The sequence below is a fragment of the Kitasatospora sp. NPDC088351 genome, from assembly GCF_040685575.1.
GTDB lineage: Bacteria > Actinomycetota > Actinomycetes > Streptomycetales > Streptomycetaceae > Kitasatospora.
In genome coordinates this window covers 1-57,671 of record NZ_JBFBIL010000016.1, presented here as the reverse complement: position 1 = coordinate 57,671, position 57,671 = coordinate 1, and the positions used below count along the sequence as shown (strand labels likewise).

General features: G+C 77.0%; 29 protein-coding genes and 1 pseudogene (1 of these 30 running past the window's edge). 22 read left to right on the top strand and 8 right to left on the bottom strand.

Annotated elements, in window-relative coordinates:
* Positions 1 to 133, top strand: the 3' end of a protein-coding gene (locus AB0P06_RS14690) for a zinc ribbon domain-containing protein (RefSeq protein ID WP_363607623.1). It extends 527 nt beyond the left edge of the window; only the last 133 of its 660 coding nucleotides appear in the window; the start codon falls outside the window, past its left edge; its stop codon occupies positions 131 to 133.
* Between the two features lie 84 nt (positions 134 to 217).
* On the opposite strand, the gene AB0P06_RS14685 is transcribed toward AB0P06_RS14690, so the two are convergent.
* Positions 218 to 1,774: an LCP family protein gene (locus tag AB0P06_RS14685; RefSeq protein ID WP_363607622.1), complete on the bottom strand. Its 1,557-nt coding sequence runs from the start codon at positions 1,772 to 1,774 to the stop codon at positions 218 to 220.
* A gap of 224 nt (positions 1,775 to 1,998) precedes the next feature.
* Between AB0P06_RS14685 and AB0P06_RS14680 the strand changes: the two genes are divergently transcribed.
* From AB0P06_RS14680 to AB0P06_RS14665, 4 genes and pseudogenes are all read left to right on the top strand, one after another.
* Complete coding sequence (locus AB0P06_RS14680; protein WP_363607621.1) at positions 1,999 to 2,391, top strand: hypothetical protein; 393 nt, start codon at positions 1,999 to 2,001, stop codon at positions 2,389 to 2,391.
* A gap of 54 nt (positions 2,392 to 2,445) precedes the next feature.
* Positions 2,446 to 2,886: pseudogene (locus tag AB0P06_RS14675) on the top strand (PLP-dependent transferase); the annotation flags it as partial.
* A gap of 372 nt (positions 2,887 to 3,258) precedes the next feature.
* Positions 3,259 to 4,488: an ROK family transcriptional regulator gene (locus AB0P06_RS14670; RefSeq protein WP_363607620.1), complete on the top strand. Its 1,230-nt coding sequence runs from the start codon at positions 3,259 to 3,261 to the stop codon at positions 4,486 to 4,488.
* 4 nt (positions 4,489 to 4,492) lie between these two features.
* Positions 4,493 to 4,708, top strand: coding sequence for a hypothetical protein (locus AB0P06_RS14665; protein ID WP_363607619.1), 216 nt, complete (start codon positions 4,493 to 4,495; stop codon positions 4,706 to 4,708).
* A gap of 15 nt (positions 4,709 to 4,723) precedes the next feature.
* On the opposite strand, the gene AB0P06_RS14660 is transcribed toward AB0P06_RS14665, so the two are convergent.
* On the bottom strand, positions 4,724 to 5,266 hold the full coding sequence (locus AB0P06_RS14660; protein ID WP_363607618.1) for a hypothetical protein: 543 nt from the start codon (positions 5,264 to 5,266) through the stop codon (positions 4,724 to 4,726).
* Between the two features lie 107 nt (positions 5,267 to 5,373).
* On the bottom strand, positions 5,374 to 5,829 hold the full coding sequence (locus AB0P06_RS14655) for a MarR family transcriptional regulator (protein ID WP_363607617.1): 456 nt from the start codon (positions 5,827 to 5,829) through the stop codon (positions 5,374 to 5,376).
* Between the two features lie 159 nt (positions 5,830 to 5,988).
* Between AB0P06_RS14655 and AB0P06_RS14650 the strand changes: the two genes are divergently transcribed.
* The gene (locus tag AB0P06_RS14650; protein ID WP_363607685.1) at positions 5,989 to 7,443 is read left to right on the top strand and encodes an MFS transporter; all 1,455 of its coding nucleotides are present in this window, start codon (positions 5,989 to 5,991) and stop codon (positions 7,441 to 7,443) included.
* A gap of 96 nt (positions 7,444 to 7,539) precedes the next feature.
* On the opposite strand, the gene AB0P06_RS14645 is transcribed toward AB0P06_RS14650, so the two are convergent.
* Positions 7,540 to 8,451, bottom strand: coding sequence for a glutaminase (locus AB0P06_RS14645; protein ID WP_363607616.1), 912 nt, complete (start codon positions 8,449 to 8,451; stop codon positions 7,540 to 7,542).
* Between the two features lie 127 nt (positions 8,452 to 8,578).
* Positions 8,579 to 9,556 carry a LysR family transcriptional regulator gene (locus tag AB0P06_RS14640; protein WP_363607615.1) on the bottom strand — a complete coding sequence of 326 codons (978 nt, stop codon included), beginning with the start codon at positions 9,554 to 9,556 and terminating at the stop codon, positions 8,579 to 8,581.
* 310 nt (positions 9,557 to 9,866) lie between these two features.
* Between AB0P06_RS14640 and AB0P06_RS14635 the strand changes: the two genes are divergently transcribed.
* The 3 genes from AB0P06_RS14635 to AB0P06_RS14625 all read left to right on the top strand — a co-directional run bounded on the left by AB0P06_RS14635 (position 9,867) and on the right by AB0P06_RS14625 (position 13,210).
* Entirely contained in the window at positions 9,867 to 10,598 is a 732-nt protein-coding gene (locus AB0P06_RS14635; RefSeq protein ID WP_363607614.1) for a hypothetical protein, read from the top strand.
* 264 nt (positions 10,599 to 10,862) lie between these two features.
* The gene (locus AB0P06_RS14630; protein WP_363607613.1) at positions 10,863 to 11,912 is read left to right on the top strand and encodes a chitinase; all 1,050 of its coding nucleotides are present in this window, start codon (positions 10,863 to 10,865) and stop codon (positions 11,910 to 11,912) included.
* Between the two features lie 11 nt (positions 11,913 to 11,923).
* Positions 11,924 to 13,210 carry a glycosyl hydrolase family 8 gene (locus AB0P06_RS14625; protein ID WP_363607612.1) on the top strand — a complete coding sequence of 429 codons (1,287 nt, stop codon included), beginning with the start codon at positions 11,924 to 11,926 and terminating at the stop codon, positions 13,208 to 13,210.
* Positions 13,211 to 13,306: 96 nt separating this feature from the next.
* Here AB0P06_RS14625 and AB0P06_RS14620 read toward each other — a convergent pair whose 3' ends face one another.
* Positions 13,307 to 13,822 carry a hypothetical protein gene (locus AB0P06_RS14620; RefSeq protein ID WP_363607611.1) on the bottom strand — a complete coding sequence of 172 codons (516 nt, stop codon included), beginning with the start codon at positions 13,820 to 13,822 and terminating at the stop codon, positions 13,307 to 13,309.
* A 214-nt stretch (positions 13,823 to 14,036) separates the two neighbouring features.
* On the opposite strand from AB0P06_RS14620, the gene AB0P06_RS14615 reads away from it, so the two are divergent.
* Positions 14,037 to 14,591 carry a hypothetical protein gene (locus AB0P06_RS14615; protein ID WP_363607610.1) on the top strand — a complete coding sequence of 185 codons (555 nt, stop codon included), beginning with the start codon at positions 14,037 to 14,039 and terminating at the stop codon, positions 14,589 to 14,591.
* Between the two features lie 84 nt (positions 14,592 to 14,675).
* On the opposite strand, the gene AB0P06_RS14610 is transcribed toward AB0P06_RS14615, so the two are convergent.
* Positions 14,676 to 15,209, bottom strand: a complete 534-nt coding sequence (locus AB0P06_RS14610) for an SIMPL domain-containing protein (protein WP_363607609.1) — start codon at positions 15,207 to 15,209, stop codon at positions 14,676 to 14,678.
* Between AB0P06_RS14610 and AB0P06_RS14605 the strand changes: the two genes are divergently transcribed.
* The 7 genes from AB0P06_RS14605 (at position 15,160) to AB0P06_RS14575 (ending at position 24,202) form a co-directional block, all read left to right on the top strand.
* The gene (locus AB0P06_RS14605) at positions 15,160 to 15,429 is read left to right on the top strand and encodes a CGNR zinc finger domain-containing protein (protein ID WP_363607684.1); all 270 of its coding nucleotides are present in this window, start codon (positions 15,160 to 15,162) and stop codon (positions 15,427 to 15,429) included. The genes AB0P06_RS14610 and AB0P06_RS14605 overlap by 50 nt on opposite strands.
* Positions 15,430 to 15,607: 178 nt before the next feature.
* Positions 15,608 to 16,783 (top strand): AAA family ATPase, encoded by a 1,176-nt coding sequence (locus AB0P06_RS14600; RefSeq protein WP_363607608.1) that lies wholly within the window; start codon positions 15,608 to 15,610, stop codon positions 16,781 to 16,783.
* On the top strand, positions 16,780 to 17,235 hold the full coding sequence (locus tag AB0P06_RS14595) for a hypothetical protein (protein ID WP_363607607.1): 456 nt from the start codon (positions 16,780 to 16,782) through the stop codon (positions 17,233 to 17,235). Before AB0P06_RS14600 ends, AB0P06_RS14595 begins: the two co-directional genes overlap by 4 nt.
* Positions 17,232 to 18,911: a hypothetical protein gene (locus AB0P06_RS14590; RefSeq protein WP_363607606.1), complete on the top strand. Its 1,680-nt coding sequence runs from the start codon at positions 17,232 to 17,234 to the stop codon at positions 18,909 to 18,911. The genes AB0P06_RS14595 and AB0P06_RS14590 overlap by 4 nt, the downstream gene beginning before the upstream one ends.
* Positions 18,908 to 21,832: a bpX6 domain-containing protein gene (locus AB0P06_RS14585; protein ID WP_363607605.1), complete on the top strand. Its 2,925-nt coding sequence runs from the start codon at positions 18,908 to 18,910 to the stop codon at positions 21,830 to 21,832. The genes AB0P06_RS14590 and AB0P06_RS14585 overlap by 4 nt, the downstream gene beginning before the upstream one ends.
* Before the next feature lie 195 nt (positions 21,833 to 22,027).
* Positions 22,028 to 22,651 carry a hypothetical protein gene (locus tag AB0P06_RS14580; protein WP_363607604.1) on the top strand — a complete coding sequence of 208 codons (624 nt, stop codon included), beginning with the start codon at positions 22,028 to 22,030 and terminating at the stop codon, positions 22,649 to 22,651.
* A gap of 222 nt (positions 22,652 to 22,873) precedes the next feature.
* Positions 22,874 to 24,202: an aminotransferase class V-fold PLP-dependent enzyme gene (locus tag AB0P06_RS14575; RefSeq protein WP_363607603.1), complete on the top strand. Its 1,329-nt coding sequence runs from the start codon at positions 22,874 to 22,876 to the stop codon at positions 24,200 to 24,202.
* A 51-nt stretch (positions 24,203 to 24,253) separates the two neighbouring features.
* Here AB0P06_RS14575 and AB0P06_RS14570 read toward each other — a convergent pair whose 3' ends face one another.
* Positions 24,254 to 24,703, bottom strand: coding sequence for an RNA polymerase sigma factor (locus AB0P06_RS14570; protein ID WP_363607683.1), 450 nt, complete (start codon positions 24,701 to 24,703; stop codon positions 24,254 to 24,256).
* 761 nt (positions 24,704 to 25,464) lie between these two features.
* Here AB0P06_RS14570 and AB0P06_RS14565 point away from each other — a divergent pair.
* The 5 genes from AB0P06_RS14565 to AB0P06_RS14545 all read left to right on the top strand — a co-directional run bounded on the left by AB0P06_RS14565 (position 25,465) and on the right by AB0P06_RS14545 (position 57,538).
* Positions 25,465 to 44,241, top strand: coding sequence for an amino acid adenylation domain-containing protein (locus AB0P06_RS14565; RefSeq protein ID WP_363607602.1), 18,777 nt, complete (start codon positions 25,465 to 25,467; stop codon positions 44,239 to 44,241).
* The gene (locus AB0P06_RS14560) at positions 44,234 to 48,868 is read left to right on the top strand and encodes a beta-ketoacyl synthase N-terminal-like domain-containing protein (RefSeq protein WP_363607601.1); all 4,635 of its coding nucleotides are present in this window, start codon (positions 44,234 to 44,236) and stop codon (positions 48,866 to 48,868) included. The genes AB0P06_RS14565 and AB0P06_RS14560 overlap by 8 nt, the downstream gene beginning before the upstream one ends.
* A 104-nt stretch (positions 48,869 to 48,972) precedes the next feature.
* Complete coding sequence (locus AB0P06_RS14555) at positions 48,973 to 56,511, top strand: condensation domain-containing protein (RefSeq protein WP_363607600.1); 7,539 nt, start codon at positions 48,973 to 48,975, stop codon at positions 56,509 to 56,511.
* Positions 56,508 to 56,711, top strand: coding sequence for an MbtH family protein (locus tag AB0P06_RS14550; RefSeq protein ID WP_363607599.1), 204 nt, complete (start codon positions 56,508 to 56,510; stop codon positions 56,709 to 56,711). The genes AB0P06_RS14555 and AB0P06_RS14550 overlap by 4 nt, the downstream gene beginning before the upstream one ends.
* Entirely contained in the window at positions 56,708 to 57,538 is an 831-nt protein-coding gene (locus AB0P06_RS14545; RefSeq protein WP_363607598.1) for an alpha/beta fold hydrolase, read from the top strand. The genes AB0P06_RS14550 and AB0P06_RS14545 overlap by 4 nt, the downstream gene beginning before the upstream one ends.
* Positions 57,539 to 57,671 lie beyond the last annotated feature (133 nt).

Sequence of the window (57,671 nt, the reverse complement as noted above, 5' to 3'; positions counted from 1 at the left end):
CACCGAGACCCACGGCACGCCGTTCTGCCCGGGCTGCGGCTTCCGCCTGGCCAACCCGAACCAGTGCGGGCAGTGCCAGGCCGCGCTGCCCGAGGGCGCCGCGTTCTGCCCGGGGTGCGGCACCCGCCGCTGACCAGGACCGTCGCGCGCCCCGGGACCACCGTCGCCCCGGGGCGCGCGACGCTCTCCGCCGGCCCTGTGCGGGCCGGCGGCGCCGTCAGCCGTACGAGAGGTTGGCGCAGGGGTCGTCGTCGGCCGAGCGGGCCGCGTCGCGGACGCTGGTGGGCAGCGGGCCCGGGGCCGGCGGCAGCGGGCCGGAGGGCGCGGCGGTGGCGGTGGCGGCGTAGTCGTGGCCCAGCACCACGCTGACGCCCGCCTTGGCGCCCGGCTGGACCCCGGCGCCGGGGAAGAGCTTCGCCACGGCCTCCGCCGAGGTCCGCTCGCCGGGCCCGTAGTCGACCACGGTGGTGGCGCGTTGACGGTTCGGCGCGTTGCCGACGGCCGTCACGGTGAACCCGGCCGCCTTCAGGGACTCCGCAGCCCGGCCGCCGAGGCCGGTGGCCGAAGTGCCGTTCAGCACGGTCACCTTGACGTCTGTGCCGGCCGCCGGGGGCTCGGGAGCGGGGGAGGCCGTGGGGGAGGGCGAGGGGTCCTCGGACGCCGCCGCGCTCGGCGCGCTCGCGTCCTGGCCGTCCAGCGTGCGGTCGGCCCGGAGCGCCGCCCAGAGCTGGTCGACGTCCGGGTGGACCAGCGCGACCCGGGGGCCCTCGTAACGCCAGGGCGCGGTGACGAACTTGACGTCGTGCAGGTCGATGTCCTTCAGCGACATGGCGAAGGAGAGCAGCTTGGCGGCGGAGCCGAGGTCCTGGTCGACGGTCAGCGACCGGGTGGCGGCGTCGGCGACCGGCAGCAGGGTGGTCGGGTCCATGCCCTTGGCCTTGATCTCCTTGATCAGCGCGGAGAGGAAGGCCTGTTGGCGCTTGGTGCGGCCGATGTCCGAGCCGTCGCCGATGCCGTGCCGCAGCCGGACGTAGTCCAGCGCGGACTGGCCCTGAACCCTCTGCAGGCCCTTGGGGTAGAGCAGTTTGCCCTTCCGGCCGAGGTTGGGGTTGAGGTCGCCCTCGCGGATCTCGTTCGGCAGGCAGACCTCCACCCCGCCGACGGCCTTGGTCATCGCGGCGAAGCCCTCGAAGTTGACCACGATGGTGTGGTCGACCCGCATGTTGGTCAGCTTCTCCACGGCGTTCTGGGCGCAGGCCGGGTTGCCCTGTTCGGTGTCGCCCACTGCGAAGGCGCTGTTGAACATGACATTGTTCTGCTCCTTGGTCCACTTCCCGTTCGGCAGCTTGCAGGGCGGGATGGTGACCAGCGAGTCCCGCGGGATGGAGACCCCCGCCGCGTGCTTGTGGTCGGCGTAGACGTGCAGCAGGATCGCCGTGTCCGAACGGGCCCCGCCCTCCTGGCCGCCCCCCAGGTCGCTGTTGTTGCCGCCGCGGCTGTCCGAACCGATCAGCAGGATGTTGACCGGCACATGGCCCTGCGCGTCGGGCTTGGCCGCCTCCGGGCGGTCCTTGCTGACGGCGTCTCCGTCGAAGGTGGCTATGTTCCCGTTCAGCCGGTAGTAGACGGCGCCGCCGGCCAGTACCAGCAGGGCGGTGCAGCCGGCGGTCACCCAGAGCACCTTCTGCTTGCGGCTGCGCCGGGGACGGGCGCGTCGGCCGCCCGACCGGCTCCTCGACGCCCCGGCGCCGCCGGGACCCCTGCGACCTGACATGTCGTCACCCTCCACAGTTGCCACGAGATCCCCGTCGGTGTGCTGGGCGCCCGCGCGCGGACCCCGGGTACCGTGGGCGGGTCCGCCGCCGGTAAACTTTTACACCGCTGTAGAACTTCAGTGGAGCATACTAGGCGCCGATGAGGAAACCCGCAGGTCAGCCCAGGGGGGTCTGGACGGCCGGGCCCATCGGTGCCGTACCCGGACCGGAACCAAGGAGCACGATGACTCACCGGATCGCACGTTCGATAGCCGGCGCCCTGGTGGCCCTGCTGGCCACCGCAGGCCTGACCGCGGCGGCGTCGAGCGCGACGGCGGTGGCCGCACCCCGACCCGCGGCCGTGGCGGCCGGCGCCGTCCAGCCGCAGGGCGTCCAGGGCGTCCAGGGCATGGAGGGGGCCGAGGGCGGACAGACCGTCCAGGTCCCCCGGGCCGCCGAGGACCGCGCGGCGGCTCCGGCGAGCCGGCTGGCGGCGGAGAAGGAGAAGAAGAAGGGCTTCTTCGCCAAGCTCGGCAAGTTCCTGCTGATCGTGGTGATCCTGATCATTCTCTTCTTCGTGCTGCTGATCGTCGGGATCGTCTACGCCGCCAAGCGGGTCTTCGGGCGCCGCCGCTGAGACCCGCCGGGCCCCTCGGCACGCGCCGTCGGGCCCGGCGGCCGTCCAGGGCCGATCGACCGGGACTGGCTCTGGGAGGGTCTGGCGCTACGCCATCGAACCCGGCGCCGCGGCCGACCCGTTCGCCGCCTGGCTGACGCTGCGCGGCCTGCAGACGCCGGCCCTGCGGGTGCGCAGGCGCTGCGACACCGCGCTCGACCCGGCCGTCCGGCCGCGCACCCGGCCGTCACCGCCGTCCACTACCCGGGCCTGCCCGCCCACCCGGACCACGAGCGCGCCCGCCGACTGCTCCCGGACGGCCACGGCGGCGTGCTCGCGTTCGACCTCGCGGGCGGACGGGAGGCGGCCCGGACCTTCACCGAGTCCGTCCGGCCGGCCTCCCTCGCACCCTCGCCCGGCGGGGCGCACACCCTGGTGCTGCATCCGGCCGGCACCTCGCACCGGCAGCTGGACGACACGGAGCCGGCCGCCGCCGGCATCGGCGCCGGGACGGTCCGCCTCTCGGTGGGCACCGAGCACCCGGAGGACCTCTGGGCGGACCTGGAACAGGCGCTCGCCGAGCTCTGGGCGGACGGCGGACGGCGGACGGCGGGCGAGCGGACGGCCCGGACCGGCGCGGCGCCGGGCGGACCGACGAGCGCCGGGCGGGCGGGCCCGCGCCTTCGTCGCGGCCAAGCCGGCGGACCTCGACAGTTCCGCGGTGCGGTCCCTCACCGGAGGCCGGGTGGGCTGACCGGTCCCGGGGCCGGATCCGGGCCGATGGGCGGGTTGACAACCGGTCATACTGGGCGGCGGTGCCTGAGCCCAGGCCCGCCACCGCCCCGGTACCGCGCCGGTCCGCGGGGTACGCCGAGACCGGAGGACCTGATGAGCCGCCACCTGCCGACCCACCTCCCGGCGGCCGGAGCGCCGGTGCAGCCGTGGAACCGGCAGCGGCTGCGCAGCAACAACGAGTGGCTGCTGCTCGAACTGCTGCGCACCGGCGGCTCGTCCTCGCGGGCCCAGCTCGCCCGCGACACCGGGCTCTCCAAGCCCACCGTCTCCGCCGCGCTGGCCGCGCTGGAACAGGCCGGACTGGCCCGCGAGGCCGGGCGGTCCGTCCCCGAGCGCGGCCGCACGGCGGTGCTGTACGAGGCCGACCCGACGGCCGGCCATGTGCTCGGCGTGGACATCGGCCGGGCCCGGCTGCGGGTGGCGGTGGCCGACCTGGCCGGGCGGATCGTCGCCCGGCGGGACGTGCCCAACCGGGGGCGGACGGCCGACGCGGTGGCCGACGCGGTGGTGGCGGCGGCCCGGGAGACCATCGCGGAGGCGGGGCTGACGGCCGGCGGCATCGTCCACTCGGTGATCGGCAGCCCGGGCGTCTGGGACGAGCGGCGCCGCGGCGTCCGCTACGCCACCAACCTGCCGGGCTGGGGCAGACCGGGCCTGTTCGACCGGATCGCGGACGGGCTGGAGACCGCGATCACCGTCGCCAACGACGCCAACCTCGCCGCGCTGGGCGAGTTCGCCCTCGGCGCCGGGCAGGGCAGCCGGGTGTTCGCCTATCTGCTGGTCGGCACCGGCCTCGGCGTCGGCGTGGTGAAGGACGGCGAACTGCTCGCCGGCGCGCACGGAGCCGCGGGCGAGGTGGGGCTGCTGCCGCTGCCCGGCCGGCCCGCCGGGGAGCCGGCCGGGACGATCGAGCAGGTGGCCGGGGCGGACGCGGTGGTGCGCACCGCGCTCGGCCTCGGCATGCCGGGCCCGCTGACGGCCAAGCAGGTCTTCGACGCGGCCCGGTCCGGTGACCCGCTCGCGGCCGGGGCCGTCCAGCAGGAGGCGGAGCAACTCGCCTACGCCGTCGCGGTGCTGACGGCGGTGCTGGATCCGGATCTGGTGGTGCTCGGCGGTGGCGTCGGCGGCAGCGCGGATCTGCTGCTGGAGCCGCTGGAGCGGGCGCTGCACCGGCTCTCCCCGCTGCGGACCAGGCTCGCCCCGAGCCTGCTGGGGGAGGAGGCGGTCCTGCTCGGCGCCGTCTCGACGGCGCTGGAGATCGCCCGGCCGGAGGTGTTCGGCCGCCGTTCGGGCGCGACGGCCCAAGGCCTGTCCGGCAGTTGATCCCGTGGCCGGCCCCGCCGAGGACGTCCGGACCTGGAGCCACCCGGCCACGCCCGGCCCCGCCTGCTCGGCCGCCGTGGACCGGACGATCGGCCGGCTCTCCGTCACCGACGGTCCCTGCACCGGTGTGAGCTTCAGTACCGCGGACACCGGCAAGGTCTGGTCCGAGGGCACCGCCCACCCGCTCGCCGCGAGTGGCGGGAACCTGTTCCGGCTGTAGCCGGCCGGGCCGCGCTCAGAGGACGGCTTCGGCGATCCCGGCCACCAGGCCGACCGCGATGCCCAGCAGCGGTACGCCCAGCAGTCCCGCGAAGCCGGCCGCGACGTAGCCGCTGCCGTCCTGGAGTTTCCCGTGCCGGGCACAGGAGAGGAACCACGTGGCCGGTACGGTGCCGAGCACCATGATCAGTCCAGCGACGACGCCGTACCGCAGGGCCGGCGTCGACGACGGCTCGTAGGCGACGCCGTGGGACAGCCGGACTGTCAGGCGGGTGCCCGCCCGGTGGTCGCGGGGTACGCCGCGTACCACGATCGGACGGGCCCCGGCCGCCGTCCCGCCGGCCGGGGTGTACTGGCCCCGGCAGTCGCGGCCGGCGCTGTTGCCCTCGTCGTCGGACACGTCGTAGCACTTCTCCACCAGCACGACGCCGCTCGGCGGACCGAGGCCCACGGCCGCGCCCACCCGTTCGGCAGCCAGTACCCAGGCCAGCCACCCCGCCCCGGCCAGAAGGCCGATCGCCGCCAGTACCGCCGCCGCTCGCGCCGACGGACGCCACATGCGGACCTCCCCTCCCCTGCGGGCCCCGCACCCGGAACTGCCATCATGCTGGGTGCGTCGCTGTCGTTCCACCCTCGTGCCGGGGTCGGGACCGGGGCAGGGGCGGTTCAGGGGCGCGGCCAGGGGTGTCCGCCCAGGCGTTCGATGCCGGTGTTGAAGCGCCTCAGGTAGCCGGCGAAGGCGGCGATGTCGTCGTCCGTCCAGTCGGCCATCACCCGCTCCAGGCTGTCGATGGTGCCGGCGCGCTCCTGGTCGAGCAGCCGCACGCCCCGGCCGGTGATGCGGAACTTCCTGGCCATCCCGCCCTCGGGGTCGGGGATGCGCTCCACGAGCCCGGCCCGCATCGCGGCGGTGGTCTGCCGGTTGAGGGTGGAGGCGTCGAGGTCGAAGGCGTCGCTCAGCTCTCCGATCGACATCGGCCCCTGGACGCGGATGCGACTGAGCAGGATGTAGGCGCTGCGTTCGAGCAGGCTGTCCTTGCGGCGGGCGCCGGCGCTGCCCTGGAGGCCGTGACGGCTCAGGAGCATCTGCTCGTACTCGACCTCGTGCGTGGGTCTGACCATGTTCCTGCCACCTCCTGGCCGACGGCCGCCGCGGTCCGCGGCCGGCCGGCTCCGTCCGCGTCCCTCCGGACAGCATTATGCATCCACCATAGAATGTGCATGATGCACTAGACATGTATGATGCACTTCTTGTCCGACAGACTGTTCCGGAGCTTCCCCATGGACACCTCTCAACGATCCGCGCATCCGAGCGGCGTCGTCGCCACCCTGGCCTTCGCCGGCACGGTGGCCGCGGTCATGCAGACGCTGGTCACCCCGCTCATCGCGGAACTGCCGCAGATTCTGCACACCACGCCCTCGAACGCGGCCTGGGTGATCACCGTCACCCTGCTCGTCTCGGCCGTCTGCGTGCCGGTCTCCGGACGCCTCGGCGACATGGTGGGCAAGCGCCGGATGCTGCTCGTCTGCTCGGTGCCCCTGGTCGCCGGCTCGGTGGTGTGCGCGCTGGCCTCCTCCGTCGTGCCCATGATCGTCGGGCGTGGGCTGCAGGGGATGGGCATGGGCATGGTGCCACTGGGCATCGCCCTGCTGCGTGACGTCGTCCCGGCGGAGAAGCTCAGCTCCTCGATCGCCCTGGTCAGCGCCTCCATGGGGATCGGCGGTGGTCTCGGCCTGCCGATCGCCGCGGCGGTCGCCCAGTACGCGGACTGGCGGGTGCTGTTCTGGGGTGCGGCCGTCCTGGCCCTGGTGGTCTCCGCCCTGATCTGGTTCCTGGTGCCGGACGTGCCGGCCACCGCCAGGGGTCAGCGATTCGACCTGCCCGGCGCGCTCGGCCTGGGCGTCGGCCTGGTCTGCCTGCTGCTCGCCGTCTCCAAGGGCGCCGACTGGGGCTGGGCCTCCGGCACGACGATCGGCCTGTTCACCGCCGCCGTCGTCGTGCTGGCGGGCTGGGGCTTCTGGGAGGTGCGCACCAAGGACCCGCTGGTCGACCTGCGCACCACTGCCCGCCCCCGGGTGCTGTTCACCAACCTCGCCTCCGTCTTCGTCGGCTTCGGCATGTACGCCAGCATGCTGATCGTCCCCCAGCTGCTCCAGTTCCCGAAGGCCACCGGCTACGGGCTGGGCCAGTCGATGCTCGCCGCCGGCCTGTGGATGGCCCCGGGCGGCATCATGATGATGATCGTCTCCCCCTTCGGCGGGAAGCTCACCAACGCCCGCGGCCCGAAGTTCACGCTCATCAGTGGCGTCCTGGTGATCGCCGCCGGCTACGGCCTGTCGCTGGCGCTGATGGGTTCGGCCTGGGGGCTCATGCTGGTCACCATGGTCACCAGCAGCGGTGTGGGCCTCGCCTACGGGGCGATGCCCGCCCTGATCATGAGCTCGATCCCGCCCGCGGAGACCGCCGCCGCCAACGGCTTCAACACGCTCATGCGCTCGCTCGGCACCTCCATCGGCGCGGCCGTGATCGGCACGGTCCTCTCCCAGATGACCACCACGATGGGCGGCCACGCCTTCGCCTCCGAGAGCGGCTTCCGAACCGGCCTGCTCATCGGCCTCGGGGTCGCGCTGATCGCCGCGGCGATCGCGGCGGTCATCCCGGCGGTGCGCGGCGCGGCCGGGAGCGAGCGGGACGCCCCGTCCCCCGAGCGCGAGGCGGTCGCGGCCGAGGGCTGACCGGACCGGCCCACGCGGGGGAGAGCCGAGTGAACCGGCCCCGCGCGGGCGAGCGGCCGGTCCGGGGCGCCGCCGCCCGGGCCCGGCCGCCGCGGCTCAGAACACCGACCACCCGGTGGCCGTGGTGAACGCGTCCAGCGCGGCCACCGCCCCGACGGAGTTCCCGGCCGGATCCAGCGCGGGGCCCCAGGCGCAGAGGGCGCCCCGGCCCGGCACCACCGCGAGGATGCCGCCGCCCACGCCGCTCTTGCCGGGCAGCCCGACCCGGTACGCGAACTGGCCGGCCGCGTCGTAGGTGCCGCAGGTGAGCAGCACGGCGTTGATGCGCTTGGCCTCGCTGCGGCTCAGCAGCCGGGAGCCGTCGGCGCGCAGGCCGTGCCGGGCGAGGAAGAGCCCGGCCAGGGCCAGGTCCCGGCAGCTCGCGGTGAGGGCGCAGTGGTCGTAGTAGTGCTGGAGCACCGTGTCGACGGGGTTCTCCAGGTTGCCGTAACTGGCGATGAAGTGGGCGAGCGCGGCGTTGCGGTGGCCGTGCGCGGCCTCCGAGGCCGCGACCACCGAGTCGCTGTCGAGCAGCGGGTTGCCGGACTCGGCGCGCAGGAAGTCCCGGACGGCCGCGCGGGCGTCGCCGGTCAGGCTGTGCAGGCGGTCGGTGACCACGATGGCGCCCGCGTTGATGAACGGATTGCGCGGGATGCCGTGCTCGGTCTCCAGCTGGATCAGCGAGTTGAAGGGGCTGCCGGAGGGCTCGCGGCCGACCCGTTGCCAGAGGCCGTCGCCGCCGGCGGCCAGGGAGAGGCAGAGGGTGAAGAGCTTGGAGATGCTCTGGACGGAGAACGGCTGCTCCCAGTCCCCGACGCCGTACACGGCGCCGTCGACGGTGGCCAGCGCCAGTCCGAAGGCGTTCGGGTCGGCGGCGGCGAGCGCCGGAATGTAGTCGGCGACCCGTCCGGCGGTGAGTACCGGGCGGGCCGCTTCCATGGCCTGGGTCAGCTGGTCCTGGAGATCCACCGGGCCATTGTGCACATGCGTGCACCTTCGTGCGGACCGCCGTGACGGTGCCGTCCTGCGGAGGCGGGCACGGTCACGGCGCCGGTGTTCGCCTCCTCGGGGCAGGGCCGCGCCGTGGACGGGGAGTTCACTGCCGGTCGGTGCCGCTGGGGTCGTGCAGGCGGCGGACGACGATGTCCCGGCCCGCGGGTGCGCCCGCGGTCACCGCCTCGGCGTGGTCGCGGGCCGCCTGCCTCAGCGCGTCGGCCGCGGCCCGCGCGGCCGGGGCGCCGGGGGCGTGCCCGGTGCGGTGGAGCACCCGGGTGATCAGGCTGCCGGTGACGGGCAGGCCGGTCACCTTCGCCCGGTCCAGCAGAGCCGCGTGGTAGGCGGGCATGATCAGGGCACCGGCCTGCCCGGCCAGCAGCGCGGCGAGGGCGGTCGGGTGCTCGGCGACGTGCTCCACCGACGGCACCACGCCGTGCGCGGCCGCGAACCGGGCGAAGGCCCGGGCGCGGGCGGACTGTTCGGGGGCGCCGATCCACGGACGGCCGGAGAGTTCGGCGGGGTGGCCCGGCAGGTCCCAGCCGTCCGGGACGACCACCCGGTACTCGTCCTCGCTCAGCACCCACGCCCGTACGGCGGGCGGCAGTGGCACGGCGGTGTCCCGGTCGTCGGTGATGACCAGGACGTCCAGCCCGCCCAGGCGCAGGCGTTGCAGGCCGTCCGGCAGACCGGTCTCCACGAATCTCGGCCGCACCTGCGGATGCCACCGGGCGAGCAGCCGCTGCGCCCGGGCCGCGAGCCGCTCGATCACCCAGGAACTCGCGCCGATCGCCACCGGGCCCTGCGTGACGCTCCCGTCGGCGGAGCTCAACTGCTCGACGGCGGAAGCGAGTTCCCGGCTGATCCGGTCGCCGGTGGCGGCCAGCAGTCGGCCGGTCGCGGTGAGTTCCAGCCGGCCGCCGGACCGGTCGACCAGCGGCAGGCCCACCTCCCGCTCCAGGCTGGCCAGTTGCTGCGACACCGCCGACCGCGTGTGGCCGAGCGCCCGCGCCGCCGGGGCCAGACCGCCGTGGCGGGCGATGGCGTCCAGGACCAGCAGCCGCCGGGGGTCGAGGTCCATGGGGCGGGCTCCTCCTCGGTTCCTCCGGGTCGTTCGGCGGCCCATCCTGCCACGCGTCGGGCCGCAGGGTGCCAGTCCTGCTGTCGCCCGGGTTCAGCGCCGCTGTCGGGCGGGGCTGTCAGGTGGCCGACGGGATGTCACACTGGCCGCCACTCACCGGACTTCGGCGGCGCGCCCCGGCAGACGTGTGCCCGCGGCCGGGCACGTCCCGTTCACGCCCACCAGGAGGCAGCGCATGGTCCGTTCGATTTCGACAGCGGGGCGGCCCGGCCCGGCGCCGGCCGGACGGCGCCCGCCCAGGTCAGGCCGCGTGCCGGCGGCGGCGTGCGCGCTGGCGGCGCTCTTCCTGGTCGCGGCCTGCGGTTCGTCCGGCAGCTTCCCCGGTGAGGCGGCGGGCGGGCCGGCCGCGCAGAACGGCGGCGCCTCGCAGAGCGGCGGCGCAGCCGCACCGGATGCGCCGGCCACGCGGAACGGTGCCGGTGCACAGAACGGCGCCGCCCCGCCGGCCGGGGGCGGCGGGGCGGTGTACGTGCTGAGCGCTCCGCCGGTCGCGGCCGGCTACCGGCAGGGTCAGCCCCCGGCCGACCTGATCCAGAAGGTCGACTCCGATGCCCAGCTGTACGCCAAGCGCCTGGGCGTGACCGGCACACCGGTCCACGGCTACTACGACGACCGGGCCCAGGGCGCGTGGATCTTCTACTCGGGCGTCACCGGCAGCGGCTTCGACCCCGACCGTCTGCACGACGCGCTCAACCAGCCCCCGGCCACCAGGAACGACGGCGCCGGGGACCGGATCAGCACCAACGCCGTGGACACCGACCCCGGCCCGCACGGCGGGCGGGCGATCTGCAACACCGTGCTGGTCCAGAACGCCATGCTCACCACGGCCGTCACCACCTGCTCCTGGTTCACCGCCACCACGGCCGCGGGCGTCAGCCTCATCATCAAGGGTGACGGCACCAGCACCAAGGTCGGCTTCACCGCCGCCGACGTCGCCCCGGTCATGCGGGCCATCCGCGCGGACGTCGAGCACCCGCGCTGAACCGCCGGCCGGTCTTCCGGCGCCCGAGCGTTGACGGGTCGTCAATGGCAGGGAGCCTGATCCGCCGCGTCAAGGTGTCCGGCGGTGAAGGGGGTTGAGAGTGTCGACCATTGGGAAACTTTCCTGACGAAAGTCGTCGACCAGCCGTCCCGTCACCTCGGTCCTGCAGGCGCCCGCTCCGGTCGCCCGCCGGCCGGTGCGGGCCGTTTCGCCTCTCTCCTGACCGGCCGTCACCGTGCGGTGGACCGACGAAAGCGAGTTGGCATGTACAAGACCTTCAGGGCCGGGACGGCCGCCCGGCTCACCGCCCCGCTGCTGGCCGCCGCGCTCGGCCCGGCCGCCCTGCTGCTGGCCCCCGCGCCCCAGGCCCTGGCCGCCCCGGCAGCCGCCCCGCCCGAGCCGGCCGCCGCGCCCGGGAGGGCGGCGGCCCCCGGGATGGCGGCCGCGCCGTACGAGTACCTGGGCTGGGGCAACCCGCAGAAGCCGACCGACGTGATGAACGCGACCGGGGTGAAGTGGTTCACCCTCGCGTTCATCCTCTCCGACGGCGGCTGCAACCCGAAGTGGGACGGCAGCCGGCCGCTGACCGGCGGCTCCGACGAGGCCGCGATCAGGTCGATCCGGGCGGCCGGCGGCGACGTGGTCGTCTCGGTCGGCGGCTGGAGCGGCAACAAGCTGGGCGAGAAGTGCGGCAGCGCGAGCGCGCTGGCCGGCGCCTACCAGAAGGTGATCGACGCCTACGGGCTCAAGGCGCTGGACATCGACATCGAGGACACCGAGTTCTCCAGCGCGACGGTCCGTCAGCGGGTGGTCGACGCGCTGAAGACCGTCAAGGCGAGGAACCCCGGCATCGTCACCTACGTCACCATGGGCACCACCCCCAGCGGCCCGGACGCCACCGGCAAGGACCTGATCAGGCGCGGCGCCGCGGCCGGCCTGGCCAACGACGGCTGGGTGATCATGCCCTTCGACTTCGGCGGCCACAGCGGCACCATGGGCCAGGCCACCGTCAGCGCGCTGGACGGGCTGAAGGCGGCGGTCAAGAGCGCCTACGGCTACAGCGACGACGCGGCCTACCGGCACACCGGGGTCTCGTCGACGAACGGGAAGACCGACGAGGCCGGTGAGACCGTCACCACCGCCGACTTCCGGACCATCCTCGGCTACGCCCGGCAGCACCACCTCGCCCGGTTCGCCTTCTGGGCGGTCAACCGCGACCGCGCCTGCGGCTCCGGCACGGACGCCGACGCCTGTAGCGGCGTCGCGCAGTCCCCGTACGAGTTCACCAGGATCGTCGTCCAGTACCAGGGCTGAGGAGCACTCCGATGACACAGCCGAACCCCCGCCCCCGCCTCCGGGCCGCCGCGGCGCTGCTCGCGGGCGCAGGCCTGGCGGCGGGCCTGCTCGCGGCCCCGGCGGCCCCGGCGGCCTCGGCCGCCCCGGGCCCGGGAGCCGCCGCCGCGCCCGCCGTGCCCTTCGGCAGCCACCGCTACCCGTACGCGGCGGGCATCCTCAAGCCCTCCGGCGCGCAGGCGGACCTCGACCAGAAGGTGATCGCCGCCTACAACGCCTGGAAGGCCGCGTTCGTCAAGCAGAACTGCGGCAACGGCTGGTACCAGGTGCTCTCGCCGGACGCCGACCACCCCTACGTGGCGGAGGGACAGGGCTACGGCATGGTCGTCACCGCCACCATGGCCGGGGCCGACCCCAACGCCAGGACCGTCTTCGACGGCATGGTGAAGTACATGCTGGCGCACAAGTCGGTCAACAACCCCGACCTGCTGGCCGCCGAGCAGGACTCCTCCTGCCGGTCCGTCGACGGCTCCGACTCCGCCACCGACGGCGACCTCGACGTCGCGTACGGGCTGCTGCTCGCCGACCGGCAGTGGGGCAGCTCGGGCAGCTACGACTACAAGGCCCTGGCGGTCCGGCACATCAACGCGATCATGGCGAGCGAGATCAACCCGAGCACCCACCTGACGCTGCTCGGCGACTGGTCGAGCAGGGGCGACTCCACCTACTACGTCACCCGCTCCTCGGACTGGATGATCGACCACTTCCGGGCGTTCCGGACCGCCACCGGCGACGCCGCCTGGGACACCGTCCGCACCGCCCACCAGCGGCTGATCACCGCCCAGCAGAGCGGCTACGCCCCGAACACCGGTCTGCTCGCCGACTTCGTGGTCAACACCAACGGCACCGCCAAACCGGCGCCCGGGAAGGTCCTGGAGAGCGCCAACGACGGCGACTACAGCTGGAACGCCTGCCGCGACCCGTGGCGGATCGGCGCGGACGCCGTCACCAGCGGCGACGCCGCCTCGCTCGCCTCGGCGCGCAGGCTCAACACCTGGGTCAAGGCCAAGACGGGCGGCAGTCCCGCGAACATCGTCAGCGGCTACCACCTCAACGGCTCGGCCTTCGACAGCGGCCACGACATGGCGTTCACCGCGCCGTTCGTGGTGACCGCGATGACCGACCCGGGCTCGCAGGCGTGGCTCGACGCGCTCTGGACCAAGCTGGCCGCTACCGCGGTGGACAGCTCGCTCTACTACGGCAGCAGCGTCCAGCTCCAGTCGATGATCGTGGCCTCCGGCAACTACTGGGTGCCGTAACGGCATTGGCGCGGGCCTGCCCTCCCGGGGGGCGGGCCCGCGCGGCCGGTCGTTCCGGCGCCCGCCGGGCGGCCCCACCGGTCTGCCCGGCGGTGCTCAGCCCTCCCGGCCGCGCACGTACCGGACGGTCGCCACCGCGCCCGCCGCGGTGGCGGCCAGGCCCGTCGCGCAGAACAGCAGGCCGGGGAAGAGGGCGTCCGCCCAGCCGAGTTGGGCGGGGAAGAGGGCATGGCCCGGCCGCCGGGGGTCGTGCAGCAGGGTCACGGCGTCGCCCGCGGACGGCCGGTCCGGCGCCGAGTGCGGTGAGTCCACCACGGCGGGCTGTCGCCGGCCGTCCGGTTCCACGGTGACCAGTGCCTCGGTGGCGTCGGTCCGTTGTTCCGGCCGGCCGTACCGCACCTCGTCGACCACGGCGGAGACCCGCGAGGTGCCGCTGAAGTGCTGCCACACCGTCCAGTGGCCGGCCGAGAAGACGATGCCGACCAGGAGGAACGCCGGGCCGATGAGCGGCCCGAGGAGCTTCGGCCACCCGCCCCTGGGCGCCCGGGGCGGCGGAGCCTCGGTCCACTCCTCCGTGCTCATGGTGTCGCGTGGGGGTCTGCTGTCCGGCATGATGCGGGAACTCCCTCCGGCCGGCGGGCCGATCATGTCAGAGCTGTCGGCCGGGTGACGGCGTCGGTGGGGGAGCGGGGCCGGGCCGGTGCGCTGACGTTCCGTGGGCCGTAGATCTCGATCTGCCAACAGGTGCGGGAACTGTGCGCGAGCCGTGTCGCAGTTCTGGTTGAATCGTGAACCTCACCCCAGCGGAACGGAGCGTTCTTCCCCCATGTCTTCACGGATACGCGCCGGCCATCGCGGCCTGGCCGCCGTCGCCGGACTCGTCTTCACCGTCGGTCTCGCCCTGACCGGCTGCGACCCGGCGGCGGGTGACGGTGCCACGGCCGCCTCCTCCTCGCCCGCCGCCGTGGCCGCGGCCGAGCCGACCACCCCTGGGCCGACCACCCCCGCGCCGGTGGCGACCGCGGCCGCGCCCGTGCCGGCTCCGCCCGTGGTGACGACGCCCGCGGCCGTGCCCACCACGGAGGCGCCGCAGCCGACCCAGCCGCCGGCGCCGGTACCCGCACCGACCACGGCCAAGCCGCAGGCGCCCGCCACCAAGGCGCCGCAGCCCAAGATCACCACCGCCCAGCCGCCGACCGACCCCGAGCCCGAAGCGGCCAAGGGGGCGACGGGTTCCTGCGAGATCCGGTCCAACGCGGGCAACTGCTACCAGGCGGGCCAGTTCTGCCGGAACGCGGACCTGGACAAGAGCACCCACGACGCCAACGGCCGGATGATCACCTGCCGGATGGTCAGCGGCAAACCGCACTGGCAGGCCTGACCGGGTGGGGCGGGGTGACTGGCGGCCGTCCACCGCCCGCCGCCCCGCCCCGTCCCGCCGGGGCCGAGCTCCGGGAGCGTCCGGTCAGCCGCCGATGATGGCCGGGCCGAGCAGTACGCCCGCCGAGACGCGGATCCCGCCGGGCGCGAGCGAGCCCTCGCCGCCGCCCTGGCTGTGGCCGACGTAGCCGGTGCCCGGCTGTTCGGAGTCCACGTCCCTGATGCGCACGACCGGGCCGAGCCGGACGCTGGCGGCCCGCGCGTACTGCTCCGCCTTCTCCAGGGCGTCCGCGACGGCCGCCTCCCGGGCCCGCGCCCGCAGCTCCCGCTTGGCGCGGACGTCGAACTCCACCCCTTCCACGTGGTTCGCCCCGGCCTCCACGACGTCCACCAACAGCCGCTCCAGGGCGTCGAGTTCGCGCAGCTCGATGACGAAGGAGGCGGTGCACTCGTAGCCGAGGAACTGCCGCTCGCCGCCGCCGTAGCTCCACGAGGACTGCAGGTCCAGCCGGGAGGTCGAGACGTCGCCGTCCGGCACGCCGTGGCCGCGCACCACCTCGCGGACCCGGCTGACGGCGGCTCCGGTCACCTCGAAGGCCGCGGCCGGCGTCGGCCTCACCCACTGGCTCCCCTCCACCGCCGCCCTCGCCCTCTGGCTCGGCGAGCGCGGCGGCTGCGCCTGGGGCCGGTGCGCCGCCCCCGGCTGCGCCCGCTACTTCATCGACACCGGCCGCCGCGCCCCCCAGCGCTACTGCACCCCCCGCTGCGCCACCCGGGTCCGGGTCGCCGCCCACCGCGCCCAGCGCTCCGACGGCGCCCGGCCCGGGTCCGTGGTGTGAGCGGTTGTGGAGGGGCTGCTCGAACAGCCCGGGGGAGGTCTCGACGGCCACGGCGGGGAAGGCCTCCCGGACCGAGCCGCCGGGGCCCGGCGTGCCGCGCGGCCCCGGCCCCGGGACCGCGCGGCGAGCGTCAATCCGCTGGTGGGCGCCGCCGGACCCCCCGTAGACTCCGGTGCTCGTGACCGAGACCAGCACCACCCCGACCACCCGCCCGGGCGCCGGCGGCACCGCCGCGGCCGGTGACGCCGAGCTGATCGCCGCCGCCGTGGCCGCCGCCGGGCAGGGCATGATCGACCGCGAGACGGTGGCCGAGGTGGTGACGCTCTGCGCCGTCGCGGGCGAGCACCTGCTGGTCGTCGGCGCGCCCGGCACCGCCAAGTCCGAGGCGGTGCGCCGGGTCGCCGGGCAGCTCGGCGGACGCTACTTCGAGTACCTGCTGGGCCGGTTCACCGAACCCAACGAGCTGTTCGGCCCGGTCGACCTGCGCCGGCTGCGCGAAGGACGGGTCGAGTTCGAGACCGCCGGCATGCTGCCCGAGGCCGAGATCGCCTTCCTCGACGAGGTGTTCCTCGGCTCCACGGCCGTCCTCAACACCCTGCTCGGCCTGCTCAACGAACGGGTCTTCCGGCGCGGCGGTACCGTCCTCGCCAGCCCGCTGCGGGTCTGCGTCGGCGCCGCCAACCACCTGCCGGAGGATCCGGCCCTGGCCGCCTTCGCCGACCGCTTCCTCGCCCGGGTCTTCGTCGAACCGGTGGCCGACGCCCGGCTGGAGGAACTGCTCGAAGCCGGCCGCCGGCCCGCGACCGCCCCGGCCCGCCCCGCCGACCTGCTCGGCGCCGTCGACCGGCTGGCCGCCGCCGCCCGCGACTGCGACCTGGACGAGGTCACCCCGCTGCTCGGCACCGCCCTGCGCCGGCTGCGCGCCGCCGGCGTCCCGGTCAGCGACCGGCGGGCCGTCCGCTCGCAGAAGCTGGTCGCGGCGGCGGCCGTCCTCGACGGCCGCACCGCCGGCACCGCCCGCGACCTCTGGGTGCTGCCGCTCATCGCCCCCACCGCCGACACCCAGGCACTGGCCCGCGACACCCTGGCCGACCTGGTCGAGAAGTCCGCCAACCGCAGCCTGGCGCACGCCGCCGAGGAGCTGTCCCGCAGCTCGGCCGCCCGCGCCGACCGGCTCGCCCGGCAGAGTACGGCCCTGCTCGCCGAACACCGCACCCTGCCGGACGGCCGCGACTCGCGGCTGCGGCTGGAGGCCGCGCTGCGGGAGATCGACGCCGGGTTCGACCCGGCCGACCTGCCCGCCGGGCTGGCCGGCATACGCGCCGAGCTCGTCGCGGTGGTCGCACCCTCGTGACCACCGCCCCACCGCCGTTCCCGCTCCGCTGGGAGCGGTGCGAACCGCCGCTGCCCGCCGCCGCCGTGCTCGCCCTCGGCCCAGACGTGCCCGCCCTGGCCGCCGCCACCCGGGAGCGGCTCACCGGCGGCGCCCGGCTCGGTGCCGTCGCCGACGACGGCGCGCTGCTCGTCCTCGGCGCCGAGGACGACCTGCCGTGGGCCGACGGTGCCCGCTACCTCGGCCGCGACGCCGGACTGCTCGTCCCCACCACCGCCCGCCCCCGGCCCGCCGCCGCCCTCTGGCGCACCGCGCTCGGCGCCCGGGACGGCCAGCTCTGCGTCCTGCTGCCCGGCCACGCCCTGGTCGCCGATCCGCCGCCGCCCACCACCGACCCGGCCGCCCTGGAGCCGTACACCCGGAGCACCGGCGGCACGACGCGTCCGGGCGGCACCGGGAGCGACCCGCGATGACCACGCCGCTGCCCGCCGCCCTCGCCCCCTGGGCCGCCGGCCTCTCCGCGCTCACCCCCGAACTCGCCACCGCCCTCGGCCCCCTGCTGCGCCGCCTGGACGCCCTGGCCGGCGAACGCGAACCCGCCACCGACGACCACGGCACCCCGGACGGCCACGGCGGCCTGGCCCGCTCCGGCCGGCCCGACCAGCTGCTGCCCTCCGAGTGGCTGCTCGCCGACGAGTACCCCGACGAGTTCCTGCGCCGCCTGGTCGACGGCGAACTCCTCCACCTCGCACCCGAGTTCCGCACCCCGGCCGGCCGGGGCCGGGTCGTCGTCCTGGCCGACACCGGGCCCGCCCAGGCCGGCGCCGGCCGGCTCGTCCAGCTCGCCGCCCTGCTCGTCCTGCACCGCAGGGCCGCCGCCCGGGGCACCGAACTGCTCGTCGGCATCCTCGGCGACCGGCCCGGCCACTGGCTCGACGGCGACCTCGCCGAACTGCTGCCGCACTGGCTCGACGCCCGCCGCCGCACCGACCCGACCCCCGAGGACGTCCGGCGTGCCTGCGGCACGCTCGACGCCGCCGACCAGGCCTGGGTCCTCACCTCGCCCCGGCTCGCCGACCGGCTCCCCTCCCGGCGAAGGGTGCTGGCGAGCGAGGAGGCCCGCTGGACCGCGGCCGGCGCCGGCTCGGTCACCGTCCGGCTGGGCGAGGCGCGGGCCGAACTGCCCCTGCCCGCGACCGACATCGCCGTCCGGGCGCTGCGCGGCGCCGAGTTCCGCCGCAGCGCGCCGACCGCCGCCGCGCTGCCGGCCGGCCCCACCGGGGGAGCGCACCCCGTCTTCACCACCGCGGCCCGCACCCTGCTGGCCCGTGGTGCGAACGCCGCCACCCTGCTCGCCGTCAACCTGCCGAGCGGCGCACCGGAGCGCGTCACCCCCGTCCGGACCCGTCGCCACGAGCTGAACGGGCCGGTCGTCGCCGCCGGACGCCTCGGCCGGCGCCTGGTCGCGCTGTCCGTCCAGGGTGACCGGCTGGTCCCGTACATCAGCGGCCGCCCGCTCGGCGAGCCCGGCCAGTACACCGCCGACCGGGTCGCCCTCGGCCTGCACCAGGCCCTGCTCGACACCCTGCTCACCGGCCCCGTCCTGCCACTGCTGCGCGCCGGGGACGGCCTCGCGCTCCCGCTCGACGGCCGCTGGTGGCGGATCGCGCCCGACGGATCCGTCCACGACGACGGCCCGGTCGCGCCGAGCGCCGACGGCGCGCGGTACCACCGCTCCCGGGATCCGCGGGCGTTCGACCACCCGCTGCCACCCGGGGCCCAGGACGCGCCGCACCTCGTCCACGGCGGCACCGCCGTCGCCTGGTCGGCCGACGGCAAGGCCTGGGAGGTCCGCACCCCGGCCGGCGACCGGAGCCTGATCACCTTCCGGGAGGATGCCGAGGTGATCGGCCTCGTCCGGCACGACGACGGCCGGCCGGCGCTGATCACCTGCAGCCGGAGCGCCCGGGTGGTGCGCAGCGTCCGGGCCGACGCCGTCCGCACCTTCAGCCGCTTCTCCGGCGGCGTCACCCCGGCGACCGTCCACCCAGGTCTCTCCCTCATCGCCGCCGAACCGCACCCCGGGCGGATCGTGGTCGGCGACGCGGGCAGCGGCCGGATCCACCACCTGATCGGGAGCGAGCAGTGAGCGCCACCTCCGCCGGAGCGTTCCGTGCCACCGTCGACGCCGCCGGCTTCGTGCTGGACGTGCCGCTGATCGGCGCGGCCGAGGCCGCCGGGCGCGTCCTGGCCCACTGGCAGGACGGCGCCGACCTGCGCGAGCTGCCGGACGGCCGCTGGCTGCTCGTCCTGCCCGAACCGGTCGGGACCCGGGCCGACCGTGCCCCCGGGCTGCCGCTGCTGGGGCGGGACGGCGCGCTCGTCGCCGTCGGCACCGACGGCGCGCAGGCCGCCGCCGGGCAGCTGCTGCTCACCACCGCAGGGCTGATGGACCGTCACCAGATCGCCGGTCTGGCGAAGTTGCGGCCCGCCGACTGGCTCGACCCGGCCGGCCTCACCCTCCACCGGCTCGGGCCGGTCGGCGCCCCGGCCGCCCCCGAACCGGTGCTCGACGACCGGCCGCGGCGCCCGGCGGCGGACCTGCGGACCGCCGCCGGAATCGGCCCCCGCTCCGAGCGGGCCCGTCGGCTGACCGCGCCCGCCGGGCGGGGTCGCCCCCGTCGCTGGTGGTCCCGTCGGCCGACCGCGCCCGGCGCCCGGGGTGACCGCCCCCGCCGCTGGTGGTCCCTGCCCCGGCTGCCCGCCCCGGTCGGCCGGGCCGTCGCCGTCGCCGGCCTCGCCCTGCTGTTCGTCCTCGTGGGCCTGCCGCTGCTCGCCGGTCTCGCCCACCTCGTCGCCGGTCTCGTCCGTCTCGTCGCCGGGCGGGGCCTCCACCCGTCGACGCTGCTGACCGGGCTGCTCATCGGAGCGGCCTTCGCGCTGCGTCGCCGCGCCCCGGGAACAGCTTCCGAGGCCTCCGCCCCCGGGGCGGCGGAGGGGCGGCGGAACCCCGGACCGTCCTGGCGGTCCCGGCTGGGCGGCCTGCTCGCCCGGCTGGCCCTGCGCACCCCCGCCGCGCGTCTCGTCCGCGGCCGCCACGCCCGCTACCTGCGCGAACTGACCCGCGCCTTCGAACAGCGCCGCTGGGAGGACGCCCTGCGCGACGCCGTCCGGCTCTCCGGGCAGTCGCCCGAGGCCGAGCGGGCCTGGCTCTCACTCGGGCTGCCCCGCCGCTTCGCCGGCCCGCTGCGCCCCACCCCGGACGCCGGGGGCCGGGCGGCGGCCGTCTCGCCGCTCTCCGGCCCGACCGTCCACGAACTCCTGGCCGACCTCTACCGGAAGGCCGCCGAAGGGCTGGAGCGGGAGGGCCGGATCGACGAGGCGGCGTTCGTCCTCGCCGACCTGCTGGACGCGCCCGCCGAGGCGGTGGCCCTGCTCGACCGGCACGGCCGCAGCGCCCAGGCCGCCGAACTCGCCGAAGGCCGCGAGCTGGCGGCCGACCTGGTGGTCCGCCTCTGGTGGCGGGCCGGGGACCGGGACCGGGCCGTGCGCACCGCCTACCGCCGGGGCGCGTTCGCCACCGCCGTCGAGCGGCTCACCGCCACCGACCCGCAGTCCGCCCGGGAGCTGCGGGCCGCCTGGGCCGAGCACCGCCGTGCGGCCGGGGACCGGCTCGGCGCGGTCGAGGCCGCCTGGCCGGACGAGACGCTGCGGCCGACGGTCGCCGCCGACCTGCGCGACGCCGTCGCCCTCGGCGGGCCGGCCCGCGGCCGGGCCCTCGCCCACCTGCTCGCCCTCGGCGCGGGCGAGGCGACCCGTACGCTCGCGCTGGCCGTCCTCGACGGCGACGGGCACCCCGACACCACCGGCCGGCCCGCGCTGGCCGCCGCCCTGGCCGGGCTGCCGGGCGCGGACCGGGCCGCCGACCGTGAACTCGCCACCGCCGCGGCCCGCGCCGTCGTCCGGGACGGCGGCTTCGGCGGCTCCCTCGACCACCGGACCGGACGCGCCCTCTTCGACGGGCTGGTGAAGCGCGCCGACCCGCTGGCCGCCGCCGACCTGCCCAGGCCCCGCCGCTCCGCCCGCCCCACGGGGGCCGGCTGGGCCGCCACCGCCGCCGACCGGCCCGGGACACTCCCGGTCCTGGACGCGGCGCTGCTGGACTCCGGCTCGCTGCTGGTCGCGTGCGGCCAGGCGGGCGTGCGGCTGCTCGGCCCGGACGGCCGCACCCGGGCCCGCTGGGACGTGCCCGCCGACCAGCTGGTGCTCGCCGACCACGGCGGCACCGCGCTGCTGGTCGCCCGCTACGGCGAGGTCGCCGAGGTCTCCCGGCTGGACCTCGCCACCCGGGCCGTACGGCGCTGGACCGCCCTGCGGGTGCGGCAGATCGTGCCGTCCTACGACGGCCGGCAGCTGATCACGGTGGACGAGGACGGGATCGCCGTCCTCGACACCCTGGCCCGCCGCCCCACCGTGGTCTGGCGTGAACTCGGCGGCGACCAGGGGGTGACCGGGCGGATCGCCCGCACCCCGTCCGGCTGCGCGGCCGTGGTGGTCTCCCGCCCGGCCGTGGGGGCGCCGCTGACGGAGCTCTGGCGCTGGGACCTGCCGGGCTGGGAGCTGCGGTCCAGGACCGCGCTCGACCCGGCCGCGGTGACCGGTGCGACGGTGCTGGCGAGCGGCCGGCTGATCGTGCCCGACCCCGACCCCACGCGGGAGCCGGGCCGGACGGTGCTGCGCTTCCTCGGCGAGGGGACGGACTCCGGGCTGACCGTCCAGGAGGACGAGCCGGCTGCCCGCGAGGACGGGCCGGCCGGCCTGACCGCCGACGGCGACCACTGGGCGTTCACCCTGCCCCTCGACGGCGGCCGCGGTATCCGCCTCACGGCGGGTGAGGGCGCCGCCTCCGCGCCGACCGGCCTCGCCCTCTTCCCCGGCGCCGACCGGTCCCCGGTCCGGGTGCGGCGGCACGGCGGGGCGGTGACGTACTGGCAGCGCGGCGGCCGGGTGCTGGCCGTCGCGGCCGACGGCTCCGCCGTGCTCGCCAACCTGCGGGTCACGATCGGCTGACGGCCCGCCCGGCTCGCGCGAACGAGCTTCCCTCGTGCGGGAGTTCTAGCTCGGGAGGCCCTGGAGCGGTGCCGCCGCCCCCGGTCGGCGAAGAGACCGGCGCGCGGGCGGCCCCCGGGCGTAGAGTCCCGCTGCGCGGGTCGTGCCGGCCGGCGCACCGCCAGGACGACGCCAGGACGACGAAGGGGCCGGGACATGCCGCTGCGCGCCGAGGACGTGGAGCTGCTGGAGGACGTCGCCGCCGAGGAGGGCGGGTGGCTCGCCGCGGCCCCGGCCGCCCCGTCGTGGTCGCGGCGGCGCGCCAGCGCCGCGCGCCGGCTCACCGCCGAGCGGCTGTGCGAACTCGCCCCGGAGAGCGTCCTGGAGACGCTGGCCACCGCCGACGGACCGCCGGCCTGGGCCGCCCGGATCACCCCCGAGGGCCGGCTGCTGCTGAAGTACCGCGAACTCCGGAAGGGCCCGGTCGCCCCCTGGCCCGAGGAGGAGGGCGACATCCCCGGCCGCACCCGGCTGCGGTTCACCGAGACGGAGATGACGTTCCTGCGCCAGGCCCTCGCCGGCACCCGCGGCATCGCCGGGCTCGCCGCCGTCGACGCGGCCTGCCTCCGGACCGCGGTGGCCGAGGCCCGCCCCGTGGCGGGCACCGCGCACTGGGTGCTGACGGCCACCGGCGGGCAGCTGGACGCGATCGAACACGTCCTGCGGATGGAATCCCTGGTCGGCACCGCCCGCAGCTACCACCGCTTCCTCCACGCGTACCGGCCCTTTCCCTACCGCCCGGGCCCGCCGGGCCGGCCGGCCGGGCCGGGGCTCTGGTAGGCGGCCGGTGGCGGGGGTGCGCGGGGTCGCCGTCGCCTGCGGGCGGCCGGCCGGCGACCGGCGGCGTTTCGGGGACGGTGTGCGGCGCGGTGCCGACGGCGGGGCGCCTCGCCGTCCGGTGTGTGTCCTTCGTCACGCGGGGGGCGGGATAGGGCGGCCCCTGGTCAGCCTCTTCATTGTCGGAGGCCATGCCAAGCGGCGGGCCCAGACGAAGAGGTGGCCATGTCTGAACGTATCCGGGACCGGCGGAGCGGTCCGGAGGGGGATCGCACACCCGGGCCCGCGACGGTGACGGCGGCGAGCGGCCCCGACCGCCTCCTCGCCGACCGGGCCGAGGCCCTCGACGCCGCCGACCCGCTGGCCCCGCTGCGGCAACGGTTCCTGCTGCCGCCCGGCGTCGTCTACCTGGACGGCAACTCCCTGGGTCCGCTGCCCGCCGCCGTCCCCGCCGCCCTGGAGGACGCCGTCCACCGGCAGTGGGGCCGGGGCCTGATCGGCTCCTGGAACGACGCCGGCTGGTGGGAGGCACCGCTGCGGGTCGGGGACGCGATCGGACGGCTGGTCGGCGCGGCGCCCGGCCAGACCCTGGCCGGGGACTCCACCAGCGTCCAGCTGTTCAACGCGCTCGGGGCCGCCGCCCGGCTGCGCCCCGGCCGGCCGCTGCTGCTCACCGACCCGGCCCACTTCCCCACCGACCAGTACGTCGCCGACGCCGTGGGCCGGCTGTTCGGCCTCACCGTCGAGCGGGTCCCGCCGCACGACCTGCCGGGCTTCCTCGCCGGGCACGGGGACCGCGTCGCGGTGGCCGGGTACTCCCCGGTCGACTACCGGACCGGCGAACTGTACGACCTGCCCGCGCTCACCGGCGCCGTCCAGCGGACCGGCGCCCTGATGCTCTGGGACCTCTGCCACGCGGCCGGCGCCCTCCCGGTGCGGCTGGACGAGCTCGGGGCCGACCTCGCCGTCGGCTGCGGCTACAAGTTCCTGTCCGGCGGCCCGGGAGCCCCCGCCTTCCTCTACGTGGCGCGGCGTCACCAGGCCTCCTTCGACCACCCGCTCACCGGCTGGAACGGCCACGCCGACCCGTTCGGCCTCAGCGGCGACTACACCCCGGCCGAGGGCGTCGGCCGGGCCAGGATCGGCACCCCCGCCATCCTGTCGCTGCTCGCCCTGGAAGCCGCGCTCACCGCCTTCGACGGGGTGGACCTGGCGCAGGTCAGGGCCAAGAGCCTGTCACTGACCGGCTTCTTCCAGGACTGCGCCGACACCCTGCTGGACGGCCGGGGTTTCACGGTGGTCACCCCCAGGGAGCCCGGGCGCCGCGGCAGCCAGGTCGTGCTGCGCCACCGGGAGGCGTACGCGCTGGTGCGGGCGCTCGCCGACCGGGGGGTGATCGGCGACATGCGGGCCCCGGACCTGCTCCGCTTCGGCGTCAACGCCCTGTTCCTGAGCCACCGGGACATCTGGCGGGCGCTCTGTCTGCTGCGCGAGGCGGTCGACGCCGGGGACCACCTGCGGGCCCGCTACCGGACGAGGGCCACCGTGACCTGAATTCGGGCCCGCCGCCGGCCGGGCCCGTGCGGCGCCCGGGCGCCGCTCCGTTCAGGCGGGCTGGTGGGTCCAGGCCCGCTGGAAGTTGCGGCGGGCGCGGTGCAGCCGGGAGCGCACGGTGCCGACCGGAAGCCGCAGGGCCGAGGCCAGTTCCCGTTCGTTCAGGCCGTAGACGGCGCGCAGCGTGAGGATCTCGCGGTGCTCGCGGGGCAGCCGGTCCAGCACGTCGCTGATGTGCACGGCGCCCAGGGGGTCGCCGTCGGGGGCGACGTCGGGCAGGCCGTCGGTGTGCTCCAGGGCCAGCCGTCTCGACGTGCGGACGGCCTCCCGGACGGCGATGGAGCGCACCCAGCCGTAGAAGGCGAGGGGTTCGCGCAGGCCGCGCAGGCCGCGGTAGATCGCGAGCATCGCCTCCTGGGCGGCGTCGCAGCTGTGGGTACGCGCGATCGGCAGGCAGAGACGCCCGACGAAAGGGGTGATGTGTACCAGCAGGTCGTTCATCGCCACGTGGTCGCCGGCCTGCGCGCGCCGCAGCAGCGCGGCCACCGGGAACACGGCGGGGTCGGGTGCGCCCGGGACGGCGGGCGTCGGGGCCGGTGGGGTGAGGTGCGCGTGGGGCCGCGCGGTGCGGTCCATGCGGATCGCCTTTCACTGTTTCCGTCCTGGTCGGCCGACGTGTTCGGGAGGGGCCCCGGACCACCGTGCGGACACGGGCGTTCATGTGCCGTTCCAGGAATGGGATGGATAAGGTCACAAGGATTGCCGGGGTGTGCCGGAATGGCGCCCCCGAGCCGGTCCTAAACACCAAGCGGAACCGCGATGAGTGAATCGTCATCGATGACCGCATTCAAGGCCGATCCGGCATGGGTGGGAACCGATCAGTGGAGATTGGCTTGTTTCCAGGCCTTCCGGTGGCCGAACTCCGGTAGGTGACACCATGATCGCTCGGTGTTATGTCATCAGCTCAGCCTGGGTGTTACACCGGGCTCACCTGGGGGTAACGTCAGGCCGGGCGGCGCGGGGGCGGCCGTCCGGCATTTCCGCGTGACCTTTATCGGCCAGTGAAATGGATCGCTTGACTCGTCGAGTTCTCCTCATGCAGAGTGAAACTCGGGTCGGCGCCGAGGCCGGGCCGTCGCGCTCTCCCGTCGGCGCCCGTGGATTACGTGAAATATGAACGACCCGTCCTGCTCCGGCCCGCCCCGGGGCGCCGGGGGGTATTCAGGCGGAAATTCCACTCACACCTATTGAGGGTTGGTGCCATGTCTGGCCACGAGGACGCCGGTCACCCGCTGTCGGGTGCGCAGAGGGGCATCTGGTTCGCGCAGCGGATCGACCCCGGAAGCGCCGCGTTCAACACCGGCGAGTCCGTGGAGATCCACGGACCGGTGGACCCGCGGCTCTTCGAGACCGCGCTGCGGTACACGGTCGCCGAGGCACAGACCTTCCAGCTGCGCCTCGCGGAGACGGCCGACGGCCCGCGCGCCACCCTCGACCCCGACGCCCCGTGGCCCCTGCACCACGTCGACCTCGCCGCCGAACCCGACCCGGGCGCCGCCGTCGACGCCTGGATCGCCGCCGACCTGGCCACCCCCGTCGACCTCGTCGACGGCCCGCTGTTCACCCACGCCCTGCTGAAGGCCGCGCCCGACCGCTGGTTCTGGTTCCTGCGCGCCCATCACATCCTGCTCGACGGCTACGGATTCAAGCTCGTCGGCCGCCGCCTCGCCGAGGTCTACACCGCGCTCGCCGACGGCCGCGAACCGGAGCCGGGACCGTTCCTGCCGCTGGACCGGCTGACCGCCGAGGAGCGGGCCTACCGGGAGTCCCCGGCCTTCGCGCGCGACCGCGCCCACTGGACGGCGCGGCTGGCCGACGCCCCCGCCGCCGTGGGCCTCACCCCGCACACCGCGCCCCCCGCCGCGCCGTTCCGCCGCCGCGAGACCGTCCTCGACGCGGCGGCCACCGCCCGGCTGGACGCCGCCGCCGCCCGGTTCGGCGTCACCCGCACCGCCCTGCTGCTCGGCGCCGTCGCCGGTTACCTGCACCGCGCCACCGGCGCCCAGGACGTCCTCCTCGGCCTGCCCACCATGAGCCGGGTCGGCTCGGCGGCCCTGCGCACCCCCGGCACCGCCTCCAACATCCTGCCGCTGCGCCTCACCCTGCCCGCCGGGACCACCGTCGGCGGCCTGCTGCGCGCCGCCGGCGAGGAACTGGACGCCGTCCGGCGCCACCAGCTGTACCGGGGCGAGGACCTCCGCCGCGACCTGCGGCTGCTGGGCGACGGCGCCCGGCGCCTGTACGGGCCCGTCGTCAACCTCATCCCGTTCGCCAACGAGGTGGGCTTCGCCGGACACCCCACCACCTGGCACCACCTGACCGGCGGGGCGGTCGAGGACCTCCAGATCAACGTCCGCCCCGGCGCCGACGACACCGGGCTCTGGCTCTCCTTCGACGCCAACCCGGCGCTCTACACCGACGACGAACTCGCCGACCACCAGGACCGGTTACTGCTCCTGCTCGACCAGCTCGCCGACGCCGGCGCCGACCTGCCGCTGGCCCGCACCACCCTGCTGCACCCGGCCGAGCGGCCCGCGCCCGCCGGCGCGACCACCGATACGCCCGCGGCCCCCGACGCCACCCTGCCCGCCCGCTTCGACGCCCAGGCCGCCCGCACCCCCGACGCCGTCGCCGTCACCGCCGAGGACACCGAGCTCAGCTACCGGGCGCTGGGGGAGCGGGCCAACCGGCTGGCCCGGCTGCTCGTCGCCCACGGTGCCGGACCCGGCAGCACCGTGGCCCTCGCCCTGCCCCGCACCGGCGACCTCGTCGTCGCCGTGCTCGCCGTCCTCAAGAGCGGGGCCGCCTACCTGCCGCTCGACCCCGACTACCCGGCCGAGCGGATCCTCGCCGTCACCGCCGACGCCGCACCCCGGCTGCTGGTCACCCGGGCCGAGGTGGCCGACCGGCTGCCGGTCACCGCCGCCACCACCGTCGTCCTCGGCGAGGCCGGCACCGAGGCCGCGCTCGCCGCGCAGTCGCCCGCCGACCTCACCGACGCCGACCGGCCCGCGCCGCTCACCCCGGCCGACCCGGCCTACGTCATCCACACCTCCGGCTCCACCGGCCGGCCCAAGGGCGTCGTCGTCCCGCACGCCAACGTCGTCCGGCTGTTCACCACCTCGGCGGAGCACTTCGGCTTCGGCCCCGACGACGTCTGGACGCTCTTCCACTCCTACGCCTTCGACTTCTCGGTGTGGGAGCTGTGGGGCCCGCTGCTGCACGGCGGCCGGCTGGTCGTCGTCCCGCGCACCACCACCCGCTCACCCGCGGAGTTCCTGCGCCTGCTGCGCGCCGAGGGCGTCACCGTCCTCAACCAGACCCCCTCCGCCTTCCAGCAGCTCGTCCAGGCCGAACGCGACGAGCCGCCCGGCGCCGGACCGCTCGCGCTGCGCCACGTCGTCTTCGGCGGCGAGGCACTGGAACCCGCCCACCTCCTGCCGTGGACCGAGCGGCACGGCGACCGGGCCCCCGCCCTCGTCAACATGTACGGCATCACCGAGACGACCGTGCACGTCACCCACCACCGCCTGGACGGGCCCGGTGAGCGCGGCGCCATCGGCGCGCCGCTGCCCGACCTGCGGGTCCACGTCCTGGACCACGCCCTCCAGCCCGTCCCGCCCGGCCGCACCGGCGAGATGTACGTGGCAGGACCCGGCCTCGCCCAGGGCTACCTCGGCCGCCCCGACCTCACTGCGGAGCGCTTCGTCGCCGACCCGTACGGCCCGCCCGGCACCCGGATGTACCGCACCGGCGACCTCGCCCGCCGCCTGCCCGACGGCACCCTCGCCTACCAGGGCCGGGCCGACCAGCAGGTCAAGATCCGCGGCTTCCGGATCGAACCCGGCGAGATCGAGGCCGCGCTGGCCGGCCACCCCGACGTGGCCCGGGCCGCCGTCGTCGCCCGCGAGCAGGGCGAGGGCGACCGCGTCCTGGTCGGCTACGCCGTGCCCCGGCCCGGGACGAACCCCGACCCCGGGCGGCTGCGCGCCCACCTCGCCGCCCTGCTGCCCGAGCACATGGTGCCCAGCGCCTGCGTCCTGCTCGACACCCTGCCGCTGACCCACAACGGCAAGCTCGACACCGCGGCACTGCCCGCCCCCGACTACGCCGCCACCGCCGGCGGCCGCGCCCCGGCCACCGAGGCCGAGGCCCTGCTCTGCCGCCTCTACGAGGACGTCCTGCGGCTGCCCCGGGGCACCGTCGGCGCCGACGACGGCTTCTTCGACCTCGGCGGCCACTCCCTGCTCGCCACCCGCCTGGTCACCAGGCTGCGCGGCGAGACCGGCGCCGAACTGCCGATGGCCGCCCTGTTCGCCGACCCGACCCCGGCCGGGCTCGCCGCCCGCCTCGCCGCGGCCGGACCGGCCCAGGACGGTCCCGCCCGGCCCCCGCTCCGGCCGGCCGAGCGGCCCGACCGCGTCCCGCTCACCCCCGGCCAGGCCGGCCTCTGGTTCCTCGGCCGGCTCGAAGGCCCCAGCCCCACCTACAACATCCCGCTGACCCTCCCGCTGCCCGCCGGAACCGACGAGGACGCGCTGCGCGCCGCGCTCGCCGACCTCACCGCCCGGCACGAGGTGCTGCGCACCCTCCACCCCGACCAGGACGGCGTCCCGCACCAGCTGGTCCTGCCCGCCGGCCACCCGGCCGCCCGGCCCGACCTGGCCACCGCCGACGCCGCCGACGCCGCGGAGCTGGCGCAGCTGCGCCGCGCCGCCGTCCGGCACGGCTTCGACCTGGCCACCGAACCCCCGCTCCGCGCCCACCTGCTGCGGCGCACCGACGACGGCACCGCCCTGCTCGTCCTGGTGGTCCACCACATCGCCGCCGACGGCTGGTCCCTCGGCCCGCTCGGCCGCGACCTGGCCCGCGCCTACGACGCCCGCGCCGAGGGCCGGGCCCCCGACTGGCCGCCGCTGCCCGTCCAGTACGCCGACTACGCGCTCTGGCAGCACGGCCTGCTCGGCGACGAGACCGACCCGGACAGCCCCGCCGCCCGCCAGCTCGCCTACTGGCACGACACCCTGGCCGCCCTGCCGGACGAACTCCCGCTGCCCTACGACCGGCCCCGCCCGCGCACCCCCGGCCACGCCGGCGACACCGTCACCCTCCACCTGGACGCCGGCCTCCACCAGCGCCTCACCGACCTCGCCCGCGCCCACCGGGCCACCCTCTTCATGGTGCTCCAGGCCGCCTGGGCGGCCACCCTCACCCGCGGCGGCGCCGGCACCGACATCCCCGTCGGCACCCCCACCGCCGGGCGCGACGACCCGGCCCTGGAAGACCTCGTCGGCTACTTCGTCAACACCCTGGTGCTGCGCACCGACACCGCCGGCGACCCCGCGTTCGGCGACCTGCTCGACCGGGTCCGCGACGCCGACCTCACCGCCCACGCCCACGCCGGCGTGCCCTTCGACCGCGTCGTCGAGCACCTCAACCCCGCCCGCGCGATCGGCCGCCACCCCCTCTTCCAGGTGATGCTGGCGCTCCAGAACGCCGACGGCGCCGACGACACCGAACTGGAGATCGCCGGCACCAGGGTCCGCCTCGACCCGGGCGGCATCGGCACCGCCCGCTTCGACCTCATGCTCGACTTCACCGAGCGCCCCGCCGACGGCCACCGGGCCCAAGGGGTCGACGGCACCATCGAGTTCAGCACCGAACTCTTCGACCGCCGCACCGTCGAGCGGCTCGCCGCCCGGCTGCGCCGCCTGCTCGCCGAGGCCGCCGCAGCCCCGCACACCCCGCTCTCCGCGCTGCCCCTGACCGACCCCGACGAGGACGCCGAGTGGGCCGGCTGCGCCCCGGCCTGCGAACGGACCCTGCTCGCCCAGGACGGCGTCCGGGACGCGGTCGTCACCGTCCGCCGCTCCACCGCCGGGGCCCCCGGGGCCGTCGCGTACGTGGTGCCCGACGGCCCCGTCGACCGCCGCCGGCTCGCCGCCGCCGTCCGCCGCGACCTGCCCGCCGCCGCCGGACCGCTGCTCACCGTGCTGCTCTCCGCCCTGCCCCGGACGGCCGACGGCGCCCTGGACACCGAGGCGCTGCACCGCCTGCCCGTGCTCGACGACGCGCTCGCCGCCGCCTGGGAACGCGACCTCGCCCGGACCCCCGGCACCGAGGCCGCCGCCGCCGTCGTCCGCGACACCACACCCCCCGCCCCCGGCCTGCTCCACCTCGGCGGACTCCCCGGCACGGCCGGCGCGGGCACCGCCCCCGAGGAGCCGTCCGCGCTGCTCGACACCGGCCCCGACCCGGCCGGCGCCGTCCCCGCGCTCAGCGAGGGCCCGCCCCCGCCCCCGCTGCCCTTCCCGCACCTCGCGGCCGCCCTGCGCGCCGCCGCCGAGGGCACCGGCGAGATCGTCCACCTGCGCGCCGACGGCACCCACCGGCGGCAGAGCTACGCCGAACTCGCCGCCGAGGCCGCCCGCATCCTCGGCGGCCTGCGGGCCAGGGGCGTGCGCCCCGGCGAGACGGTGATCTTCCAGTTCGAGGACAACCAGGACTTCCTGCCGGTCTTCTGGGCCTGCGTCGCCGGCGGCGTCACCGTCCTGCCGATGGGCGCCCCCGCCTCCTACCGGGACGCCTCACCGCTGCGCGACAAGGTCGAACGGATCTGGGAGGCGCTCGGCCGGCCCCGCATCGCGGCCGGTACCGCCGCCGGCGCCGCCCTGCGCGCCCGCGCCGCCGACCAGGGCTGGACCGACCTCGACGTACTGGTCGCCGACGAGCTGCGCACCGGCGAGCCCGCCACCGACTGGCACCAGGCCGGCCCCGACGACACCGCGCTGCTGCTCCTCACCTCCGGCAGCACCGGCCTGCCCAAGCGGGTCACCGTCACCCACGGCATGGTGCTCAACCGCTCGGCGGCCACCGCCCGGCTCAACGCCCTCGGCCCGGACGAGACCACCTTCAACTGGATCCCGCTCGACCACGTCACCGGCGTGGTGATGTTCCACATCCGCGACGTCGTCCTCGGCTGCCGCCAGATCCACGCCCCCACCGGCTGGATCACCGAGGAGCCACTGCGCTGGCTCGACGCCCTGCACCACTGGCGGGCCACCGTCACCTGGGCGCCCAACTTCGCCTTCGGCCTGGTCAGCGAGCGGGTCGCGGCCGAACCCGGCCGCGGCTGGGACCTCTCCGCGCTCAAGCTCGTGATGAACGCCGGCGAGGTCGTCGTCCCCCGGGTCGTCCGCCAGTGGCTGCGCCAGCTGGAGCCGTACGGCCTGGACCAGACGGTGATGCACCCCGGCTGGGGCATGTCCGAGACCAGCTCCGTCGTCACCGACACCTCCTACACCCCCACCGGGCCCGGCTCCGACGACACCTATGTGAGCTGCGGCAGGCCCTACCCGGGCTTCGCGATGCGCGTCGTCGACGACCACGACCGGATCGTCCCCGAGGAGCGCGTCGGCCACCTCCAGGTGCGCGGCCCCTCCGTGACCCCCGGCTACCACGAGAACCCCGAGAAGAACGCCGAGTCCTTCACCGCCGACGGCTGGTTCCGCACCGGCGACCTCGCCCTGCTGCGCGACGGCGAGCTCTACCTCACCGGCCGGGCCAAGGACGTCATCATCGTCAACGGCGTCAACCACCCCAGCCACGAGATCGAGGACGCCGTCGAGGAGAGCGCGGGCGTCCTGCGCGCCTGCACCGCCGCCGTCGCCGTCCGCACCTCCGCCACCGCCACCACCGACGAGATCGCGGTGTTCTGCTGCCCCGCGCCCGGCACCGACGAGCGCGCCCTGCTCACCGAGATCGCCGGCCGGGTCACCCGGCAGACCGGCGCCGCCCCGGCGTTCGTCCTGCCCGTCGCCCCCGCCGACATCCCCAAGACCGAGATCGGCAAGATCCAGCGGACCCTGCTCCGCAAGCGCCTGGAGGCCGGCGAGTTCACCGAGGTCATCCGCCGCACCGACCTGCTGCTCGGCACCGAACGCACCCTGCCCGACTGGTTCCACCGGCCGGTCTGGCAGCGCACCCGGCCCGTCCACGCCGCCACCGCGCACCCCGCTCCGACCCTCGTCCTCACCGGCGGGGCCGGCGACCGCTCGCACGCCGTCGGCACCGCGCTGGCCGCCCTGCTCACCGCCGACGGTTCCCCGGCCGAGGTCGTCACCGGCCCGGACGCCCTCCGCGGGCGCGCCGCCGCCCGGATCGTCGACCTGCGGCTGCTCGCCGACCCCGGCCCGGCCGACCGGGCACCCGCCGACCCGCTGGCCGCCACCACCCCGCTGACCCGGCTGATCGAGGCGCTCACACCCCCGCCGGCCGACACCCCGGACGGCCCCGGACACACCGTCACCCTCGAAGTCGCCGCCCGGCACAGCCACGCCGTCCACCCCGGCGAGCCGGTCCGCCCCGAACGCGCCGCCGCCGTCGCCGTCCTGCGCAGCGCCGTCCAGGAACTGCCCTGGCTCGACGGCCGCTGGACCGACCTCGGCCCCGACGGGGAGGAGCCGGACCTGACCGCCCGCCGGCTCCACCAGGAGATCACCACCCCGCCCGCCGACCCCGACGTCGCCCTGCGCCCCGACGGCCGCTGGACCAGCAGCCTCGCCCCGCTGCCCGCGCCCGAGGAGGACCCCGCCGCCGGACCGGTCTTCGAGGAGGGCGGCCACTACCTGATCACCGGCGGCCTCGGCGGCGTCGGCACCGAGACCGCCCGCCACCTGCTCACCCGCTACCGCGTCCGGCTCACCCTGATCGGCCGCCACCCCGCCGCCACCCGCCCCGAACAGGCCGCCGCGCTGCGCGAGCTCCAGGCGCTCGGCGACGTCCGCCACCGCACCGCCGACGTCACCGACCCCGAGGCCGTGCGGCACGCCCTCGCCGAGGCCCGCGCCGAGTACGGCGAACTCGCCGGCGTGCTCCACCTCGCCGGCCACTTCGCCGAACACCCGCTCACCGCCACCACCGCGGACCAGTGGGAACGCGCCATGGCCGCCAAGGCCACCGGCGCCGCCGTCCTCACCGAGGAACTGCGCGACCGGCCCGGCACCCTCTTCGTCTCCTTCTCCTCCGTCAACGGCTACTTCGGCGGCGCCCTCGCCGCCGCCTACTCGGCCGCCAACGCCTACCTCGACGCCCTCGCCGTCCACCAGCGCGCGCTCGGACTGCGCGCCCACAGCGTCGCCTGGAGCATGTGGGACGACCTCGGCGTCAGCCGCGGCTACGCCCTCAAGGCGCTCACCCGCGCCCGCGGCTTCCGCCTGCTCAGCCGCCGCGACGGCGTCCGCTCGCTGGCCGCCGCGCTGCGCCACGGCCACCCGCACGTCCTGGTCGGCCTCGACCCGTCGGCCCCCTGGGTCCGCAGCCACCTCGCCGCCCCCGCCCGCCCGCTCCAGGAACTCGCGGGCTACCGGGCCGGCGCCCCGGCCGAGCCGCCCGCCGCCCCCGACGACCGCTTCGGCACCCCCGTCGGCTGCGCGCTGGAGACCCTGGACGCCCTGCCCGCCACCCCGGACGGCCGGATCGACCGGCAGCTGCTCGCCGGCCAGGCCCGCGCCGCCGAGGCCGGCGGCGCCCCCGCCCCCGGCCCGGAGCAGGACATGGCCCGGATCTGGAGCGAACTCCTCGACACCGACCGGATCGGCCGCGACGACGACTTCTTCGCCCTCGGCGGCCACTCCCTGCTCGCCACCCGCCTGGTCGGGCGCCTGCGCACCGTCCTCGGCCTGGAGTTCACCGTCGCCGACCTGTTCGCCGCCCCGACCCTCGCCGCGCTGGCCGCCCTGGGCGCCGAACGCGCGGCCGAACGCGGCGACGCCCCGGCCCGCCCGCCGCTCGTCCCGGCGGCCCGGCCGGAGAACGTCCCGCTCTCCTACGCCCAGCAGCGGCTCTGGTTCCTCAACCAGCTGGAGGGCCCCAGCCCCACCTACGACATCCCGCTCGTGGTCCGGCTCACCGGCACCCTGGACACCGGGGCGCTGCGCGCCGCGCTGGGCGACGTCACCGACCGCCACGAGATCCTGCGCACCCGCTACACCGACGACCAGGGCGTACCCCGCCAGGTGGTGCTGCCGCCCGGCGCGGCCCCCGCCGCGCTGACCGTCACCGTCGCCACCGGCGGCGAGCGCGAGGAGCACATCCGGCGGGCCGCCCGGCACACCTTCGACCTCACCACCGACCTGCCGCTCCGCGCCGAACTGCTCACCGGCGGACCGGACGCCCGCGACCACGTGCTCGTCCTGGTCGTCCACCACATCGCCGGCGACGGCTGGTCGATGGGCCCGCTCGCCCGCGACCTCGCCCACGCCTACACCGCCCGCAGCCGGGGCACCGCCCCGGCCTGGACGCCGCTCCCGGTGCAGTACGCCGACTACACCCTCTGGCACACCGCCGCACTCGGCGACGAGACCGACCCGGCCAGCCCGGTCGCCCGCCAGCTCGCCTACTGGCGCACCGCGCTGGACGGCATCCCGGAGGAGCTGCCGCTGCCCGCCGACCGGCCGCGCCCCGCGACCGGCAGCGGCACCGGCGGCCGGGTGCACACCCGGGTGCCCGCCCCGCTGCACCGCGCGCTCACCGACCTGGCCGCGGCCGGCCGCGCCAGCCTGCTGATGACCCTCCAGGCCGGGATCGCCGCCCTGCTGACCCGGCTCGGCGCCGGCACCGACCTGCCGCTCGGCTCCCCGGTCACCGGCCGCTCCGACGAAGCGCTCGACGACCTGGTCGGCTTCTTCGTCAACACCCTGGTGCTGCGCACCGGCACCCACGGCGACCCGGCCTTCCGCGACCTCCTGCAGCGCGTCCGGGAGAGCGACCTCGCCGCCCTCGCCCACCAGGACGTGCCCTTCGACCGCCTGGTCGAGGAGCTCAACCCGGTCCGCTCGCGCGCCCGGCACCCGCTGTTCCAGGTCGCCTTCGCCGTCCAGGAGACGCCCCGGCTCGGCGCCGGCATGCCCGGACTCACCGCCGAGGTGGACCCGGTCGAGACCGGCACCGCCAAGTTCGACCTCTTCTTCGCGGTGGTCGAGCGCCGGACCGCCGACGGCGCGCCCGACGGCCTCGACGCCTACCTCGAATACAGCGCCGACCTCTTCGACGCCGCCACCGCGCGCACCCTGCTGGCCCGCCTGGTCCGGCTGCTGGAGTCGGCGGCCGCCGCCCCCGACACCCCGCTCAGCGGCCTCGACATCGTGCTGCCGCAGGAGCGCGGCCGCCTGGTCACCGGCGTCGCCGGCGCCGGTGACGACCTCGAACTGCCGGGTGTGCTGGGCCTCTTCGCCGACCAGGTGGAACGCCGGCCGGACGCCCTCGCCCTGGTCGGCCCGGACACCGGCCTCACCTACCGTGACCTCGACCGGGCCGCCAACCGGCTCGCCAACCGCCTGCTCGACCGCGGCCTCGCCCCCGGCGACCGCGTCACCGTGGCGGCCCCGGCCGGCGCCGACGCCGTCACCGCCGTCCTCGCCGTCCTCAAGGCGGGCGGCGTCCTCGCCGGCACCGACCGCGCCCTGTCCACCGCCCTGCCCACCGCCCCGGCCTTCCTGCTCGCCGCCGAACGCCCCGAGGGCGCCCGGCCCGGCGGCCCGGCCGTGGTCACCTTCGCCGAGGGGCGGGCCCACCCCGACGCCACCGCGCCCGCGGTGCCCCTCACCGACGAGGACCCGGCCTGGCTGGTCCGCCCGCCGCGCGGCACCGCCGTCCTCACCCACGCCGCCCTGGGCCGCACCCTGCGCCCGCTGCTGCGCCGGACCAGGCTGAGCGACGCCGACGCGGTGGCCCTGCTCGCCCCGCTCGACTCCGAACGCGCCTGCTGGGAGATCCTGGCCCCGCTCACCCGGGGCGCGCGGATCGTCGTCGACCCCGGCCCCGCCGCCCCCGACGCCGCCCCGGCCGCCACCTCGGACGCCGCCCCGGCCGCCTCGCCGGACGGCGAAGGACCGGACCGCCCGGACGCCGCCCGGGCCGCCGGCGAGCGGATCCGCCGACTCGCCCCCCACGGCCCCACCCTGGCCTTCCTCACCGCCGACCACGCCGACCTGCTGCTGACCGCCGCCGACCACGACCCCGCCCTGGCCGACGCCCTGCCGGACGCCGTCTGGTGCGTCGGCACCGGCTCCTCGCCCGACCAGGCCCGGCGGTTCGCCGACCGCTTCGCCGTCCCGCTGCGCCGCCTGCTCGCCGTGCCCGCCGCCGGGGTGGTGGCCTTCGCCGACCCCGCCGCCGGCGAGGACGGCGCCCCGGGCGGCGGGGGAGCGCCCTACACCCCGGTGGTGCCGACCGTCGTGCTCGACGCCGCCGGCGCGCCGGTGCCCACCGGCGTCCACGGCGCCGTGCACGTCGCCGCGCCGGGCCTGCTCGACCCGGACGCCGGGCCCTGGCTGCCGCCGAACACCCTCGGTGCCGCCCTGCCCGGCGTCGACCGCCTCGCCCGCACCGGACTGACCGGCCGGATCACCCCCGACGGCCGCCTCGACCTGCGCGGCCCCGAGGACGGCTGGGCCGAGCTCGACGGCCGCTGGACCGACCTCGGCGAGGCCGAGCGCGCCCTGCTCGACCTGCCCGCCGTCCGGGAGTGCGCGCTGCGCCCCCGGCGCGGCCCGGCCGGCCGCACCGGCCTGGTCGCGTACGTCGTCGCGAGCGGCCCGCTGACCACCGCCCAGGTCGCCCGGCGGCTGCGCGCCGCCCTGCCCGGCCTGCCCGCGCCGATCGCCGCCGTCCTGCTCACCGCGCTGCCCAGGACCGCCGACGGACGGCCCGACCCGGCCGCCCTGGACGCCCTCCCGGTGCTGGACGACGACCTCGCCGCGCGCTGGGAGCGGCGGCTGCGCGAGCTGCCGGGGCTGCGCGAGGCCGCCGTGCTGCGGGCCGACCGCGCCGAACCCACCGGGCGGGTCCACACCGGCCTGCCGGTCCACGCCCCGCAGCCGGCCGGCCCGGCCGCCCCGGCGGACGGCACCGCGCCGGACGAGGGCGTGGCGGCGGGCGCAGCCGTGCCCGCCCTGAGCGACGGCGGCCCGGCCCCCGAACCGCCCCACCCCGACCTGGTCTCCGCCCTGCGCGCGGCCGCCGCGGCCGGGCCGGGCGGCGGGATCACCTACCTCGGCGAGGACGGCGGCGAGCGCGAGCAGTCCTACCCGGAGCTGCTGGCCGACGCCTCCCGGGTGCTCGCCGGCCTGCGCGGCCTCGGCCTGCGCCCCGGCGACCGGGTGCTCTTCCAGCTCGGCGACAACCGGGACTTCGTCACCGGGCTCTGGGCCTGCCTGCTGGGCGGCCTCACCGCCGTCCCCCTGGCCGTGCCGCGCACCGGCACCGGCGACGAGGCCGCCGCCGCCCGCCTGGACGGCATCTGGCAGGCCCTCGGCGGACCGCTGGTGCTCACCGACGCGGCCCGCGCCGACGGACTGCTCGACACCGCCCGGCAGTACGGCTGGCAGGACGCCCGCACGGCGGACCTCGCCGAGCTGTCCCGCCGCGAGCCGGACCACGACTGGCACCGCCCGGACCCGGACGAGACCGTGCTGCTGCTGTTCACCTCCGGCAGCACCGGCCGGCCGAAGGCCGTCCCGCTCACCCACCGCAACGTCCTCGTCCGCTCCGCCGCCACCGCGCTCGTCAACACGCTGACGCCCGCGGACGTCTCGTTCAACTGGATGCCGCTGGACCACGTCGGCGGGGTGGTGATGTTCCACCTGCGGGACGTCATCCTGGGCTGCCGCCAGATCCACGCGCCCACCGGCTGGGTGCTGGCCGAACCGCCGCGCTGGATGGCGGCGGTGGACCGTCACCGGGCGACCGTCACCTGGGCGCCGAACTTCGCCTTCGGCCTGCTCGCCGAGCACGCCGGGGCGGTCGAACGCGCCTCCTGGGACCTCTCCTGCCTGCGCTACGTGCTCAACGGCGGCGAGGCCGTGGTGGCCCGCACCGCCCGGCGGTTCCTGCGGCTGCTCGTCCCGCTCGGTCTGCCGAAGACCGCGATGCGCCCGGCCTGGGGCATGTCCGAGACCTCGTCCGGCGAGATCGAGGGCACCTTCACCCTGGACGGCACGGCCGACGAGGACCCGTACGTCAGCGTCGGACGCCCCTACCCGGGCTTCGCCGTCCGGATCGTCGACGACCGGGGCATCGTCCCGGAGGGCCGGATCGCCCGGATCCAGGTCCGCGGCGCCGCCGTGACGCGGGGCTATCTGGACGCGCCCGAGCACAACCGGGAGGCGTTCACCGAGGACGGCTGGTTCGAGACCGGCGACCTCGGCTTCCTCCAGGAGGGGGCGCTGACCATCACCGGCCGCGCCAAGGACGTCATCATCGTCAACGGCGTCAACCACGCGGGCCCCGAGATCGAGGCGGCCGTCGAGGAACTCGACTGCGTGGAGCGCTCGTTCACCGCCGCCTGCGCGGTCCGCGGCCGCGACGCGGCCCGGCCCGGCGGCGCCGGCGACGAACTGGCCGTCTTCCTGGTGCCCCGGGAGGGCGCCGACCCGGCGGAGACCGTCCGCCGGGTGCGCGGCCGGATCACCCGGCAGGCCGGGATCGCCCCCGCCTACGTCGTCCCCGTGGAGCCCGGGCGGATCCCCAAGACCGAGATCGGCAAGATCCAGCGGACCAGGCTCGCCCAGGACTTCCAGGCCGGGGCCTTCGACGCCGACCTCACCCGGGTCGACCTGCTGCTCGGCAACGAGCGCACGGTGCCCGACCGGTTCTTCCGCCGGATCTGGCGGCGCGCCGAACTCCCCTCCTACGGCGCGGATCCGGCCGGCCCCGGCCGCGGCGAGGTGCTGATCGTGCCCGGCCCCGCCGGGGCCCTCGCCGCCGCGCTCGCCGAGCGCCTGCGCGCCGACGGCCGCACCGTCCGCCTCGGCACCGGGGACGGCACCGACCTGCCCGCCGAGGCGCTCACCGGCGTCGACACCGTGCTCCACCTGACCGGCTACGGCCCCCCGCCGGCCGGCACCGCCGCGCCGGGCACCCCGGCCGCCCTGTCGGCGGGCTCCCGCGCCGCCGCCCGGCTCGCCACCGCCCTGGCCGCCGCGCCCGCCGCCGGCGACCAGCGGCGGGTGGACTGGTACACCGTCACCAGCCGGGCCCAGAGCGTCCACGACGGCGAACCGCTGGACCCGGCCCGGGCCGCCGCCGTCGCCACCGTCAAGAGCCTCGGCCAGGAACTCCCGTGGCTGCGCACCCGCCTGATCGACCTGCCCGCCGAGGACGGCGGCGACGGCGCCACCGCCGTGGCCGCCGGCCACGTCCTGGCCGAGCTGGCCGCCGCCACCGCCGAGCCCGAGACCGCCTGGCGGGCCGGCCGCCGCTGGGTCCGCCGGCTGCGGCGGCTGCCCGCCCCCGCGCCGCGCCCGGCCGGCCGGTTCTTCCGCCCCGGCGGCCACTACGCGCTCACCGGCGGCCTCGGCGGCGTCGGCGCCGAGATCGCCGAACACCTGCTGACGGCCTACGGCGCCCGGCTGCTGCTGCTCGGCCGGACCGCCCTGCCCGACGAGGCCGACCGGGACCGGCACATCGCCGCCGGCACCGCCCTCGGCCGCACCCTGGCCGCGCACCGCCGGCTCGCCGCGCTCGGCGAGGTCGACTACGCCGTCGCCGACGTCACCGACCCCGCCGCCGTGCGCCGCGCGCTCGCCGCCGCCGAACGGGACCGGGACACCCCGCTCGACGCCGTCCTGCACCTCGCCGGCGACCTCACCCAGCGGCCGCTGACCGGGCTGACCGACGAGGACTGGCAGGCCGCCTTCGCCGCCAAGGCGGCCGGCACCCGGGTGCTCTGCCGGCTCGCGGAGGAGCGCCCCGGGCTGCCGCTGGTGGTCTTCTCCTCCGTCAACGGCCACTTCGGCGGCAGCGGGCTCGCCCCCTACGCCGCCGCCAGCGCCTGCGCCGACGCGCTCTGCGCCGAGGCCGCGCGCACCGGGGCCGACGTCCGCGTCCTGGCCTGGAGCATGTGGGAGGACCTCGGCATGAGCCGGGGCTACGCGCTCACCGACTTCACCCGGGCCCGGGGCTACGCCGTCCTCGGCCGCCGCGAGGGCGTCCAGTCGCTCGCCGTCGCGCTCGCCCACGACGACCCCTACCTGCTCATCGGCCTCGACCCGGCGGCCCCCTGGGTGGGCAGCCACACCGACGGGCCCGCCCGGCCCGCCGAGCGCCTCGTCGGCTGCGTCGTCACCGAGCCCGGCGCGCCCGCCCCGCGCACCGACGGGCTCACCCTGCCCGACCGCTACGGCGCGCCCGTGCCCTGCGCCGTCCTCCCGGTGCCCGGCCTGCCCGCGCCCGGCGACCACGACGGGTGGCGCCGGCTGGTCGGACGGCACGAGCCCGCGTCCGGGGACGGCCCCGGCGGCGCCGCGCCGCTCGGCCCCCGCGACGACACCGAACGCGCCCTGGTCCGGATCTGGGGCGAGGTCCTGGAGCGCGACCGGGTCGGCGTCGAGGACAGCTTCTTCGACCTCGGCGGGCACTCCCTGCTCGCCACCCGCCTGGTCAGCCGGATCCGGACGGCCTTCGGCGTGGACCTCGCCGTCGGCGCGCTCTTCGAACACCCCACCGTCGCGGCCCTCGCCCGGCTGGTCACCGGCACCGCCGGCGGGCCCGACGGCACCCCCGCGCTGCGGCCGGTGCCCAGGACCGGGCCCGTCCCGCTCTCGCACGCCCAGCGCCGCCTCTGGTTCCTCCAGGGGGTCAGCGGCTCCAGCCCCTCGTACCACATCCCGGTCGCCCTGCGGCTGACCGGCGACGTCGACACCGAGGCGCTGCGCGCGGCGCTGTACGACGTCCTCGCCCGGCACGAGAGCCTGCGCACCGTCTGCCCGGCCGGGGCCGGCGAACAGCTGGTCCTCGCCGCGGACGCCGCCCTGCCCGACCCGCTGACCACCGAGACCGTGGCACCGGGCGACCTCGACCGGCGCCTGACCGAGGAGGCCCGCCGCCCCTTCGACCTCGCCCGGGACCTGCCGCTGCGGGCCCGGCTGCTCGGCACCGGCGACGACGAGCACGTCCTGCTGCTGGTGCTGCACCACATCGCCGCCGACGGCTGGTCCCTGGCGCCGCTGTACCGCGACCTCACGGCGGCCTACCGGGCCCGCCTGGACGGGCGGGCCCCCGACTGGCCGCCGCTGCCGGTCCAGTACGCCGACTACACCCTCTGGCAGCGCGAGGTGCTCGGCGACGAGAACGACCCCAACAGCCCGGCCGCCCGCCAACTCGCCCACTGGAGCCGGGCGTTGTCGGGGCTGCCGGAGGAGCTGGCGCTGCCCGCCGACCGGCCCCGCCCGGCCGTGGCCAGCCACCGCGGCGCGCTCGTCTCCACCACCCTGCCCGCCCCGCTCCACCGGGCCCTGACCGAGCTGGCCAAGGAGGACCGGGCCAGCCTGTTCATGGTGCTCCAGGCCGCCGTCGCGGCCCTGCTCACCCGGCACGGCGCGGGCACCGACATCCCGCTCGGCACCACCGTCGCCGGCCGCGCCGACGAGGCCCTCGACGACCTGGTCGGACTGTTCGTCAACACGCTCGTCCTGCGCACCGACACCAGCGGCGACCCGGGCTTCCGGGAGCTGCTGCGCCGGGCCAGGGACACCGCCCTGGACGCCTTCGCCCACCAGGACCTGCCCTTCGAACGGCTGGTGGAGGTGCTCAACCCGGCCCGCTCGCTCGGCCGCCACCCGCTGTTCCAGGCGGGCCTCGTCCTGCAGAACAACGCCCGGCCGACCGCCGGCCTGCCGGGTGCCGCCGCCGACCCGGTGACCGTGCACGGCGGCACCGCCAAGTTCGACCTGTTCTTCGGCTTCCGCGAACGCACCGCCGAACGCACCGCCGGGGCCGGGCCGGACTCCGGTCCGGCGGGCGCCGCACCGGCCGGCCTCGACTGCGTCGTCGAGTACAGCACCGACCTCTTCGACGAGACGACCGTCCGGGAGCTGACCGTCAGGCTGGAACGGCTGCTCACCGCCGTCGCCGCCGACCCCGACCGGCCCGTCGGCGCGGCCGACATCCTCTCCGCCGAGGAGCACACCCGGCGGGCCGAGGCCGAGGACGGCGGCCCCGCCGGCCCGGTCCACACCCTGCCCGCCCTCTTCACCGCCCAGGCCCGCCGCACCCCCGACCGGCCCGCGCTGCGCTGGGCCGGACCGGAACCGGAGGACCTCGACTACCGCGAGCTGGACGCCCGGTCCGCCCGGCTCGCCCGGCTGCTGGCCGCCCGGGGCATCGGCCCCGAGCGCACCGTCGCGCTCCTGCTGCCCCGCTCCACCGGCCTGGTCACCGCCCTGCTCGCGGTCGGCCGGACCGGCGCCGCCTACCTGCCCGTCGACCCGGACTACCCGGCCGACCGGATCGCCTACATGCTCGACGACGCCGACCCGGCGCTGGTCATCACCGGCATCGAGCTGGCCGGCCACCCCGCCCTCGGCGCCGCCGACGCCCCGGGCGCCCGGCCGCGGCTGCTGCTCGACGCGCCCGCCACCCGGGCCGAGCTGGCCGCGCTCGCCGACACCGACCTCACCGACGCCGAGCGCACCGCCCCGCTCCGGCCCGACCACCCGGCCTACCTGATCTACACCTCCGGCTCCACCGGCCGGCCCAAGGGCGTGCTGGTCACCCACCGCGGCATCGCCGACTTCACCACCACCCTGCGCGAGCGCTTCGGCAGCGACGAGCACGCCCGCGTCCTGCAGTTCGCCTCGCACAGCTTCGACGCCGCCTTCTGGGACGTCTGCGCGGCCCTGCTGAACGGCGGCTGCCTCGTCCTGGCCGAGCGCACCCGGCTGCTGCCCGGCCCCGGCCTGGCCGACCTGCTGCGCACCGAGCGGATCAGCCACCTCATCCTGCCCCCGTCCGCGCTGGCCGCCCTGCCGCCGGACGCCCTGCCGGCCGGCACCACCCTGGCCGTCGGCGGCGAGGCCTGCCCGCCCGAGCTGGTCGCCCGGTGGGCACCCGGCCGGGTCATGGTCAACGCGTACGGCCCGACCGAGTCCACCGTCTGCGCCACCCTCAGCCTGCCGCTCGCCGCGCCCGCCGACGGCCCGGCCGGCGCGCCGCCGATCGGCCGGCCGGTGCGTGGCACCCGGGCCCGGGTCCTGGACGCGGCCCTGCGGCCCGTCCCGGCCGGCGTCCCCGGTGAGCTGTACCTCGCCGGTCCCGGGCTGGCCCGCGGCTACCTGGGCCGCCCGGGGCTCACCGCAGAACGCTTCGTCGCCGACCCCTACGGCCCGCCCGGCACCCGGATGTACCGCACCGGCGACCTGGTGCGCCGACGCGCCGACGGCCAGCTGGAGTTCCTCACCCGGGCCGACGAGCAGGTCAAGATCCGGGGCTTCCGGATCGAGCCGGGCGAGATCGAGGCCGTCCTGGACGCCCGGCCGGAGGTCGCCCGCAGCGCCGTCGTCGCCCACCAGGGCCCCGGCGGCAAGCAGCTCGTCGGCTACCTGGTGCCCGCCGCGCCCGGGACCGCGATCGACCCCGCCGCGCTCCGCCGGGAGCTGGCCGGGACGCTGCCGGACCACCTGGTGCCGGCCGCCCTGGTCGTCGTCGCGGAACTGCCGCTGACACCCAGCGGCAAGACCGACCGCGCCGAGCTGGCCCGGCGCCCGCTCGCCCGCCCCGCGGGCACCGGCCGCACCGCGCCGCGCGACGGGCTGGAGCGGCGGATCGCGGAGCTGTGGACGACCCTCCTCGGCCTCGGCGGGACGCCCGGCAGCGACGAGAACTTCTTCGACCTCGGCGGGCACTCCCTGCTGCTGGTCGGACTGCAGGGCGCGCTGGCCGAACTGACCGGCCGGCCGGTGCCGATCGTCGACCTGTTCACCCACACCACGGTCGCCGCGCAGGCCGCCCACCTGGGCCGCACCGCACCGACCGCCCCGGACACCGCCCCGGCATCCGGCTCCGCCGACCACGGCACGCCCGACCGGCTCACCGCCGCCCGGGAACGCGCCGCCCGCGCCGAACGCGGCCGCGCCCAGCGCCAGAACCGCGGCCGCCGCCCGGCCGGCCCCTCCCGAAAGGACACCTCCCAGGATGACTGAGACCAGCGCGGCAGCCGAGCACGGGCCGTACGAGGGGGCGGGCGTCGGCGCGGACGACGGGATGGACGACGGGACCGGCGCGGACATCGCGGTCGTCGGCATGGCCGGCCGCTTCCCCGACGCCCCAGACCTCGACCGCTTCTGGGCGAACCTGGTGGCCGGCCACGAGTCGATCCGGGACGTCGGCGAGGCAGAGTACCTCGCGGCGGGCGGCGACCCGGCCGGACTGGACGACCCGTACCTCGTCCGCCGGGCGTCGGTCGTCGACGGGATCGAGCTGTTCGACGCGGAGTTCTTCCACTGCCGGCCCACCGAGGCCGAGGTGATGGACCCGCAGCACCGGCTCTTCCTCGAATGCTGCTACCACGCCCTCGAACAGGCCGGCCACCAGCCCGAGCGCTCCGACGGCCTCACCGGCCTGTACGCGGGCGCCAGCCAGAGCAAGTACTTCCTGGCCAACGTCCAGCCCCGGCTGGCGGGCCGGGCGCTCTCGCTGGACTGGTTCTCGGCGGGCCTCGGCAACGACGCCGGCGCCTTCGCCACCCGGGTGGCGTACGAGCTCAACCTGACCGGGCCCGCCGTCTCGGTGCAGACCGCCTGCTCCACCTCGCTGGTCGCCGTCCACCTGGCCTGCCAGGACCTGCTCAACCACTCCTGCGACACGGCCCTGGCGGGCGGCGCCTCGCTCGACCCGCTGGCGCTGCGCGGCTACCGGCACACCCCCGACGGGCCGCTCTCCCCGGACGGCCGCTGCCGGGCCTTCGACGCCGCCGGGGCCGGGATGTCGCCCGGCAACGGGGTCGGCGTGGTGGTCCTCAAGCGGCTGGCGGACGCGCTGGCCGCGGGCGACCACATCTGGGCCGTCATCAAGGGCTCGGCGATCAACAACGACGGCCGCCGCAAGGTGGGCTTCACCGCACCCAGCCCGCAGGGCCAGGCCGAGGTGATCCTGGCCGCGCAGGCGGCGGCCGGCGTGGACGGCGACTCGATCGGCTACATCGAGGCGCACGGCACCGGCACCGCGCTCGGCGACCCGATCGAGGTCGCCGCGCTGACCGAGGCGTTCCGCGAGAGCACCGCCCGCGAGCGCTACTGCGCGCTCGGCTCGGTGAAGACCAACCTCGGCCACCTGGACGCCGCCGCCGGGATCGCCGGACTCATCAAGACGGTGCTCGCCCTCCGCCACCGCACGCTGCCCGCCAGCCTCCACTTCGAACGGCCCAACCCCGCCATCGACTTCGCGCACGGCCCGTTCTACGTCAACACCGCGACCGCGCCCTGGCCGGCGCCGGAGCACGGCCCCCGGCGGGCGGCCGTCAGCTCCCTCGGCATCGGCGGCACCAACGCCCACGTCATCCTGGAGGAGGCCCCGCCGGCCGCCGACCGGACGACCGTCCCGCCGGCCGGTGACGGCTCCGTCGTCCTGCCGGTCTCCGCCCGCTCCGTCGTTTTGCCGGTCTCCGCCCGCACCCCGGCCGCGCTCCAGGAACTCTCCGGGCTGCTCGCCGGACACCTCGCCGCCCACCCCGGGCTGGCCCCCGACGCGGTGGCCCGCACCCTGGCCGAGGGCCGCCGGGACCTCCCGTACCGCAGGGCCGTCGTCGCCCGCACCCTCGGCGAGGCCGCCGAGCGGCTCGCCCGCCCCGACCCCGGCACCGACGGCTCCGGACGCCTGCGGCTGGCGTACCTGCTGCCCGGCGGCGGGGCGCAGCACCCCGGGATGGGCCGGGGGCTGTACACCTCCGAGCCCCGCTACCGGGCCGAGATCGACCGGGCCGCGGCCGTCCTGGAGCCGGTCCTCGGCCAGGACCTGCGCGCCGTGCTGTACGAGGGCGCCGAAGGCCGGGGCGCGTGGTCCTTCCCGGCGCTGGTCGCCACCGAGTACGCGCTGGCCCGGCTGCTGATCGCCCGCGGTGCCCGGCCGGACGCCCTGATCGGCCACTCGCTGGGCGAGTACACCGCGGCCTGCCTGGCCGGGGTGATGACGCTGGAGGACGCCCTGCCGCTGGTCAGCGAGCGGGAGCGGCTGCTCGGGCTGGCCGGCGGCCGCACCCTCAGCGTCGCGCTCGCCGAACCGGCCGTCCGCGAGCTGCTCTCCGGCCCGGCCGGTGCCGGGCTCGGCCTCGCCACCGTCAACGCGCCCGAGGTGTGCGCGGTCTCCGGGCCCGCCGACGCCGTCGAGCGGCTGGAACGCCACCTGAGCGGCCTCGGGGTCGAGCACCGCCGGGTACCGCTGCCCACCGCGCCGCACAGCACCCTGCTCGACCCCGTCCTGGACGCCTACGCGGCCGCGCTGCGGCGGGTCGAGCTGGCGGCGCCGGGCATCCCGTTCTGCGCCGGGCCGACCGGCACCTGGATCACCGACGAACAGGCCACCAGCCACGACTACTGGCTGCGCCAGTTCCGCGAGACCGTGCGTTTCGCCGACGGCGTGGCGGTGCTCCACGCCGAACTGGCGGCCAAGGGCCGCACCGCCCTGGTCGAGGTCGGTCCCGGCCGTTCGCTCTCCCGCTTCGCCCGGCTCGGGCTCGGCGAGTCCGTCACGACCGTCGCCGCGATGCGTCACGCCCAGGCCGAACTGGACGACCGGGACGTCCTGCTGGGCGCGCTCGGCGAGCTGTGGACGCACGGCGCCCCGATCCGCTGGACGGACAGCACGGACAGCACGGACAGCACGGACGCGGCCGGCCCGCTGCCGCGCAAGGTGCCGCTGCCCGGCTACCCGTTCCAGCGCCGCCGCCACTGGATCGACGCGCCGCCCGCCGCCGCCCCGGCCGCCGCCGGGCGGACCGTGTACGTCCTGCCCGAGGGCCTGCGCGACGACAACTACCCCACCACCCGGGCGCTCGCCGCCCGCACCCGCGGGCACCTGGTGATCACCGGCGCGCCCGTGTCCGTGTCCGCGCCCGCCGCCCCCGCCGCCGAGCCCGTGCCCGCGCCCGGCCAGGACGCCGCCGCCCGGCTCGCCGAGGCGGAGGAACGGCTGCGCGCGGCCGCCCCGCCGGCCCCGGCGGGCGAGGAGGAGCGGACGGCCGGGCTCAACCGGCTCTGCACCCTGCACACCCTCATCCACCTGCGCCGTCACGGCCTCGCCGGCGGCCCGGGCGAGACCCGCACCCGGGCCGAGGTGGTGGCCCGCCTCGGCGCCGTCCCCGCCTACCGCAAGCTCGTGCACGCCCTGCTCGACGGGCTGGTCGCCGACGGGGTCGCGGACTTCGACCCGGACACCGACACCCTCCGGTTCACCGAGGGTCTGGTGGCCCTCACCGGCCCGGCCACGGCGGGCCCGGGCGGCGACGACGTCCTCGCGGGCCTCGTCGCGGAGACCGAGCGGTCGCTGACCGCCCGCCACCCCGACCTGGCCGGCGAGCTGGAGCTGCTCCGGGACTGCGTGGCCGCGTACGACGCCGTCCTCGGCGGCACCCGCTCCGGCACCGAGGTCCTGCGCCCCGACGGCAGCGGCGACCGCTCCAGCTCGGGCGCCGAGCGGGTGCTCGCCCACGGCGACGTCGCGGTCTACCGCGAGCTGGTCGCCGAGGAGATGGCCAGGACGGTCCGGGAGGCCGCCGGCCGCCCGCTGCGGATCGTCGAGGTCGGCGGCGGCCAGGGCTATCTGACCTGGCCGGTGGTCGAGGCGCTGCGCGGGGCCGGGCCGGTGGAGTACCACTTCACCGACCTCGGCCGCTCCTTCGTGGTGGCGGCCCAGAAGGAGGCCGCCGACCGGGGCCTGGACTTCCTGACCTTCGGCGTGCTGGACATCGACAAGGGCGCCGCCGCGGCCGAGCTCGGCGGCTTCGACGCGGTGCTCGCCTTCAACGTCCTGCACGCCACCCCGGACCTGCGCCGTACCGTCGGCAATCTGCGGGAGCTGCTGCGCCCCGGCGGCCGGGCCTACATCCTGGAGGCCACCGGCACCCCGCGCGCCGCGACCATGACCGTCGGCCTCTTCGAGGGCTGGTGGTACTTCGACGACGACCTGCGCGAGCACTCCCCGCTGCTGCCCCCGCACCGCTGGGCCGGGCTCCTGTCCACGCTGGGCTTCGACCCCGTCCTCGCCCTGCCGGCCCCCGGCCGTGCCACCGCCCCCGACCACGGCCTGATCATCGGCACCCGGCCCGGCGGCGCCGTCGCGGACGGGCTCGCGGCGGCCCGGCTCGCCGAACTGCGGGCGCTGGGCGCCACCGTGGAACTCCTCGCGGACGGCGAGCTCCCCGGCGATCAGGCCCCCGGCGGTCCGGCGCCGGAGCGGACCCCCGAGGAGGACGCGCCCGGCGCGGCCCCGGCAGCCGCCGGCGGGTCGTTCAACCGCCGCCCCGACCTCGCCACGGCCTACGTCGCCCCCGTCACCGAGCTGGAGAAGCTGGTCACCCGCCACTGGGCCGCCGTGCTCGGCCTCGACGAGGTCGGCGTCGAGGACAACTTCTTCGACCTCGGCGGCGAATCGCTGCTGGTTCTCCAGATGGCGAGCCGGCTGCGTGACGAACTGTCGGTCGACCTCGCCGTCAAGAAGCTGTTCGAGGACCTGACGGTGGCCGCCGTCGTCCGCGAGATCGAGGCCCTCCGGCAGAGCGCCGCGCCCGCCCCGGAGCGGATCGCCCCCAGCCGGCGGCGCGGCGGCCGGAGCTGACCACCCGCCGGGTGGGCGGCCGGTTCCGCCCACCCGGCCCCCCGACCCGTTGGTGACCCGCCCCGCGCGGGCGTCCAGGCACCCACACCCCAAGGAGCACCACGATGCCCAGCCCGACGGCCGGCCCCGACGGCCCGTCCGAGCCGCCCGCGACGGCGCAGCCCCTCACCTTCCCGGCGTCGTACGCCCAGGAACGGATGTGGTTCTTCTACCGGCTCGACGCGCGCAACGCCTTCTACAACGTCCCGCTGCTGCTGCGGCTGACCGGGGGCGCCCCGGACACCGGGGCGCTCGCCCGGGCGCTGGGCGACCTGGTGGACCGGCACGAGACGCTGCGCACCACCTTCGCCGACTCCGCCGAGGGTCTGCTCCAGGTGGTCGCCGACGGGCTGGAGCTGCCGCTGGCCACCGTCGACCTGACGGGCGTCGTCGCCGCCGGGGCGGACCTCGCCGCGGACCAGGAGCTGCGCGAGCGGCTGCTCGCGGAGGTCCGGCACCCGTTCGACCTGGAGCGGGGCCCGCTGCTGCGGCCCGTCCTGTTCCGTCTCGGGCCGGCCGACCACCTGCTGCTGGTCTGCGTGCACCACATCGTCATCGACGGCGTCTCGGCGGGCGTGTTCGTCCGCGAGTTCGCCGAGGCCTACCGGGCCAGGGCCGCGGGCAGCGCGCCCGGCTGGCCCGCGCTGGAGATCCAGTACGGGGACTTCGCCGAATGGCAGCGCGAGCACCTGGCCGGCGAACCGCTCGCCGAAGGGCTCGCCTACTGGAGCGAACGCCTGGCCGGGGACCTGCCGGTGCTGCGGCTGCCCGCCGACCGGCCCCGGCCCGCCGAGCGCTCCTTCGCCGGCGACCGGCTGGACTTCGTTCTCCCGCCGGACCTCGCCGACGCCGTCAAACGGCTCGCCCGCGATCAGGGCGCCACCCTCTACATGGTGCTGCTGGCCGCGTTCGCCGCCCTGCTGCACCGCACCACGGGGCAGGACGACATCCTGGTCGGCACCCCCTCGGCCAACCGGGACAACGCCCAACTCGACCCGCTCATCGGTATGTTCGTCAACACCCTGCCGCTGCGCGTGGACGCCTCGGGCGATCCGGCCTTCGCCGCGCTGGTCCACCGGGTGCGGGAGGTGAGCCTCGGCGCCTTCGCCCACCAGCACATCCCGCTGGAGAAGATCGTCGAGGAGATCGCCCCGCAGCGCGACCCGGGCGGCAACCCGCTCTTCCAGGTCGTCTTCGCGCTGCAGAACTTCGACCGCCCGGAGATCGGGCTGCCGGGCCTGACCGTCACCCCGGCCACCGTCGCCGACTGGACCTGCCGGTTCGACCAGGAACTGCACCTGTGGGAGCAGGACGGCACCCTGCGCGGCACCCTCGTCTTCGCCACCGACCTGTTCGACCGCCGCACCGCCCGGCACGCCACCGAGCGGCTGCGGCTGCTGCTGGAGGCCGTGACCGCCGATCCGGGCCTGCCGCTGTCCCGGCTGCCGCTGGCCGAGGACGCCGCCGACCCCGTGGGCTTCGTGGGCGTCACCGCCGCCGTGCCCGGCTACGACCGGGACGCCACCGTCACCGGGCGGTTCGCCGCCCGGGTGGCGGCCACCCCCGCGGCGACCGCGCTGCGCACCGGCCCGGCCGCCCTCACCTACCGGGACGCCGACGCCCGCGCCGACCGGCTGGCCCGGCGCCTGCGCGCGCGGGGCGTGACGCCCGGGAGCCGGGTCGCGCTCTGCTGCGGCCCCGGGGCCGACGGCGCCCTCGCGCTGCTCGCGGTCGTGCGGGCCGGGGCGGTCGGCGTCCCGCTCGACCCCGCCGACCCGCCGCAGCGGCTGACCGCCCTGCTCCGGCGGTCCGGCGCCGCCTTCGTCCTCACCGACGCGCCGCCCGGGACGGCCGGCGCGCTCGCCGCCCGCCCGGCGGCCGACGGCCCGGCACCCGTGGTCCTCGACCTCGCCGCCCTGGCCGGCCCCGACGCCCTGGACGCGGCCGCCCCGGCCGCCGACGCCCCGGCCGCGGACGACGCGCCCGTGCCGCTCACCGGGCGGCACCCGGCCGTCCTGCTCTGCGCCGAGGAACCGCCGGTCGCCGTCGACCACGCCGAACTCGTCCACCAGATCGACCAGTTGGCTGCCGCCGCCGGGCTCACCGCCGCCGACACCGTCCGGCGGTGGGCACCGCCCGGCACCGCCCGGTCGGTCTGGGAGACCCTGCTGCCGCTGCTCCACGGCGCCGCCCTGGCCGTCCCGGCGGGGGAAACCGAGGACGACGGGGCGAGCGTCGCCCTCGCCGTCGACCGCGACCTCGCCCGGCTCGCCGCGCAGCCCCTGCCCACCACCCTGCGCGCGGTGGTCCACACCGGCCGGGCGCTGACGCCCGACCAGACCGCCCGGTACCACGACGCGCTCGGCGCCGTCCTGCGCCCGACCCACACCACGGCCGCGACCGGCCCGCTCGCCGTCGCCGACCCCGGCCGCCCCGGCGCCCTGCGCCCCGTCCGCCCGCTGCGCGTCCTGGACGGGTACGGCCGGCCGGCGCCGCTCGGCGTGTCCGGCGCCGTCCACCTCGCCCCGGCCGCCGACGCCCCGCTCCCCGCCGGGCCGGCCGCCGCCGGCACGCCGACCGGCGACCTCGGCCGGCTCACCGAGGACGGCGACCTGGAGACCACCACCCGCACCCCGGGCCTGGCCCAGGTGGGCGACCACACCCTCCGGCTCGCCGCGCTCGCCCGGCGGATCAGGGAGCTGGAGCCCGTCCGCGACTGCGCCCTGGCCGTCCGCCACAGCACCGCGGGCGTCGCCGAACTGGTCGCCTACGTGGTGCCCACCCGCGACATCGGCGAGGAGCGGATCGTCCGCGCCGCGACCGGGGAACTGCCCGCGGCCCTGCCGCTCACCGCCGCCGTCCTGGTCTCCGACCTGCCGCGGACCCCGGGCGGCGCGCTCGACGAGGCGGCGCTGGCCCGGATCCCCGTCCTCGACGACGACCTGCTGGCCCGCTGGGAGGACCGCTGGCTGACCACCGCCGGCCGCGACCGGGCCGCCGTCTCGCGCGTCGCCCACCGGCCGTCCGGCGGTCCCGCCCGGCGCGTCCGCCCGCCCGGGCCCGCCCGGCCCCCGGTCCGCGCCGCCGACCAGGCCACCCCGGACCTCGCCACCCCGGAGCCGACCACCCCCGACCGGGCCGCCCCGCCCTCGCTCAGCACCGGCGCCCCGCTGCGGCCCTACCCCGAGTCCACGCTCGGCGCCGTGCTCCGGCGCGTCGCCGGGGCCGCGCAGCCGTCCGGCCTGGAGTACCTCCGCCCCGACGGCACCACCGAGCGGCAGAGCTACCCCGAACTCCTCGACGAGGCCTCCCGGGTGATGGGCGCCCTGCGCGCCACCGGACTCCGGCCGGGCGACCGGGTGCTGCTCCAGCTCGCCGACAACCGGCACTTCGTCACCGGCTTCTGGGCCTGCGTGCTGGGCGGCTTCGTCGCCGTCCCGCTCGCCACGCCCCCGGCCGACCAGCCGGACGGCGCGGTCGCCACCCGGGCCGCCCACGCCTGGCGCTCCCTCGGCGAACCGCTCACCCTCACCGACCGCGCCCACGGCGCCACGCTCCCGGCCGACCGCCGCCGGGCCGTCATCGAGGACCTGCGCACCGGCCCGGCCGACGACGCGCCGCACCGGGCCCGCCCCGACGACCTGATCCTGCTGATGCTCACCTCCGGCAGCACCGGCACCCCCAAGGCCGTCCGGCTCTGCCACGACAACGTGCTCACCCACGCCGCCGCCTCCCGCCAGGCGCACGGACTCGGCCCCGCCGACACCGCCTTCAACTGGATGCCGCTGGACCACGTCGGCGGCGTGGTCATGTTCCACCTGGCCTTCCTGGCCGCCGGCGCCGCCCAGATCCACGCGCCCACCGCCTGGGTGCTCGCCGACCCGCTGCGCTGGATCGAGGCGCTGCACACCCGGCGGGCCACCGCGACCTGGGCCCCCAACTTCGCGTTCGGCCTGGTCAACGACCAGGCCGAACGGATCGCGGGGGAGCGGTGGGACCTCTCCGCGCTGCGCCTGGCGCTCAACGGCGGTGAGGCCGTGGTCGACCGGGTCGCCCGGCGCTTCGTCCGCCTGCTGGCCCCGCACGGCCTGCCCGCCGGGGCGATGCACCCGGTCTGGGGGATGTCCGAGACCTCCTCCGGAGAGGTCTCGGCCCCGCTCTCCGCGACGGCCGGGGCGACGGACGCCCCGACCGAGGTCGGCCGCCCCTACCCCGGCTTCGCGGTCCGGATCACCGACGACACCGACACCGTCGTCCCGGAGGGGACCGTCGGCCACCTCCAGGTCAGCGGCCCGGCCGTCACCCGCGGCTACGACGCCGACCCCGGGCAGAACCGCGAGGCGTTCACCGCCGACGGCTGGTTCCGCACCGGCGACCTCGCCCTGCTCAGGGACGGCGCGCTCACCCTCACCGGCCGGGCCAAGGACGTCGTCATCATCGGCGGCGTCAACCACCCCAGCCACGAGCTGGAGGCGATCGTCGAGGAACTCGACGACGTCCAGAGCTCGTTCACGGCCGCCTGCGCGGTGCGCGCCGAGGGCCGCGACAGCGACGAACTCGCGCTCTTCTACGTCCTCGCGCCCGGCGCCGACCCGGACGCCGCCGCCCGCCGCATCCGCGAGAAGGTGCTGCGCGAGGGCGGGGTCAACCCCGCCCACCTCGTCCCGCTGGACCGCGCGGACATCCCCAAGACGGAGATCGGCAAGATCCAGCGGACCAGGCTGCGCGCCCGCTTCGAGGCGGGGGAGTTCGCCACGACGGCCCTCGGCGACACCCTGCCGAACTGGTTCTTCCAGCCCGTCTGGCAGCCCGCCGCCCTCGTCCACCCGGCCGGGCCCGGGGCGGCCCGCCCCGGCGGACACACCCTGCTGGTCGCGGACGAGGCGGGGCCGGGCGAACGGCTCGCCGCCGCCCTGCGCGCCGAGGGCCACGACACCACCCTCGTCCGGCGCGCCCCGGCCGCCGGCCCCGGCCCGGCCGACGCCCCGCTGGCCCCGCTCGACGCCACCGACCGCGCCCAGTGGGACGCCCTCCTGGACGCGATGCCGCCGCTCGGCCGGGTGGTCCACCTGACCACCGGCGCCCCCGACGACGGCCCCGGCGCCGACGGCGTCGAGGAGATCGCCCAGCTCGCGACGGCGCTCGCCGCCCGGCCCGACCGCTACGGCCCCGAACGGCCGGTGGCGCTGTACGTCGTCGCCGCCGACAGCGGGCGCGTCCTGGCCACCGACACCCCGGCCGCGCGCCGCGCCCCCGCCGTCGCCCTGGCGAAGAGCCTCGGCCAGGAACTGCCCTGGCTGCACACCCGGCACATCGACCTCGGCAGCCGTACGGCGCTCACCGCCCCCGGCCCGGACCAGGCGCTCCTCGCCCACCTCGTCGCCGAACTCGCCGCCCCCGCCGGGGACACCGAGGTCGCGCTGCGCCCCGGGCGGGGCCGCGCCCCCGCCCGCTGGGCGCGCCGGCTGCGGCGGCTGCCCGGCGGCGACCTCAAGGCCCCGGCCGCCCCGGTCTTCCGCGACGGCGGGCTCTACGTGATCAGCGGCGGCCTCGGCGGGGTCGCGGTCGAGGCCGCCCGCCACCTGCTCGCCGCCCACCCGGTCCGGCTGCTGCTGCTCGGCCGCACCCCGCTGCCGGCCCCCGCCGACCAGGACCGCCACCTCGCCGAGGGCGGCGAGCTCGCCCGCCGCCTCGCCGCCCACCGCGAGCTGAGCGCCGCCGGCGACATCGCCTACGCCGCCGTCGACATCACCGACGCCGACGCCGTCCGGGCCGTCGTCCGCACCGCCGAGCGCGCCTGGGACACCGAACTGGCGGGCGTGCTCCACCTGGCCGGGCACTTCGCCGAACGGCCGGTGACGGGGGAGACCCCCGAACAGCGCGCCGCCGTCCTGGCCCCGAAGATCCTCGGCGGCTGGGCCCTGCACCAACTGGTCGCCGACCGGCCCGGCGCGCTCTTCCTCTCCTTCTCCTCCGTCAACGGCCACTTCGGCGGCGCCGGGGTCGGCAGCTACGCGGCGGCCAACGCCTACCTCGACGCCCTCGCCGCCCACCAGCGCGACAACTGCGGCATCGACGGCCGCAGCCTGGCCTGGAGCATGTGGGACGAGCGCGGCATGAGCCGGGGCTACGCGATGCGCGAGCTGACCGAGGCCCGCGGCTACCGCATCCTCGGCGTCCGCGAGGCCCTGCGCTCGCTCGACACGGCCCTGTGCCACGACACCCCGCAGGTGCTGATCGGCCTCGACCCCGACGCGCCGTGGATCCGCGCCCAGACCCTCGCCCCGGTCCACCCGCTGCGCACCCCGGCCGCCCACGTCGAGACCGGACCCGCCCCGGCCGCGGGCGCCGCCCCGGACCCCGGCGGCGAACTCCCGGACCGCTACGGCACCCCCGTCGGCTGTGCCGCGCTGCCCGTCGCCGAACTGCCCAGGACCGCGGACGGCGCCATCGACCGCGACCGGCTCGCCCGCACCGGCCCGAGCCCGGACGCCGAGGACGGACCGGACCGGCCGGCCACCGCGACCGAACGCACCGTTGCCGGCATCTGGCGCGACCTGCTCCAGCACGACCGGATCGGCCTGCGCGACAACTTCTTCGAACTCGGCGGCCACTCCATCCTCGCCACCCAGATGCTCGGCCGGCTGCGCACCGCCCTGGGCGTCGACCTGACGGTGGCCGCGCTGTTCCGGAGCCCCACCGTCGAGGGCCTGGCCGCCCAGGCCGACGGGGCGGGCCCGGACGGCGGCGCCGACCCGGTGGCGGGCGGCATGCTCGACGTCCTGCTGCCGCTGCGCCCGGCCGGCTCGGGCACGCCGCTGTTCTGCGTCCACCCCGGCGCCGGGGTCGGCTGGCCGTACGCCGCCCTGCTCGGCGGCCTCGACCCGGACCGCCCGGTCTACGGCATCCAGGCCCGGGGCCTGCTGCCCGGCGAGCGGCCGGCCGGCTCGGTGCGGGAGATGGCCGACGACTACCTCCGGCAGATCAGGATCGTCCACCCGTACGGCCCGTTCCATCTGCTCGGCTGGTCCTTCGGCGGTCTGGTCGCCCACGAGATGGCCGTCCGGCTGCGGGCGGCGGGCGAGCCGACCGGGCTGCTGGCGATGCTCGACTGCCTCCCGATGGGCGCGCTGCCCGGACGGCCCCCGCTGCCCGCCGCCGAGGAGCTCGAACGCGTCCTGCTGGGCATCCTGCTCGCCTCCTCCGGCGCGGCCCGCCCGGCCGGCCCGGACGGCGGCCCGGACGACGCCCCGCCGGACCGGGCCGGGGTACTGGCCGTCCTCCAGCGCGAGGACAGCACGCTGCGCGGGCTGGACGACCGGGCGGTCTCGGCGCTGCTCGCCGTCATGGCCAACGACACCGCGCTCGGCTACGCCTTCGTGCCCGGCCACTACGACGGGGACGCGCTGTTCTTCCACGCCTCCGAGGGCACCGTCGGCGCCGGCCCGGAGACCGGGCCGTCCGCCCGGGCCTGGCGCCCGTACGTGGCCGGGCGGATCAGGGACCACGCCGTCGCGGGCGCGCACGGCGACATGCTGCGGCCCGAGGCGGCCGCCGACATCGCCCACCTCATCGAGACCGAACTGAAGGGAACACACCGGTGACGAACCCGTTCGAGGACCAGTCGGCCGACTACCTGGTGCTGGTCAACCAGGAGAACCAGCACTCGCTCTGGCCCGCCGCGCTCGCCGTGCCGGCCGGCTGGCGGACCGCGCACGGCCCGGCGGACCGCGCCGCCTGCGTCGCCCACGTCAACGAGCACTGGCTGGACCTGCGCCCGGCCGCGCCGGCCGGACCGCGATGAGGCGGCCCGACCCCGCCGGACCGGACTCGCCCACCGGGCGGGCCCGGTCCGGGCCGGACGCCGTCGACCCGGGCGCCGCCGGGCCCGCGGCCGAGCTGCTCCGGGTCCGCCGCCCGGCCGCACCGGAGCTGCGGCTGTTCGTGCTGCACCACGCCGGCGGCTCCCACGTGGGCTACCGGCCCTGGGCCCCGCTGCTGCCCCCGGAGTGGGAGGTGTGCCTGGTCGAGGCGCCGGGGCGGATCGGCCGGTCCGGGCCGCCCTGCCGCACGGCCGACGAGCTCGCCGGGGCGCTGCTGCGCGGGCTGTCCGGCGAACTCGACCGCCCGTACGCGCTGTTCGGCCACAGCATGGGCGCCATCGCCGCCTACGAGCTGACCCACGCGCTGCACCGGCGCGGGCTGCCGCTGCCCGAGTGGCTCGGCCTCTCCGGGCTCGCGGCGCCCGAGCACCACCCCCGGCGGGTCTCCGGCTTCGACCTCTCCGACGACGACCAGCTGCGGTCCGCCGTCGAGGCGATGGGCGGCACCCCGCGCGCGATCCTGGACGACCCGGAGTTCTGGCCGCTGCTGGCCCCCGTCCTGCGGGCCGACTTCGGACTCGTCGAGTGCTGGCGCCCGGACCTGGACCGGGAGCCGCTGCCCGTCCCGCTGGCGGTGTACGGCGGCGAACGGGACGAGGTCACCCCGCCGGGCCTGCTGCCCGGCTGGGCGGCCCGGACGACGCGCTTCCTGGGGACCAGGCTGCTGCCCGGCGCGCACTTCTACTTCCAGCCGGCCCCGACCCCGCTGCTGCGGCTGGTGGTCGAGGACGTCAGGGCCGCCCGCTGAGCCTGCGCGCCGAGTGCACGGCAAGGGGCCCCGTCGTCCTTGGGTTCAAGGGGTCGTCGCAACACCACTTGGTTTTAGGTGGTGAGTAGATCACGTAGACGCTCGGCTGGGGTATTCCAGCCGAGCGTCTTGC

Coding starts and splice junctions, on each gene's coding strand:
- AB0P06_RS14685 (WP_363607622.1), bottom strand. CDS start 1,774: ATGTCAGGTCGCAGGGGTCCCGGCGGCGCCGGGGCGTCGAGGAGCCGG.
- AB0P06_RS14680 (WP_363607621.1), top strand. CDS start 1,999: ATGACTCACCGGATCGCACGTTCGATAGCCGGCGCCCTGGTGGCCCTG.
- AB0P06_RS14670 (WP_363607620.1), top strand. CDS start 3,259: ATGAGCCGCCACCTGCCGACCCACCTCCCGGCGGCCGGAGCGCCGGTG.
- AB0P06_RS14660 (WP_363607618.1), bottom strand. CDS start 5,266: ATGTGGCGTCCGTCGGCGCGAGCGGCGGCGGTACTGGCGGCGATCGGC.
- AB0P06_RS14655 (WP_363607617.1), bottom strand. CDS start 5,829: ATGGTCAGACCCACGCACGAGGTCGAGTACGAGCAGATGCTCCTGAGC.
- AB0P06_RS14650 (WP_363607685.1), top strand. CDS start 5,989: ATGGACACCTCTCAACGATCCGCGCATCCGAGCGGCGTCGTCGCCACC.
- AB0P06_RS14640 (WP_363607615.1), bottom strand. CDS start 9,556: ATGGACCTCGACCCCCGGCGGCTGCTGGTCCTGGACGCCATCGCCCGC.
- AB0P06_RS14630 (WP_363607613.1), top strand. CDS start 10,863: ATGTACAAGACCTTCAGGGCCGGGACGGCCGCCCGGCTCACCGCCCCG.
- AB0P06_RS14625 (WP_363607612.1), top strand. CDS start 11,924: ATGACACAGCCGAACCCCCGCCCCCGCCTCCGGGCCGCCGCGGCGCTG.
- AB0P06_RS14620 (WP_363607611.1), bottom strand. CDS start 13,822: ATGCCGGACAGCAGACCCCCACGCGACACCATGAGCACGGAGGAGTGG.
- AB0P06_RS14615 (WP_363607610.1), top strand. CDS start 14,037: ATGTCTTCACGGATACGCGCCGGCCATCGCGGCCTGGCCGCCGTCGCC.
- AB0P06_RS14590 (WP_363607606.1), top strand. CDS start 17,232: ATGACCACGCCGCTGCCCGCCGCCCTCGCCCCCTGGGCCGCCGGCCTC.
- AB0P06_RS14580 (WP_363607604.1), top strand. CDS start 22,028: ATGCCGCTGCGCGCCGAGGACGTGGAGCTGCTGGAGGACGTCGCCGCC.
- AB0P06_RS14575 (WP_363607603.1), top strand. CDS start 22,874: ATGTCTGAACGTATCCGGGACCGGCGGAGCGGTCCGGAGGGGGATCGC.
- AB0P06_RS14570 (WP_363607683.1), bottom strand. CDS start 24,703: ATGAACGACCTGCTGGTACACATCACCCCTTTCGTCGGGCGTCTCTGC.
- AB0P06_RS14565 (WP_363607602.1), top strand. CDS start 25,465: ATGTCTGGCCACGAGGACGCCGGTCACCCGCTGTCGGGTGCGCAGAGG.
- AB0P06_RS14560 (WP_363607601.1), top strand. CDS start 44,234: ATGACTGAGACCAGCGCGGCAGCCGAGCACGGGCCGTACGAGGGGGCG.
- AB0P06_RS14555 (WP_363607600.1), top strand. CDS start 48,973: ATGCCCAGCCCGACGGCCGGCCCCGACGGCCCGTCCGAGCCGCCCGCG.
- AB0P06_RS14545 (WP_363607598.1), top strand. CDS start 56,708: ATGAGGCGGCCCGACCCCGCCGGACCGGACTCGCCCACCGGGCGGGCC.